The 55,898-nt window shown below is 66.3% G+C and carries 52 protein-coding genes, 1 tRNA gene and 1 pseudogene (2 of these 54 running past the window's edge); 30 read left to right on the top strand and 24 right to left on the bottom strand.

What is annotated here, in order from left to right; translation table 11 throughout:
• From ACAW63_RS21200 to ACAW63_RS21170, 7 genes are all read right to left on the bottom strand, one after another.
• Positions 1-310, bottom strand: the start of a protein-coding gene (locus ACAW63_RS21200; protein ID WP_371228459.1) for a glutathione S-transferase family protein. Its footprint begins 692 nt before the window's first position; the window shows 310 of its 1,002 coding nt (coding positions 1-310); it begins with the start codon at positions 308-310; its stop codon lies off the left edge, out of view.
• Between the two features lie 88 nt (positions 311-398).
• Complete coding sequence (locus ACAW63_RS21195; protein WP_371228457.1) at positions 399-1,397, bottom strand: glycosyl transferase family protein; 999 nt, start codon at positions 1,395-1,397, stop codon at positions 399-401.
• On the bottom strand, positions 1,394-1,729 hold the full coding sequence (locus tag ACAW63_RS21190) for a TusE/DsrC/DsvC family sulfur relay protein (RefSeq protein WP_371228454.1): 336 nt from the start codon (positions 1,727-1,729) through the stop codon (positions 1,394-1,396). The genes ACAW63_RS21195 and ACAW63_RS21190 overlap by 4 nt, the downstream gene beginning before the upstream one ends.
• Entirely contained in the window at positions 1,726-2,031 is a 306-nt protein-coding gene (tusB, locus tag ACAW63_RS21185; protein ID WP_371234741.1) for a sulfurtransferase complex subunit TusB, read from the bottom strand. Before tusB ends, ACAW63_RS21190 begins: the two co-directional genes overlap by 4 nt.
• On the bottom strand, positions 2,028-2,387 hold the full coding sequence (gene tusC, locus ACAW63_RS21180; protein ID WP_371228451.1) for a sulfurtransferase complex subunit TusC: 360 nt from the start codon (positions 2,385-2,387) through the stop codon (positions 2,028-2,030). Before tusC ends, tusB begins: the two co-directional genes overlap by 4 nt.
• A complete protein-coding gene (gene tusD / locus ACAW63_RS21175) occupies positions 2,387-2,779 on the bottom strand; it encodes a sulfurtransferase complex subunit TusD (protein WP_371228448.1) in 393 nt (130 codons plus the stop codon). The genes tusC and tusD overlap by 1 nt, the downstream gene beginning before the upstream one ends.
• Positions 2,780-3,483: 704 nt before the next feature.
• Complete coding sequence (locus ACAW63_RS21170) at positions 3,484-5,013, bottom strand: hypothetical protein (RefSeq protein ID WP_371228445.1); 1,530 nt, start codon at positions 5,011-5,013, stop codon at positions 3,484-3,486.
• Between the two features lie 150 nt (positions 5,014-5,163).
• Here ACAW63_RS21170 and ACAW63_RS21165 point away from each other — a divergent pair, with 150 nt between their 5' ends.
• From ACAW63_RS21165 to ACAW63_RS21155, 3 genes are all read left to right on the top strand, one after another.
• The gene (locus tag ACAW63_RS21165) at positions 5,164-5,640 is read left to right on the top strand and encodes a hypothetical protein (RefSeq protein WP_371228443.1); all 477 of its coding nucleotides are present in this window, start codon (positions 5,164-5,166) and stop codon (positions 5,638-5,640) included.
• Positions 5,641-5,787: 147 nt separating this feature from the next.
• Positions 5,788-6,237 carry a hypothetical protein gene (locus ACAW63_RS21160; RefSeq protein WP_371228440.1) on the top strand — a complete coding sequence of 150 codons (450 nt, stop codon included), beginning with the start codon at positions 5,788-5,790 and terminating at the stop codon, positions 6,235-6,237.
• 506 nt (positions 6,238-6,743) lie between these two features.
• Entirely contained in the window at positions 6,744-7,205 is a 462-nt protein-coding gene (locus tag ACAW63_RS21155; RefSeq protein WP_371234739.1) for a DUF2514 family protein, read from the top strand.
• Between the two features lie 222 nt (positions 7,206-7,427).
• Here the strand turns inward: ACAW63_RS21155 and ACAW63_RS21150 are convergent.
• Both ACAW63_RS21150 and ACAW63_RS21145 read right to left on the bottom strand, forming a co-directional pair.
• Positions 7,428-8,093 (bottom strand): annotated as a pseudogene (locus ACAW63_RS21150) (SOS response-associated peptidase).
• 246 nt (positions 8,094-8,339) lie between these two features.
• Positions 8,340-8,427, bottom strand: a tRNA-Ser gene (locus ACAW63_RS21145).
• A gap of 135 nt (positions 8,428-8,562) precedes the next feature.
• Between ACAW63_RS21145 and ACAW63_RS21140 the strand changes: the two genes are divergently transcribed.
• Positions 8,563-9,228: a Bax inhibitor-1/YccA family protein gene (locus ACAW63_RS21140; RefSeq protein WP_275611459.1), complete on the top strand. Its 666-nt coding sequence runs from the start codon at positions 8,563-8,565 to the stop codon at positions 9,226-9,228.
• A 187-nt stretch (positions 9,229-9,415) separates the two neighbouring features.
• On the opposite strand, the gene ACAW63_RS21135 is transcribed toward ACAW63_RS21140, so the two are convergent.
• Entirely contained in the window at positions 9,416-10,018 is a 603-nt protein-coding gene (locus ACAW63_RS21135; RefSeq protein ID WP_371228437.1) for a helix-turn-helix domain-containing protein, read from the bottom strand.
• A 52-nt stretch (positions 10,019-10,070) separates the two neighbouring features.
• Here ACAW63_RS21135 and rhtA point away from each other — a divergent pair, with 52 nt between their 5' ends.
• Complete coding sequence (rhtA, locus tag ACAW63_RS21130) at positions 10,071-10,955, top strand: threonine/homoserine exporter RhtA (RefSeq protein WP_371228435.1); 885 nt, start codon at positions 10,071-10,073, stop codon at positions 10,953-10,955.
• 3 nt (positions 10,956-10,958) lie between these two features.
• Here rhtA and ACAW63_RS21125 read toward each other — a convergent pair whose 3' ends face one another.
• Positions 10,959-12,374: an MATE family efflux transporter gene (locus ACAW63_RS21125; RefSeq protein WP_371228432.1), complete on the bottom strand. Its 1,416-nt coding sequence runs from the start codon at positions 12,372-12,374 to the stop codon at positions 10,959-10,961.
• A 146-nt stretch (positions 12,375-12,520) separates the two neighbouring features.
• On the opposite strand from ACAW63_RS21125, the gene pdxB reads away from it, so the two are divergent.
• Positions 12,521-13,669: a 4-phosphoerythronate dehydrogenase PdxB gene (pdxB, locus tag ACAW63_RS21120; protein ID WP_371228429.1), complete on the top strand. Its 1,149-nt coding sequence runs from the start codon at positions 12,521-12,523 to the stop codon at positions 13,667-13,669.
• Positions 13,670-13,688: 19 nt separating this feature from the next.
• Here pdxB and ACAW63_RS21115 read toward each other — a convergent pair whose 3' ends face one another.
• Positions 13,689-13,856, bottom strand: a complete 168-nt coding sequence (locus ACAW63_RS21115; protein ID WP_275611464.1) for a PA1571 family protein — start codon at positions 13,854-13,856, stop codon at positions 13,689-13,691.
• 226 nt (positions 13,857-14,082) lie between these two features.
• Here ACAW63_RS21115 and ACAW63_RS21110 point away from each other — a divergent pair, with 226 nt between their 5' ends.
• The 14 genes from ACAW63_RS21110 (at position 14,083) to ACAW63_RS21045 (ending at position 29,891) form a co-directional block, all read left to right on the top strand.
• Complete coding sequence (locus ACAW63_RS21110; protein WP_371228426.1) at positions 14,083-15,210, top strand: ATP-NAD kinase family protein; 1,128 nt, start codon at positions 14,083-14,085, stop codon at positions 15,208-15,210.
• Between the two features lie 121 nt (positions 15,211-15,331).
• Positions 15,332-16,459 carry a saccharopine dehydrogenase family protein gene (locus ACAW63_RS21105; protein WP_371228423.1) on the top strand — a complete coding sequence of 376 codons (1,128 nt, stop codon included), beginning with the start codon at positions 15,332-15,334 and terminating at the stop codon, positions 16,457-16,459.
• A 168-nt stretch (positions 16,460-16,627) separates the two neighbouring features.
• Complete coding sequence (gene msuE, locus ACAW63_RS21100) at positions 16,628-17,185, top strand: FMN reductase (RefSeq protein ID WP_371228420.1); 558 nt, start codon at positions 16,628-16,630, stop codon at positions 17,183-17,185.
• Positions 17,186-17,195: 10 nt separating this feature from the next.
• Positions 17,196-18,341, top strand: a complete 1,146-nt coding sequence (gene ssuD / locus ACAW63_RS21095) for an FMNH2-dependent alkanesulfonate monooxygenase (RefSeq protein WP_371228417.1) — start codon at positions 17,196-17,198, stop codon at positions 18,339-18,341.
• Between the two features lie 64 nt (positions 18,342-18,405).
• Positions 18,406-19,590, top strand: a complete 1,185-nt coding sequence (locus tag ACAW63_RS21090) for an acyl-CoA dehydrogenase family protein (protein ID WP_371228415.1) — start codon at positions 18,406-18,408, stop codon at positions 19,588-19,590.
• Positions 19,587-20,705, top strand: coding sequence for a sigma-54 interaction domain-containing protein (locus tag ACAW63_RS21085; RefSeq protein ID WP_371228412.1), 1,119 nt, complete (start codon positions 19,587-19,589; stop codon positions 20,703-20,705). Before ACAW63_RS21090 ends, ACAW63_RS21085 begins: the two co-directional genes overlap by 4 nt.
• Before the next feature lie 275 nt (positions 20,706-20,980).
• Positions 20,981-22,330 (top strand): MFS transporter, encoded by a 1,350-nt coding sequence (locus ACAW63_RS21080; RefSeq protein ID WP_371228410.1) that lies wholly within the window; start codon positions 20,981-20,983, stop codon positions 22,328-22,330.
• 125 nt (positions 22,331-22,455) lie between these two features.
• Complete coding sequence (locus ACAW63_RS21075; RefSeq protein WP_371228408.1) at positions 22,456-23,409, top strand: AraC family transcriptional regulator; 954 nt, start codon at positions 22,456-22,458, stop codon at positions 23,407-23,409.
• Positions 23,410-24,086: 677 nt separating this feature from the next.
• Positions 24,087-24,530, top strand: a complete 444-nt coding sequence (locus ACAW63_RS21070) for a cupin domain-containing protein (RefSeq protein ID WP_371228405.1) — start codon at positions 24,087-24,089, stop codon at positions 24,528-24,530.
• Positions 24,531-24,680: 150 nt separating this feature from the next.
• Positions 24,681-26,048, top strand: coding sequence for a benzoate 1,2-dioxygenase large subunit (gene benA, locus ACAW63_RS21065; protein ID WP_371228402.1), 1,368 nt, complete (start codon positions 24,681-24,683; stop codon positions 26,046-26,048).
• Positions 26,048-26,533 carry a benzoate 1,2-dioxygenase small subunit gene (benB, locus tag ACAW63_RS21060; RefSeq protein WP_371228399.1) on the top strand — a complete coding sequence of 162 codons (486 nt, stop codon included), beginning with the start codon at positions 26,048-26,050 and terminating at the stop codon, positions 26,531-26,533. The genes benA and benB overlap by 1 nt, the downstream gene beginning before the upstream one ends.
• Before the next feature lie 93 nt (positions 26,534-26,626).
• Positions 26,627-27,637 (top strand): benzoate 1,2-dioxygenase electron transfer component BenC, encoded by a 1,011-nt coding sequence (gene benC, locus ACAW63_RS21055; RefSeq protein WP_371228397.1) that lies wholly within the window; start codon positions 26,627-26,629, stop codon positions 27,635-27,637.
• A 151-nt stretch (positions 27,638-27,788) separates the two neighbouring features.
• Positions 27,789-29,117 (top strand): MFS transporter, encoded by a 1,329-nt coding sequence (locus ACAW63_RS21050; RefSeq protein ID WP_371228394.1) that lies wholly within the window; start codon positions 27,789-27,791, stop codon positions 29,115-29,117.
• A gap of 12 nt (positions 29,118-29,129) precedes the next feature.
• Positions 29,130-29,891 carry a 1,6-dihydroxycyclohexa-2,4-diene-1-carboxylate dehydrogenase gene (locus ACAW63_RS21045; protein WP_371228391.1) on the top strand — a complete coding sequence of 254 codons (762 nt, stop codon included), beginning with the start codon at positions 29,130-29,132 and terminating at the stop codon, positions 29,889-29,891.
• An 18-nt stretch (positions 29,892-29,909) separates the two neighbouring features.
• On the opposite strand, the gene ACAW63_RS21040 is transcribed toward ACAW63_RS21045, so the two are convergent.
• Positions 29,910-30,782, bottom strand: coding sequence for a LysR family transcriptional regulator (locus ACAW63_RS21040; protein WP_371228389.1), 873 nt, complete (start codon positions 30,780-30,782; stop codon positions 29,910-29,912).
• Positions 30,783-30,930: 148 nt separating this feature from the next.
• On the opposite strand from ACAW63_RS21040, the gene ACAW63_RS21035 reads away from it, so the two are divergent.
• The 9 genes from ACAW63_RS21035 to pcaC all read left to right on the top strand — a co-directional run bounded on the left by ACAW63_RS21035 (position 30,931) and on the right by pcaC (position 39,343).
• Complete coding sequence (locus ACAW63_RS21035; RefSeq protein WP_371228386.1) at positions 30,931-32,052, top strand: muconate cycloisomerase family protein; 1,122 nt, start codon at positions 30,931-30,933, stop codon at positions 32,050-32,052.
• A 15-nt stretch (positions 32,053-32,067) separates the two neighbouring features.
• Positions 32,068-32,358 carry a muconolactone Delta-isomerase gene (gene catC / locus ACAW63_RS21030; RefSeq protein ID WP_015477003.1) on the top strand — a complete coding sequence of 97 codons (291 nt, stop codon included), beginning with the start codon at positions 32,068-32,070 and terminating at the stop codon, positions 32,356-32,358.
• A gap of 47 nt (positions 32,359-32,405) precedes the next feature.
• A complete protein-coding gene (gene catA / locus ACAW63_RS21025; protein WP_371228382.1) occupies positions 32,406-33,338 on the top strand; it encodes a catechol 1,2-dioxygenase in 933 nt (310 codons plus the stop codon).
• Between the two features lie 359 nt (positions 33,339-33,697).
• Positions 33,698-34,549, top strand: coding sequence for a CoA transferase subunit A (locus ACAW63_RS21020; protein WP_371228379.1), 852 nt, complete (start codon positions 33,698-33,700; stop codon positions 34,547-34,549).
• Positions 34,546-35,328: a CoA-transferase subunit beta gene (locus ACAW63_RS21015; protein WP_371228377.1), complete on the top strand. Its 783-nt coding sequence runs from the start codon at positions 34,546-34,548 to the stop codon at positions 35,326-35,328. Before ACAW63_RS21020 ends, ACAW63_RS21015 begins: the two co-directional genes overlap by 4 nt.
• Complete coding sequence (pcaF, locus tag ACAW63_RS21010) at positions 35,325-36,530, top strand: 3-oxoadipyl-CoA thiolase (RefSeq protein WP_371228375.1); 1,206 nt, start codon at positions 35,325-35,327, stop codon at positions 36,528-36,530. The genes ACAW63_RS21015 and pcaF overlap by 4 nt, the downstream gene beginning before the upstream one ends.
• Before the next feature lie 199 nt (positions 36,531-36,729).
• Entirely contained in the window at positions 36,730-38,040 is a 1,311-nt protein-coding gene (locus tag ACAW63_RS21005) for a 3-carboxy-cis,cis-muconate cycloisomerase (RefSeq protein WP_371234737.1), read from the top strand.
• A 10-nt stretch (positions 38,041-38,050) separates the two neighbouring features.
• The gene (pcaD, locus tag ACAW63_RS21000) at positions 38,051-38,839 is read left to right on the top strand and encodes a 3-oxoadipate enol-lactonase (protein WP_371228373.1); all 789 of its coding nucleotides are present in this window, start codon (positions 38,051-38,053) and stop codon (positions 38,837-38,839) included.
• Positions 38,840-38,944: 105 nt separating this feature from the next.
• Complete coding sequence (gene pcaC / locus ACAW63_RS20995; RefSeq protein WP_371228371.1) at positions 38,945-39,343, top strand: 4-carboxymuconolactone decarboxylase; 399 nt, start codon at positions 38,945-38,947, stop codon at positions 39,341-39,343.
• A 221-nt stretch (positions 39,344-39,564) separates the two neighbouring features.
• Here the strand turns inward: pcaC and ACAW63_RS20990 are convergent, their stop codons facing one another.
• The 11 genes from ACAW63_RS20990 to ACAW63_RS20940 form a co-directional block, all read right to left on the bottom strand.
• Positions 39,565-41,520: an acetoacetate--CoA ligase gene (locus tag ACAW63_RS20990; protein ID WP_371228369.1), complete on the bottom strand. Its 1,956-nt coding sequence runs from the start codon at positions 41,518-41,520 to the stop codon at positions 39,565-39,567.
• Positions 41,521-41,614: 94 nt separating this feature from the next.
• Positions 41,615-42,385, bottom strand: a complete 771-nt coding sequence (locus ACAW63_RS20985; protein WP_371228367.1) for a 3-hydroxybutyrate dehydrogenase — start codon at positions 42,383-42,385, stop codon at positions 41,615-41,617.
• A 59-nt stretch (positions 42,386-42,444) separates the two neighbouring features.
• On the bottom strand, positions 42,445-43,836 hold the full coding sequence (locus ACAW63_RS20980) for a GntP family permease (protein ID WP_371228365.1): 1,392 nt from the start codon (positions 43,834-43,836) through the stop codon (positions 42,445-42,447).
• Positions 43,837-43,922: 86 nt separating this feature from the next.
• Entirely contained in the window at positions 43,923-45,188 is a 1,266-nt protein-coding gene (locus tag ACAW63_RS20975; protein ID WP_371228363.1) for an OprD family porin, read from the bottom strand.
• Positions 45,189-45,510: 322 nt separating this feature from the next.
• Positions 45,511-46,935 (bottom strand): sigma-54 interaction domain-containing protein, encoded by a 1,425-nt coding sequence (locus ACAW63_RS20970; protein ID WP_371228361.1) that lies wholly within the window; start codon positions 46,933-46,935, stop codon positions 45,511-45,513.
• Positions 46,936-47,068: 133 nt separating this feature from the next.
• The gene (locus ACAW63_RS20965) at positions 47,069-47,971 is read right to left on the bottom strand and encodes a hydroxymethylglutaryl-CoA lyase (RefSeq protein ID WP_371228359.1); all 903 of its coding nucleotides are present in this window, start codon (positions 47,969-47,971) and stop codon (positions 47,069-47,071) included.
• Positions 47,972-48,104: 133 nt separating this feature from the next.
• Complete coding sequence (locus tag ACAW63_RS20960) at positions 48,105-50,066, bottom strand: acetyl-CoA carboxylase biotin carboxylase subunit (RefSeq protein ID WP_371228357.1); 1,962 nt, start codon at positions 50,064-50,066, stop codon at positions 48,105-48,107.
• Positions 50,066-50,863 carry a gamma-carboxygeranoyl-CoA hydratase gene (locus ACAW63_RS20955; RefSeq protein WP_371228355.1) on the bottom strand — a complete coding sequence of 266 codons (798 nt, stop codon included), beginning with the start codon at positions 50,861-50,863 and terminating at the stop codon, positions 50,066-50,068. The genes ACAW63_RS20960 and ACAW63_RS20955 overlap by 1 nt, the downstream gene beginning before the upstream one ends.
• 10 nt (positions 50,864-50,873) lie before the next feature.
• On the bottom strand, positions 50,874-52,481 hold the full coding sequence (locus ACAW63_RS20950; protein ID WP_371228353.1) for a carboxyl transferase domain-containing protein: 1,608 nt from the start codon (positions 52,479-52,481) through the stop codon (positions 50,874-50,876).
• 125 nt (positions 52,482-52,606) lie between these two features.
• The gene (locus ACAW63_RS20945) at positions 52,607-53,770 is read right to left on the bottom strand and encodes an isovaleryl-CoA dehydrogenase (RefSeq protein ID WP_371228351.1); all 1,164 of its coding nucleotides are present in this window, start codon (positions 53,768-53,770) and stop codon (positions 52,607-52,609) included.
• A 41-nt stretch (positions 53,771-53,811) separates the two neighbouring features.
• A complete protein-coding gene (locus ACAW63_RS20940; protein ID WP_275611496.1) occupies positions 53,812-54,210 on the bottom strand; it encodes a MerR family DNA-binding transcriptional regulator in 399 nt (132 codons plus the stop codon).
• Between the two features lie 250 nt (positions 54,211-54,460).
• Between ACAW63_RS20940 and ACAW63_RS20935 the strand changes: the two genes are divergently transcribed.
• Positions 54,461-55,898, top strand: partial view of a sigma-54-dependent Fis family transcriptional regulator gene (locus ACAW63_RS20935; protein ID WP_371228348.1) — the 5' portion only. The gene runs 461 nt beyond the window's last position; 1,438 of the gene's 1,899 nt are visible here — the first part of the coding sequence; the start codon lies at positions 54,461-54,463; its stop codon lies beyond the right edge, outside the window.

The raw sequence follows: 55,898 nt of genomic DNA, 5'->3' as shown, positions 1-55,898 counted from the left end.
TCGAGCCCAGCGCCTTGTCGAAGGTCCAGCCGTTTTCCAGCATCAGCCAGCTGACCACCGAAACGTCGATCAGCGACTCCAGGCCCTTGAGCTGACGGAAGATCAGCGTGCGATGGGCCCAGGGGCAGGCCAGGGAAACGTAGAGGTGATAACGGCCGGGCTCGGCGCGGAAGCCACCTTCGCCGCTGGGGCCGGGGCGGCCATCGGCGGTGATCCAGTTGCGGCGCTGTGCGTTCTCGCGCTGGAAACGGCCGTCCTTGCTGGTGTCATACCACTGGTCATGCCAGCGGCCATCGATCAACTGTCCCATCTTGCGTGCTCCAGAAAGCGGGGAGATGGGATCAGTCTATCGATAAAGACTCGATTGATTGGCGCAAAAACAGGATTTCAAATATCGATCAGATCGATCTATTGCGCGCGGCCCAGCGTTTGTCGGCCTCCGCGAAGGCCTCGTCTCGCGTCAGTCCCATGGCACGCAAGGCCAGCGCCATGGTTGCGCGGACGGCCAGCTCGCCGTAGGCGTCCTCTTCGTCGCCACACCAGACGGCAGCCAGATGCTGTGGTTCGAGCGTTTCCGGCTTGACGTGACGCAGCGGCGACAGCGGCGGCCATTCCTCGTCCCAGTCTTCGCCAGCGCGGCAACCATAAAGGTGCGAGGTGGCGTCCGGGTTCACCTCGATCTCGCCGCCTTCTCCCTTGATGACGATGGCGTAGTCGCCGAGCAGGCGGCTGCCTTCGCGGTGCACCGCCTGGTAGCCGGGGTGGAAGATGCTCTGCAGCACGCAGGTCGCACCCAGCGGGTTGATCAGGCGTACGGCGGAATGAATCGGCGAGCGCAGGCCGAGGGTGTTGCGCAGGTCGATCATCCGCTGCAGGCGCGGCATCCAGTCCACCAGCGGTGCGAAGGCGATGCCTTTTTCGTCCAGTGCGCTGCCGACCGAATCCCAGTCGCGGCACAGCGGCAGGCCGAGCTGCTCCAGCAGCTGTTCGGTGTAGAGTCGGCCGGCGGTATGGGCGCCGCCGCCGTGCAGCAGGACGCGGGTGCCGCTGCCGGCCAGGCATTTGGCGGCCAGCAGGTACCAGGGCAGGTGCCGCTTCTTGCCGGCATAGCTGGGCCAGTCCAGGTCCACGGCGATCTTCGGCGCTTGCAGGCGTTCGCGCACCGCCTCGGTGAAGCCCGCCAGTTCCTCGGCGCTTTCCTCCTTGTGCCGCAGCAGCATCAGGAAGGCGCCCAGTTGGGCCTCCTCGACCTTGTCGTCGAGGATCATGCCCAGCGCTTCGCGCGCCTCCTCGCGGGTCAGGCCGCGCGCGCCGCGCTTGCCCTTGCCGAGGATGCGAACGAACTGGGCGAACGGATGTTCTTCAGGTGTCTGCAGGACGAGCGGGGCGGCGGTCATAGGCAGTTGGTCGGCTTCGGCAGGCCGGCAAGCTTGGCGGCAAGCTTGGCCGGGGTGCCCTTGAATAGGAGGTTGAGGTGCAGGCTGCTGCCCTTTTCCGCGCCCAGGCGCTGGGCGACGTACTTGATCAGCGGCCGGTTCGCCGGGGAGAGCTGGAATTCGCCGTAGAACTCGCGCAGCAGCAGGAGGATTTCCCAATGCTCGGGCGTCAGGTGGATGCCTTCGTTGTGCGCCAGGGCCTCGGCGGCGGCGTCGCTCCAGTCGTCCAGGTGCGCCAGGTAGCCGTCCTTGTCCAGCTGCAGGGCTTGTCCGTTGACCAGTAGGGTGCTCATAGCCAGGCATTCACCTTGTCGAAGCGGGTGCAGAGTTCGACGAAGCCGGGATAGTCGACCGCGATGACGCGGGCGGGAACATCGTCCATGCCGCGCGCCTGCAGGTCTTCCAGCAGGGCGAAGAGCCCGTTGGTAGCGGGCATCAGCTCCAGCGCCTGGCAAGGAGCGGTGCCGTCGCGCAAGGCATAGACGGCGTCGCCGGTCAGCAGCAGGCCGTCGTCCGGGCCGAGCAGGTGCAGGCAACTGGCGAGTCGGCCGTCGTCGAAGGGGGAGTGCGAGAGCAGGTGGAGAGTAGCCATCAGATCGTGATCACCTGGTCGTGGGTTTGCAGCAGGTCGCGCAGGGCGGTGGCGTCCAGCGCCTGTGCGGGCAGCGTCAGGCTGGCGGCGTCCAGGCCGCGCTCGCCGAGGCTGCGTTGGCTGACGTAGAGCGCTTCCACGCCGAACAGCGGCAGGGCTTGCAGGTTGGCCTGCAGGTCCTTTTGTTCGAGGTTGGCCGGGCGTTGGCCGGGCGCTAGCTGGAAGACGCCGTCGTCGAGGAACAGCATCGAGATCGGCAGGTCGAAGGCGCCGCCGGCCAGGGCGATGTCCAAGGCCTCGCGGGCGGCGGGGCCGGCCCAGGGCGCCTGACGGCTGATGATCAGCAGCGATTTGGCCATCAGTCGCCTCCGAAGCAGACCAGGCGGTCCGCCAGTTGCGCCGCTTCATGCAGCTGGCCGAGGCCGGAAAGGTCCCAGGGTGCCTGCAGGTTGGCGGCAGGGCGGGAATAGCGGTTGGCTTCTTCGCCGTTCAGCACGCCACGGCGCAGCGCGGCGGCGATGCAGACCACGCCGTCCAGCTGGTTGTCGGTGACGAAGCGGGTCCAGGCGGCGGCGACATCCAGTTCGTCCTGGCTGGCCACGGCATTGGCCGAGGCGCTGTGCACGCCGTCCTGATAGAAGAACAGCCGGGTGATTTCATGGCCGCCGGCCAGCGCAGCCTCGGCGAAGCGCAGGGCGCGCCGGGCCGCCGGCGAATGCGGCGGGGAGAAGAGGGCGATGACGAACTTCATGGAGCGGGCCTTCGCGACGAATTTTCGCAGGATGATACGGCACTCTGTCGTCTTTTGCCGTGCACCCGAAACGCAAAAGCCCCGCTGAGCGGGGCTTTTGACGTAGAGAATAATGGCGGAAGCGCAGAGATTCGAACTCTGGGGGCTGTTACACCCGGCGGTTCACGAATCCAGCACTTACGCAGCCTTGTGGCGAGTTTAAGTCCCAGAACGCAAACATAACAACACCCAGTCCAACCCGCATCCTTGACGGGTTCGGCGTTTGAGTTCTGGGACCGGTTTTTGACCCTTCGGAGCGCCTGTTTCGCAGGCTTGATAATGGCGCCTCGCCGAATGTAGACGGCCCTTGTGATCTCTTCTTCGGTGTGCCCAAGGAGCCGGCTCGCTTCCTTCAGGTCGTTGATCTCGGTGGCGGCCTTCGGGCGGATGTCCTTGAACTGGAACTCTCGGATCATTGCGCCGAGTTCGGGATCTCCCGCCTCGATCGCGGACTTCTGCGCAACCTCGCGAGCAGCCTCCCATCGGTCGCGCAGCATGTGCTGGGTTACCCGCCGGCCGCGCGCGCTGGGGATCAGGTAGGGGCTGACGAAGTGCTCGTTGCGCGCCGCAATCTGCCTCTGGTCTGTCCCGGAACTGGTGGGCGTTGAAAACAGGGCCACCCCGAACTTCGCGCCGATTCTGCGCCTGCTGAGTTGGGAGCAGACCTAATTCGAGGTCACTGTGTAGAGCACAAACTGGTCCCCTTGTTGCCGTTTGAAGCGTCCAACCTCCATCAGATGGAGTTTTGCGGATGAGGCGGTAGAGTGCTGTTGCAGTCCGATCATATTGACTTGCCAGCCTGCGATATAGCCTACCTTTCGGCCCACAATGTAATCGGCAATGGATCGTGACTTGATCGCATTGAAAGCGCCTCTGTCCACGACTCCGTCGAGATTCACAACGCTAATGCCACGGTCTGCGTAATAGCCAAGCGCGCCTGACTGTGCGGACCCGATTGTTGCCCCAGACGGGACTGCAGAAAGAATCTCTTGGGCGACCTCCCGGTAGCCTTTCGCACCGTCGACTCCTCCATACATGGTCCCCTCTGGCTTTGAGTAGAACGGAAGCACACCTTTGATGTTAAGCGCGATGATGAAAATCCCGAGTCCTAGGGCTACAGAGTTTCGCAGTGCCGGTACGTTCCGGAACATGAAAGCGGGAAGCACCACGGCGCAAGCGATGACCGCGAAGAAGACGAAATGCAAATATCGGTGGAAGAACCAGAAGGCGGGGAGGTAGGCCACGTAGAATGCAGTGAAGATAGCTCCGCACAGAATAAGCGTCACCACGCCAAGAGATTCTTTTGCTCTAGGCGCCATGATAAGGGTCGCCAATGCTCCCGCGATGAGGGTTGCCAGCCCAGTGGGCGTTGGGAGTGCATTGAGCTGTAGGCTTCCCAGCAGCGTCGTTACGGCAATGCGCAGGTCTTCCATGTGAGAAAGACGGCCGTCTCCGGCTGCCGTTATGAGCTGCCTGACCGCCGCTCCGCTTTCAGGTACAGGAGAGCCAAAGCGCAGGGTGCAATATGCCCACCAAGGAGAGACGACGATCAGCGCCGCGAGTGCCGTCTTCGCCGACGGTGCGATGCTGAACCTGGCAAGTATGGAAACTCCGATCAACAGAGCCATTACGGCTGTATCCACCCTTGCCAGGATCATCAAGCCGATAAATGCGCCAAGGATTGCTGTCGACGTGGTGCTGGGGCGTTCTGGCAGGCGAACGAACAGGAGAATGCTCGCAAGACTGAGCGCCATCGCAGCTGAGGTTTCCAGGCCGTTCAAGTCGTTGCGGAGGATCAATGGGGATGTTACAGCGAGCAGCCCGGCTACTGCGGCTACTGGAGTTGAACGGGTGCTGTGATGAATCAATAGAGCGAATAGAGCACACGCAACCGCGCCGAACAGCGCACTGATGAGAATGGAGATGTATACCGCTGCATCTAGGCCAGCGCCCAGCAGGTAGACCGGAACCATCACGAACGCTGTCAGTGGCTGGAAGCCCGAGGTTAGAACTTCGCCGCTGGCTGATGGACCGGCACCTGCGGCAAGACTTCTAGCGATTGAAAGCGTGTAGTACGTATCGTCTGGCAAGAACATGCGGTCGAGATACGTCAGGCCTTGGCTTGCTATGGAGAGGCGAAGGCAAAGCGCCGCAATCAGCACGGCGAAGAAAAGGATGAACTGCTTGGATCTCATCAGGGGCTCAGGAAGTTTCGATATTTTCCGAATGCTAGCAATTACAATCATTGGTTTCCCCCGCTGGGTTCCCAGATTTTTAACAGCTTGACGTCATTTTTCTGACAAACAACCCGCTACCTGGCGGGCTTTTTCATGCCCGGAGGAAACATGGACCTTTGTACTGTCCGCCGCTCGATCGTCGAGCCGGCGCTCTTGCTGCTGCCCGCGAAAATGGAAAGCCTGCAGGCCGTTGTCATGCTGTTGGCCATCGGGCTGCAGGAGTCGCGTTTCGAGTACCGCCGCCAGATGGGCAGTGGGCCGGCGAAGTCATTCTGGCGGGCAGAGCAGAGCGGCGGCATGGTCACCGGCTTACTGCGCTTCCGTGTCGAGAGCATCCGGGATCTGGCTACTGGCCGATGTGCCGTCCACGGCGTGGTGCCGGCAGCGCCGGAGGTTTGGAACGCCATTGAGCATGATGACATTCTCGCCGCCGGCTTGGCAGCGCCTGCTGCTGTACACCGATCCGTACCGCCTTCCCGAGCTGGGCAACGAGTCCGGCGCCTGGGAGCTGTATCTCCGGACCTGGATTCCGGGGCCTGTAGCCACGGCGAAGCTGCCCAGCGTACCGAGCTGCGGAAGATGTAGGTCTCGGATTACGCGGCGGTGCTGGAGGTATTGAGGTCACCTCGGCCAGTATCTAAGCCGTAGACTAGATTCAGCTTTGGTAATCACTGTCCACCGTGGTCTTAAAGCTGACTACTCTAAATACTCCTAATCTACGGAGGGTTGAGTATGTCGGACTGGGTGGTTTCATGTCATGCTGAATCAACAGGAACTACTTTTAAGTGCGCAGTTGATGTAATAGTTCATGGGTATCAATTTGACTCTTTGCACCATGGTCTAGCCTCTGATGTGTTTTTGAATATTCATCAGGCTGCCCAGGAAAGTAGGTCCGCACAGAAATATAAAAGCCCCGTTGATCTCGTCTTGAGTAGAGTCCCATGGAAGGCACAGTCGATACTGTATTCCAAGGGGTCTGATATCGAGGATTACAGTTTGTGGGGGCTTGGTGGTAAATGGGATCTCAAGCAAATGTCAGGAATTTTTTCTTATCCATCGTGGGTTTTGAATTTTCTGCCTGACACCCAAAATGAAGCAATAACGCTGTCTGAGTTTATAAGAGATACTATTAATCCGACTAGTGAGGATCTAACGTTTTACTGGTTAGCTTGTAATGCTTGAGTGCAAGGTGATTAATTTATAAGCCGCCTCCGGGCGGTTTTTTATTTTCGGGAGCAAGGACTGATGGGCGAATCGGTCATAGTTCGCAAGAGTGGTGCCAGAAATCCTCGTGCACTCGTTGGGGCTCCAGATGGACTCCAGTCGATCGCATGGGCAAAGGTTTTCCACGTCATAGACGCGCAGCCCAACCAGACAATCGACGTCCGGCTGCCCGTGACGCTGCTTGGCCGATCATCCGGCATGAGAACGGTGGCGTGCCTTACCAGGACCCGGTGATCGACCAGGGGGCGGAGGGCGCTTGCGTGAAATGGCTGATCAGCAACTGGAAGCCGCTGCTATGCGCCATGGTTCTGCTCCTGGCCGCGGCCGGCGGTTGGCACGAGGGAAGTGCGCGCACGGATGCGGTGTGGCAGGCCCGATGGGATCAGCACGAGCAGCAGAACCAGAAGGCCGCCGCTGCTTTCGAAGCCAGGGAGTGCGTCGAGGAGCTGCGCCGCCAGCAATAAATCAACAAGGTTATCGAGGATGGCCAGAGAAACATTGACCAGGTTCGCGCTGATGCTGCTGCCGCTGCTGATCAGCGCGTGCGGGACGCAGCCACCAAGTACGCCGGCCGAGCTGCAGCGGCTGAAGCCGGCCGCGATTCCTGCACTGCCGCCGCAAGCCAGGCAGCAGCCAACCACGCGAGAGTGCTCGCCGAGCTGCTTGGAGAGGCTGACCGCCTGGCGGGTGTCTACGCAGAAGCTGCTGACCAAGCCCGAGTGAGAGGGCTGGCCTGTGAAGCGGCATTTAGTGTTCTTGAGCGGGAGGGGGCGGTAGTAGGGTCCCGGAAATTTATCGCGAGGGATCGCCATGCCAACATTTTTCCGCCCCCCTTTCCCTTTCCGTTGTTCTCATTCTTCTGGGTGGTTGTACTAGCGCTTAAATGGTATCGCCACCTCGTAGCGGATCTGCATATGCACCGGTGAATGAGGGTGATCGAGTCGGGTCATCAAGTATCTGAATGGCGATGCAGACAGTGTTATCAATGCCCGCAGAGAAGACGCCTTCAAGCAGATGTTTGAGGCTTGCGGAGGAAAATATCAGATTGTCGGGGAGGGTGGAGCCAGCGAGGGAGGCACGGTGATTGCCTACGCCAACACCGCCTCGTACGTGACGAGTCAGTACCGGTACATCCAGTTTCGGTGCGTTCAGTAGGGAGGCCTGGCGGGCTCTATCAACTGCGCGCCCTGATTCCGCGTATTCCCCACGTCGGTGCTCACCCGGTAGGCCTCGAAGTCCTGACGCGCCAGGCCGATCGCGTTGTAAACCTGGTCCAGCGTGGTCTCCGGCGAAAGCCAGGTCGCCCACTGCTCTGGCGACAGGATGACCGGCATCCTGTGGTGGATAGTCGCCACTGGTCCAGCGGAATCATGGGTCAACAGCGCGCAGGACAGCACGTCCTGCCCAACCGGGCCATCCCAGGTTGACCAGAGCCCAGCTATGGCCAGCACTCCATCGTCAGCAGCATGGTGGTACTAGGGCTGGTGCACGGTGCGGCCGGCCTTGTTCTTCACCGGCTCCTTCTCGTTCCATTCATACCAGTCAGCCGCCGGAATCAGGCACCGCTGTGTCTTGATCGCCTGGCGCCACATCGGCCTGGTCGCCGCCTCTTCGCTGCGGGCGTTGAAGGAGAACGTCGGCGGCTTCGGCTTCCTCCGCCAGAACGGGGGCAGGCCCCAGCGCGCGGGCATGACCTCCTGTTCTCCAGCCTCGTTGAGGATCACCATCGGCACAATGTTGGTCGGCGCTACGTTGTAGATGCGCTTGATCCACTGGCCAGAGTTTCGCGCGCCAATGTGCCAGTACCGTTCCATTGCCGCTTCTTCGGGTGTCGCGTATCGACCGCACATAGGGATTCTCCCGCAGTGCGGAAAGGGTAGGTCATGGGGATTTTGGTTGCCCAGGTCGGGCGAGGAGGGGCGCAGCTAGGGCTGAGTTCTGGGACTCGTGCCGTTTTATTCTGGGACTCGACCAGAAATCAGCATGCCACCAAGGCCAAGCCATCGTTGCCGCAGAAACGCAAAAGCCCCGCTGGGCGGGGCTTTTGACGTAGAGAATAATGGCGGAAGCGCAGAGATTCGAACTCTGGGACAGTTTCCCGTCGACGGTTTTCAAGACCGTTGCCTTAAACCACTCGGCCACACTTCCGCATGAGCGGGGCGCCATAGTACCGGATCGCAACACACTGTCAAACTCTGGTGATTCGAGGCTCATTTGCCTCTGTTATGATGAATGGCACTACGGTCATGGACCCGTATCCCGCTTAAACAGGAGTGTCTCGACATGCAAGAACGGCAATATCTCGACTCCACGGCCGTGGAGCAGAAAGAGGTCAGCGGCGTCCTGCGCAACACCTATGGTCTGCTCGCGCTGACGCTGGCCTTCAGCGGCCTGGTGGCTTTCGCCTCGCAGCAGATGCGTCTGCCTTACCCGAGCATCTTCGTGGTGCTGCTGGGCTTCTACGGCCTGTTCTTCCTCACCGTGAAGCTGCGCAACAGCGCCTGGGGTCTGCTCAGCACCTTCGCCCTCACCGGCTTCATGGGCTACACCCTTGGCCCGATCCTCAACCTGTACCTGGGCATGGCCAATGGCGCGAGTGTGATCTCGTCGGCCTTCTTCATGACGGCCCTGGTGTTCTTCGGCCTGTCCGCCTACGTGCTGACTACCCGCAAGGACATGAGCTTCCTGTCCGGCTTCATCACCGCGGGCTTCTTCGTGCTGCTGGGCGCCGTACTGGTCTCGCTGTTCTTCCAGATCAGCGGCCTGCAACTGGCCATCAGCGCCGGCTTCGTGCTGTTCTCCTCGGCGATGATCCTGTTCCAGACCAGCGCGATCATCCACGGCGGCGAGCGCAACTACATCATGGCCACCATCAGCCTGTACGTCTCGATCTACAACCTGTTCATCAGCCTGCTGCAGATCTTCGGCATCATGGGCAGCGACGACTGATCGTTACGCAGCCATGAAAAAGCCCGCATCAATGCGGGCTTTTTCATGGGCGTTCGGAGTGTTCTCTCTGGAAGATTTCAAGAGCCAGGACCGGGCGTCCTTTCGTGGGAACGGCCCCTGTCCGTGAAATTCCCCGCGGCGTAATTCGTGTTCACCGGGGGAAGAGGCAGCGTCCTTCGCTGCAGAGTCAATTGACGACGTTGCGCACGAAGCGCGCCAGCACCTCTCCATGGTTCTGGTAGGAAAACGGTTGGCTGCTCTTGAACACATGGAACCCGCCGGCCTCGACGGTCACCGTCTCCTCGGCGAGCACGATGGTCAGTTGCCCCACGATCACATAGACCATGTCGTACCAGCCGTCAGCGTCCGGCTCGGCGTTGTAGCGATCGCCGGGTGCCAGGGACCAGTGCCAGAGCTCCGCCTGGCGCGTGGCCGGCGTGCTGGCGAGGAGGGTGCCGCGGCTGTCGGGTTGCGCGCCGGCCCAGGCCACCGCGTCGACGCGGGACAGGTTGCGGGTCGACGGCGGCCGAACCAGGTCGGCGAAGGTCACGTCGAGGGCGGCGGCGATACGGTCCAGGGTGGCGAGGCTGACGTTGGTGTCGCCGCTCTCGATGCCGACCAGCATCCGCCGGCTGACGCCAGAGGCCTTGGCCAACGCATCCTGGCTGAAGCCGCTATTGCGACGCAGGGTCTTCACGTTATCGGCGACGTGCACCAGCACGCTGGGCCGATCGGAAGGAGTGGGCAGTATATTGCTCATTCTGGCCTTTTTGCGCATTATGTTGCGCATAACAGTCAACCAAGATTTCCCTACCGTTGCAACGCCTGTTCAGGTCCGCATCATGCCTCGCTCTCGCTTCATCTCCACTGTCCTGCCGGTTCTCCTGCTGATCGTCTCCATGGCCTCGATCCAGTCGGGCGCCTCCCTGGCCAAGAGCCTGTTCCCGCTGGTGGGCGCCGAGGGCGTAACCGCCATGCGCCTGCTGTTCGCCGCGATCCTCCTGCTGGCGATCCTGCGGCCGTGGCGCACTTCGCTCAACGGCAAGTCGCTGGTGCCGCTGATCGCCTACGGCGTGACCCTCGGCGGCATGAACCTGATGTTCTACATGGCGCTGCAGACCGTGCCGCTGGGGATCGCAGTGGCGCTGGAATTCACCGGGCCGCTGGCGGTGGCGTTGTATTTCTCGCGCAAGCCGATCGACTTCCTGTGGATCGCCATGGCGGTATTCGGCCTCTGGGTACTGCTGCCGATTGGGGACCTGGGTCAGGGCGTGGACCCCAAGGGCGCCCTGCTGGCGCTGGCGGCGGGCGTCTGCTGGGGGCTCTACATCATCTTTGGCCAGCGTGCCGGCAATGATCTCGGTGCCCAGGGCGCGGCGCTTGGGGTGACCATAGCCGCAATCTGCGTGGCCCCCATCGGTTTCGCCCATGCCGGCAGTGCTCTGCTGGATGTAAGCCTCCTGCCGGCGCTGCTGGGCGTGGCCGTGCTCTCCAGCGCATTGCCCTACACCCTCGAGATGATCGCCCTGACACGCTTGCCGGCGCGCACCTTCGGCACCCTGATGAGCATCGAGCCGGCGTTCGGCGCAATCTCCGGGCTGGTGTTCCTGGGTGAACAGCTCACGTCGCACCAGTGGCTGGCCATCGGTGCGATCATCTTCGCCTCGGTGGGCACCACCCTCAGCAGCCGTCCCAAGGAGCCGCTGGCGCTGCCGGTCGCTGACTGAGGATCAGTTGGAGAGGCGTTCGCTAAGGCGCTTCTCGCCCAGGAGAATCTGCCGCTTGGCGCTGCGGGCCAGGCGGATGCACAGCATCACCGCCGCGCAGGTCAGGCCGACGATCAGGCCTTCCCACAGGCCGCGCGGCCCGGTGGGTTCCTGCAGCCAGTGGGCGAGGCCCAGGCTGTAGCCCACCGGCAGGCCGATGCCCCAGTAGGCGAACAGGGTCATGATCATGGTCGCGCGGGTGTCCTGGTAGCCGCGCAGGGCGCCGGCGGCGGTGACCTGCACGGCGTCGGAGAACTGGAACAGCGCGGAGAACACCAGCAGCGAGGCGGCCAGCGCCAGCACTTCAGGGTCCTGGGTGTAGAGCGCGGCGATGTGCTCGCGCATCAGCAGCATGCCGCTGGCGGAAATGCACGCATAGCCGAGCGCGGCGCCCATGCCGACGCCGGCGGCGAAACGCGCATCCCGTGGCGTGCCGGCACCCAGGGCCTGGCCGACGCGCACGGTCACGGCCATGGCCAGCGAGTAGGGGACCATGAACACCAGCGCGCTGAAGTTCAGCGCCACCTGGTGACCTGCCACGACCTTCTCGCCCAGCTCGCCGATCAGCAGGGCGATCACCGAGAAGATGCTCGATTCGGCGAAGATCGCGATGCCAATGGGCAGGCCGACCGCGACCAGGCTGCCGATCACCTTGAGGTCGGGCAACTCCCAGTGGGCGAACAACTGGCTCGGCTTGTAGACCTTTGCCCAGTTCACCCAGAACAGCATGCCCAGCAGCATGAACCACATTACCGATCCGGTGGCCCAGCCGCAGCCGGGGCCGCCCAGGGCCGGGAAGCCGAGGTGGCCGTAGATCAGCATCCAGTTGATCGGAATGTTCAGCATCAGCCCGCAGATGCCCAGCACCATGCTCGGCCGGGTGCGCCCCAGGCCATCGCTGTAGCAGCGCAGCACGTGGTACAGAGCCACCGCCGGCAGGCCGCAGGCGATGCCGCGCAGGTAGAAGCAGCTGGGCTCGATCAGTGCTTCCTCGACCTTCATCGCCCGCAGCACCGGCTCGGAGAGGAACCACAGGGTCGCCGCCGCCAGCGGGCCGACCAGCAGCGCCAGCCACAGCGCCTGGCGCACCAGCGGGCCGGTGCCCGGCTGGTCGCCGGCGCCGTAGCGCTGCGCGACCTTGGCGGTGGTGGCGAGCAGGGTGCCGGTCATCAGCAGGAACACCGGAATCCAGATCGAGTTGCCCAGCGCCACTGCCGCGAGGTCACGCGGACCGACGCTGCCGGCCATCACCGCATCGACGAAGCCCATGGCGGTGGTGGCCAACTGGGCGATCATGATCGGCGTGGCGAGGCTGAGCAGTTCCTTGAACTCGATGAGGGCGCGCCGTCCACGGGAGACGGGCTGGGCGATGCTGGTCACGGCGGTCCTTTTCTGGCGGAAGAAAGCGGAAGGAAGCCGGCCAGTTTACGACTTGTCAGTCTGGTCAGGAAAGCATCGTTGCAAGTTGCGGGACCGCACGCGGGCGCGCTGGTAAAGTAGCCGGTGCCGATTTCTGGAGTCAGTCCATGCGTATCCTTGCCGATGAAAACATTCCCCTGGTCGAAGCCTTCTTCGGCGGTCACGGTGAAATCCGTCGCCTGCCCGGACGCGGCATCGACCGCGCCGCCCTGGGCGATGCCGAGGTGCTGCTGGTGCGTTCGGTGACCGACGTCAGCCGCGCCTTGCTCGAAGGCAGCCAGGTCAAATTCGTCGGCACCTGCACCATCGGCACCGATCACCTCGACCTCGACTATTTCGCCGAGGCTGGCATCGCCTGGTCCAGCGCGCCGGGCTGCAATGCCCGTGGCGTGGTGGACTGGGTGCTGGGCAGCCTGCTGGCGCTGGCCGAGGGGCATGGGGCGAAGCTGGCCGAACGCCGTTATGGCGTGATTGGCGCCGGCCAGGTGGGCGGTCGTCTGGCCGATGTGCTGCGCGGGCTGGGATGGGATGTGCGCGTCTGCGATCCGCCGCGCGCCGCTGCCGAGGGCGGTGACTTCCGCAGCCTGGAAGAAGTGCTGCGTGAGTGCGACGTGATCAGCCTGCACACGCCGATGACCCGCGATGGCGAACACCCGACGCATCACCTGCTCGATGCCGAGCGCCTCAAGGCGCTGCGTCCCGGCACCTGGCTGCTCAACGCCAGCCGTGGCGGAGTGGTCGACAACGCCGCACTGCGCGCGCATCTGGAAGCGGGCGCTGACCTGGACGTGGCGCTGGACGTGTGGGAAGGCGAGCCGCAGGTGGACGTCGAACTGGCCGCGCGCTGCCGCATCGCCACGCCGCACATCGCCGGCTACAGCCTGGACGGCAAGCTGCGCGGCACGGCGCAGATCTACGAGGCCTTCTGCGCCTGGCTCGGGCGCGCGCCGGAAGTGAGCCTGGACGACCTGCTGCCGGCGCAATGGCTGGCCGAACTGAGCCTTACGGAAGAGTGCGACCCGGACTGGGCGCTGGCCATGCTGTGCCGTGCGGTGTACGACCCGCGCAGCGATGACGCGGCCTTCCGGCGCAGTCTGGTGGGGGATGCCGAGGCGCGGCGCAAGGCATTCGATGCCCTGCGCAAGCACTACCCGCCGCGGCGGGAAATCACCGGGCTGTGGGTGGACATCCAGGGCGATGCGCCGCGGCTGGAAAACCTGCTGACGGCGCTGGGCGCCAACCGGGTCGGGGAGTAGGGCGGGACTGCCCGCGCACTCATCGGCGAGGCGGCTCGGTGCCTTTTTCCAGTTCGCGGCAGGCGCGCTGGATCATGTCTTCGGTGATCGGGATCTCGCGGCCCTGGGCGTCGATGATCGAGCCGCCGACCGGCTGCTGTGGGTCCCGGGGCACCGGGCGGGGGGCGGGGGTGTGTTGCAAGCTCATGACCAGTCTCCTCTACAACGTTTGAATGCAGTCTAGGCAGATCACATGAAGCGTCGGTGACAAAGGCCGCACGGACGGCGGCGGAGAAGCGTCACCCACAGCGGCAGACGACCGTACGCTCGCACGTCACGCAGGTTGCGTGCCAGTTGCAAGACCCCGGTTCGCTGCTTGTCGTTATAGTGAAGGTCGGCCCGGCATTGCACCGGTGGTTTGACTCGAGGTGAGTATGGATGGCTTTCGCATAGGCCTGATCATCAATCCGCTGGCCGGTATCGGCGGACCGACCGCGCTCAAGGGCAGCGATGGCGTGGCCGAACTGGCCCTGGCGCGCGGCGCGCAGCCTAGGGCGGCGGAGCGCACGCAGGTGGCGCTGGAGCAGTTGCTGCCGGTGCGCGAGCGCCTGGAGTTCCTCACCTTTCCGGGGCCGATGGGTGCCGATCTGCTGGCGGACATGGGCTTTTCCCATCGGCTGGTCGGCGCGATCGAGGGCGAACGCAGCTCGGCGGCGGATACCCGTCATGCCGTGCAGGCGCTGCAGGACGCCGGCGTCGCGCTGATCCTCTTCGCCGGTGGCGACGGCACCGCGCGCGATGTCGCCGAGGTGGCACGCGAGGACCAGCCGGTGCTGGGGATTCCCGCCGGGGTGAAGATCCATTCCGGGGTTTATGCCATCAGCCCGCGTGCCGCCGGGGAGTTGGCGCGGCGGCTGGTGGAGGGTGGGCTGGTGCGCCTGACCCAGGGCGAGGTGCGCGACCTCGACGAGGCCGCCCTGCGCGATGGCCGAGTCGCCGCGCGCTGGTACGCCGAACTGACGGTGCCCGAGGAAGGGCACTTCATGCAGCATGTAAAGCAGGCCGGCATGGAGACCGAGGAACTGGTGCTGGCCGATCTCGCCGCCTGGCTGGAGGACAGTTGGGAGGAGGGCGTGCGCTACGTCTTCGGGCCGGGCTCGACCCTGCACGGGCTGGCCGCCGACCTGCGCCTGGAGACCACGCTGCTGGGCGTGGACGTGATCGAGAACGGCAAGGTGATCGCCCGTGACGTCACCGAATCGCAACTGTTCGAGCTGGTGGACGGTCATCCGGCCTTCCTGCTGGTCACCGCCATCGGCGGCCAGGGCCACATCCTCGGTCGCGGCAACCAGCAGATCAGCCCGCGCGTGCTGCGCGCCATCGGCATCGACCGCCTGCGGGTGATCGCCACCAAGCGCAAGCTCGGCACCCTGGAAGGCCGGCCGCTGCTGGTGGACAGCGGCGACGCGACGCTGGACGCGAGCTTCCCGGCGGCGGTGCGGGTGTGGGCCGGCTACAAGGAAGAGCTGCTCTATCCGCTGGGCTGGGGCCCCGTGGCCTGAGACCGGTTTCGCGCCCAGCGCCGACGAGAGGGTGAAGGTTCTCGCCGTTGTTCTAGACTTCAACGCTTTGCGGCTGCGGCCAGGGAGCTGGCGTGATGCCGGCGGATGCAAGGGAGTATCGATGTCTGTGTCAGTTGAATCGTCATTTCGCGTCCTGGTGCTGGGCGGCTATGGCAACTTTGGCAGCCTGATCGTTCGCCGCCTGAGCGGGATCGACGGGGTTCGCGTGCTGGTCGGCGGGCGCGACCAGAAGCGCGCCAGCGCGCTGGCGCACGAAGTGGGCGGGGAGGCGGTATGCCTGGACATGAACCAGCCGACGCTCGCAGGCCGTCTCCTCGAACTCAAGGTCAACCTGGTCATCTCGACGGCCGGCCCCTTCCAGGGCCAGGATTACCGCGTTGCCCGCGCCGCCATCGGGGCGCGGGCGCATTACATCGACCTGGCCGACGCGCGCCGCTTCGTCTGCGACATCCATCAGCTCGACCGTGCCGCCCGCAGCGCCGGCGTGCTGGTATGCAGCGGCGCCAGCTCGGTTCCCGGCCTGGCCGCGGCGGTGATCGACGAACTGCTGCCGCGCTTCCAGCGCCTGGACAGCATCCACCACGGCATCAGCTCTTCGGCAAAGATTCCCGGCCATGCCACGGTCGAGGCGGTGCTGGGCTATTGCGGCAAGCCGCTGCGCCAGTGGCGCCAGGGCCGCTGGCAGAACGTGCATGGCTGGCAGGGGCTGACTCGCCATCGCTTTCCCGCGCCCCTGGGGCGGCGTTGGCTGGCGCACTGCGACGTGCCGGATCTGGAGCTGTTCCCGCAGCGCTACCCCGGCGTGCGGGACGTGCGCTTTTCCGCCGGGCTGGGGCTTCGCCTCACCCAGTTCGGCACCTGGGGACTTTCCTGGCTGGTGCGCGCCGGCCTGGTGAAGAACCCCGCCGGCCTGGGCTCCAGCCTGCACCGCATGGCGGTGGCCATGGAGCCGCTGGGCGACGGGCGCAGCGGCATGTTCGTGCATCTGCTGGGCGTCGATGGCGAGGACCGTCCCCTGGCATTGTGCTGGGAAATACTCGCCCAGGACGACCATGGCCCGAACATCCCCTGCATGGCGGCAGTGGCGCTGGCGCGCAAGCTGGCCGCCGGACGCCTGCCGCAGCGCGGGGCGACCCCCTGTATCGGCCTGATCAGCACCGGGGAATACCTGGCTGAACTGGAAGACCTGAAGATTTCCCATGGCCTGCGCGAGCTCGCCGTTCACTGATGGGGCGAAGTGTTGCCCTGGCAGCAGCGGATCAGCAGTGTTGTTGCCAGGCTGACAGCAAGTACCGGCCAGACCCTGTCAAACTGCCCTGAAATCGCACATTTCCCTGTTGGTACGGCCCTTGCTCAAGGTCTCTGTACCTAGCGCAACAGTCAACAGGGAAAACCCATGACCAGCCCCATCAAAGTGGTCGCCGTTTCCGGCGGCACCTATCGCCCCTCGCGCACCCTGGTGCTCACCCAGGCCGTGCTGGACGCCCTCGGCGAACGCCTGCCGGTAGAGACCCGGCTCATCGAGCTGGCCGACATCGCCCGCCCGCTGGGTGCCGCGTTGTCCCGCCAGGAACTCTCTGCCGAGCTGGAAGCCACCCTGCGCGAGATCGAGACCGCCGACCTGCTGATCGTCGCCTCGCCGGTCTATCGCGGCTCCTATCCGGGCCTGCTCAAGCACCTGTTCGACCTGGTGGACATGAACGCCCTGGTCGACACCCCGGTGCTGCTCGCCGCCACCGGTGGCAGCGAGCGCCACGCCCTGGTCCTCGACCACCAGTTGCGCCCGCTGTTCAGCTTCTTCCAGTCGATCACGCTGCCCATCGGCGTGTATGCCAGCGAGGCGGACTTCGCCAACTACCAGATCGCCAGCGACACCCTGCGCGCCCGCATCCAACTGGCCGCCGAACGCGCCGCGCCGCTGTTCGCCCGCCCGCAACTGCGCAAATCCGCCTGAGGAGTCATCGATGAACGTTTTCTGGTTCCTGCCCACCCACGGTGACGGCCACTTCCTCGGCACCAGCGAGGGCGCGCGCCCGGTGTCGCTGCCTTATTTGAAGCAGATCGCCCAGGCCGCCGACGCCCTCGGCTACTACGGCGTGCTGATTCCCACTGGCCGCTCCTGCGAAGACTCCTGGGTCGTCGCCTCGGCCCTGGCGCCGCTCACCGAACGCCTGCGCTACCTGGTGGCGATCCGTCCGGGGATCATCTCGCCCACCGTGTCCGCGCGCATGGCCGCGACCCTGGATCGCCTGTCCGGCGGCCGTCTGCTGATCAACGTGGTCACCGGCGGCGACCCGGATGAAAACCGTGGCGACGGCATCCACCTCAGCCATACCGAACGCTACGAAGTCACCGACGAATTCCTGCGTATCTGGCGCCGCGTGCTGCAGGGCGAGTCGGTGGACTTCGCCGGCAAACACCTGCAGGTGGAGAACGCCAAGGCACTCTATCCGCCGATCCAGAAACCGTACCCGCCGCTGTACTTCGGCGGCTCTTCGGCCGAGGCCCATGACCTGGCCGCCGAGCAGGTGGATGTCTACCTGACCTGGGGCGAGCCGCCGCAAGCGGTCGCGCAGAAGATCGCCGACGTGCGCGAGAAGGCTGCCAAGCAGGGCCGCACGGTGAAGTTCGGCATCCGTCTGCACGTGATCGTCCGCGAGACCGCCGAGGAAGCCTGGAAGGCCGCCGACAAGCTGATCGCCAACATCTCCGACGAGACCATCGCCAACGCGCAGAAATCCTTCGCCCGCTTCGATTCCGAAGGCCAGCGACGCATGGCCGCGCTGCACGGCGGGCGCCGTGACCAGCTGGAGATCTACCCCAACCTCTGGGCCGGCGTCGGCCTGGTGCGCGGCGGCGCCGGCACCGCGCTGGTGGGCGACCCGCAGCAGGTCGCCGAGCGCATCAAGGAGTACGCGGACCTCGGCATCGACAGCTTCATCTTCTCCGGCTACCCGCACCTGGAAGAGGCATATCGCTTTGCCGAACTGGTCTTCCCGCTGCTACCCGAGCCCTACGCCAGCCTTGCCGGGCGCGGCGTGACCAACCTCACCGGGCCCTTCGGCGAAATGATCGCCAACGACGTGCTGCCCGAGCGCAAGGCTGGCTGAGCCGGCCAAACGACGCGCCGGCGGTGTCCGGCGCGCCACACAACGAAAGGAAGAGGAAGCGAGCGTGAACGCCAAGACGCGGCTCGACGCACAGACACCCGGGCAGATAGCCCAACGCCTGGCCGCCGGTTTCGCCGAAACCGCCGCCGAGCGCGACATTCGTGGCGGCACGCCGAAGGCGGAGCGCGACGCGCTGCGCCAGAGCGGCCTGCTGTCGCTGATCATTCCCGGCGAGTACGGCGGCCTGGGCGCCGACTGGAGCACCACGCTGGACATCGTCCGGCAGTTCGCCGTGGTCGACAGCTCCATTGCCCACGTGTTCGGCTTCCAGCACCTGATGCTGGCCACCGTGCGCCTGTTCTCCCGGCCGGAGCAGTGGCAGCCGTGGTTCGAGCTGACCGCACGCAACCAGTGGTTCTGGGGCAACGCGCTGAACCCGCTGGACACCCGCACCGTGTCGCGCACCTTCGCCGGCTGGCGCGAGTTCTCCGGGCGCAAGAGCTTCTGCTCCGGCGCGCTGGATTCGCAGATGCTCATCGCCTCGGCGCTGGACGGCGAGGGCGGTAAGTTGCTGATCGCCGCCATTCCCACCGCGCGCAGCGGCATCAGCCTCGCCCATGACTGGGACAACATGGGCCAGCGTCAGACCGACAGCGGCAGCGCCACCTTCGAGCGCGTGCGGGTGGAGGAGAGCGAGCTGCTGCTCGACCCGGGGCCGCTGAGCACGCCCTTCGCCTGCCTGCGTCCGCTGATCGCCCAGCTGATCTTCACCCACGTCTTCCTCGGCATCGCCGAAGGCGCGTTCGAGGAGGCGCGGCAGTACACGCTCAAGGAGGCGCGCCCGTGGTTCCGCGCAAGCGTTCCCACGGTCGGCGAGGACCCCTACGTACTCGCGCATTACGGCGAATTCTGGGTCGGCCTGGAAAGCACCCGCCTGTTGGTGCGCCGCGCCGCGCAGTTGCTCGACGAAGCCTGGAGCAAGGGCGCCGCGCTGGACGCCGAGGAACGCGGACGCCTGGCCGTGGCCATCGCCACCGCCAAGGTCGCGGCTACGCGTAACGGCCTGGAAATCTGCAACCGCCTGTTCGAAGTCACCGGCGCGCGCTCCACCCACGCCGCGCTGCGCATCGACCGCTACTGGCGCAACCTGCGCACCCAGACCCTGCACGACCCGGTGGACTACAAGGTCCGCGAGTTGGGCGACTGGGCGCTGAACCAGCAACTGCCGCAACCGACCTTCTACTCATGAACGCGACCACACCCGAAGGGCTGCTGACCCTGCCCAAATCGCCCGCGCTGGCCACCTCCATCCGCGCCACGGCGCAGGTCTTCGAAGACCCGAAATCCCAGGCGCTGCTGGATCACCTGCAGCAGGTCGCGCCCAGCGAGGCCAGCGTGCTGATCATCGGCGAGACTGGTACCGGCAAGGAACTGGTGGCGCGGCACATCCACAACCTCAGCGCGCGGCGCGGTGGGCCGTTCTTGGCGGTGAACTGCGGGGCCTTCTCCGAATCCCTGGTGGAGGCCGAGCTGTTCGGCCACGAGAAGGGCGCCTTCACCGGCGCGCTGGCGGCCAAGGCCGGCTGGTTCGAGGAAGCCGACGGCGGCACCCTGTTCCTCGACGAGATCGGCGACCTGCCGATGCCGATCCAGGTCAAGCTGCTGCGCGTATTGCAGGAGCGCGAAGTGGTGCGCCTGGGCTCGCGCAAGAGCATCCCGATCAACGTGCGGGTGCTGGCGGCGACCAACGTGCAGCTGGAAAAGGCGATCAACGCCGGGCACTTCCGCGAGGACCTGTACTACCGGCTCAACGTGGTCAGCCTGGAGCTGTCGCCGCTGCGCGAGCGGCCCGGCGACATCCTGCCGCTGACCCGCCACTTCATCGCCGAATACAGCCGGCGCCTGGGCTACGGGCCGAGCCAGCTCAGCGCCGAGGCCGCGCAGAAGCTGCGCAGCTACTCCTGGCCGGGGAACATCCGCGAGCTGGAGAACGTCATCCACCACACGTTGCTGATCTGCCGCGACGGCGTGGTGCGCGCCGAAGACCTGCACCTGTCCAACCTGCGCATCGAGCGTGGCGACGAACCGCGCCTGGAGTCGCTCGGCGCCGAGCAGATGCTTCAGCAGGCCTTCCAGCGGCTGTTCGAGGAGCAGGGCGGCAACCTGCACGCGCGGGTGGAGGATGCGCTGCTGCGTGCGGCCTATCGCTTCTGCCACTGCAACCAGGTGCATACCGCCAGCCTGCTGGGGCTCAGCCGCAACGTCACGCGCACGCGGCTGATCGATATCGGCGAGCTGGTGGTGAACAAGCGGCGCGGCACGGGCGCAGTCGATCCGGAGCGGGTCGTGCGCCTGTCGATCTGATGTGCCGGCTGCCGGAACCGGTACTGACTGAAGTTGTTCGATAAGCGAACGCATAGGCGGTAATCGAATTGAACCGCCCGGCGACTCTCCGTACTGTTGGCTCCACCCCGCCCAGCCGGGTGGGGCAATAACAACAATGAGCGTCAGCCCGGGCCTTCAGCGCCTGCCTTGTTGCCGGTCCGTGCGTCCTCCGGCGGCGCCTCATTCCTGTCCGTCCAAGGCAGTCTCGACGACATCGGCACTGCTGCGACGAACCCTTCGCAGGAAGACTTCGCATGACCAGCTCCGCTCACGTGCCTGCTGCCGGCACCCTCGACGTCCAGTCCTTCATCAATGCCCAGCCGCTGTCCCTGTACCAGTGCCGCATCGTGCTGCTGTGCTTCCTCATCGTCTTCCTCGACGGCCTCGACACCGCCGCCATGGGCTTCATCGCCCCCGCGCTGACCCAGGACTGGGGCATCGACCGCGCCAGCCTCGGCCCGGTGATGAGCGCCGCGCTGATCGGCATGGTGTTCGGCGCCCTGGGCTCCGGCCCGCTGGCCGACCGCTTCGGACGCAAGGGCGTACTGGTGGTGGCGGTGTTCCTCTTCGGCCTGTTCAGCCTGATCTCGGCCTACAGCACCAACCTCGAACAGTTGATGGCGCTGCGTCTGCTGACCGGCATCGGCCTGGGCGCGGCGATGCCCAACGCGACCACGCTGCTTTCCGAATACACCCCCGAACGCCTCAAGTCGCTGCTGGTGACCAGCATGTTCTGCGGTTTCAACCTGGGGATGGCCTCGGGCGGTTTCGTCTCCGCCAAGCTGATCCCGGCCTACGGCTGGCACAGCCTGCTGCTGCTCGGCGGCGTGCTGCCGCTGGTTCTGGCGCTGGTGCTGCTGGTGTGGCTGCCGGAGTCGGCGCGTTTCCTGGTGGTGCGCAGCCGCGGGGCGGACAGGGTCAAGCGCGTGCTGGCGCCGATCGCGCCGGCCGAGGTGGTCGCCGCGCGTGATTTCAGCGTGCCCGAACAGAAGACGGTGCAGAGCCGCAACGTGTTCAAGGTGATCTTCTCCGGCACCTACAGCGCGGGAACTCTGCTGCTGTGGCTGACGTACTTCATGGGCCTGGTGATCGTCTACCTGCTCACCAGCTGGCTGCCGACCCTGATGCGTGATGCGGGGGCGAGCATGGAGCAGGCGGCCTTCATCGGCGCGCTGTTCCAGCTCGGCGGGGTGCTCAGTTCGGTGGCGGTGGGCTGGGCCATGGACCGCTTCAATCCGCACAAGGTCATCGGCATCTTCTACTGCCTGGCCGGTGTGTTCGCCTATTGCGTGGGGCAGAGCCTGGGCACCGTCACGCTGCTGGCGACCCTGGTACTGGCCGCCGGCATGTGCGTGAACGGCGCGCAGTCGGCCATGCCGTCGCTGGCGGCACGTTTCTACCCGACCCAGGGGCGCGCCACCGGGGTGTCCTGGATGCTGGGTATCGGCCGCTTCGGTGCCATCCTTGGCGCCTGGATCGGTGCGACCCTGCTGGGCCTGGGCTGGAACTTCGAACAGGTGCTGACCGCGCTGATCGTCCCGGCCGCCATCGCCACCGCCGCGGTGGTGATCAAGGGCCTGGTCAGCCACGCCGACGCCACTTGATGGGGTGGGGCGGCATGAGTGTGTTGCCATTCATCTCCGCCCCGTCCCAACGCCGCGCCGCTCGCATAGACTGGAGCGACCGCGGCGCAGACCGTGGCCACTGACAACAACCCTGGTGCCCTTGCATGCAAAGCCTGCTGAGCGAACGTAGCCGAGTGTTCGAACGCGCCGACCCCTACGCGGTGTCCGGCTACGTCAACCAGCATGTGGGCACCCACGACCTGCGCCTGCCGGCCCACGGGCATCCGCAGGCCAGCCTCAACCACCGGCGCTTCGCCAACCTCGACCTGTGCCGCATCAGTTACGGCGGCGCGGTGCGCGTCACTTCACCCGCGCTGGAAAGCATCTTCCACCTGCAGATCCTGCTCCGCGGTCACTGCCTGTGGCGCGGCCAGCGCCAGGAGCACTACCTGGCCCCGGGCGAGCTGCTGCTGATCAACCCGGACGATCCGGTCGACCTGACCTACTCGGACGACTGCGAGAAATTCATCCTGAAGATTCCGGTGACGCTGCTCGAAGCCATCTGCGCCGAGCAGCGCTGGAGCCATCCGCGCGCCGGCGTGCGCTTCACCGAGAACCGCTACCAGCTGGGCGAGCTGGAAGGCTTCGTCAACCTGCTGTCGATGGTCTGCCAGGAGTCCGAGGCCAGCGAGCGCCTGGCTCGGGTCGACGAGCACTACCAGCAGATCGTCGCCAGCAAGCTGCTGACGCTGCTCAAGACCAACGTCAGCCGCGAACCCATCGCCGGCGCCAGCGCCTCCTTCGAACGCATCGAGGCCTACATCGAGGGGCACCTGCGCGAGGACATCGACATCGAGGCCCTGGCCCACCAGGCGTCCATGAGCCTGCGATCGCTCTATGCGCTGTTCGAGCGCCAGGCCGGCAGCACGCCGCGCCAGTACATCCGCCGCCTGAAGCTGGAGCGCATCCGCGCCTGCCTGGGCGACCCGGCGTGCCCGGTGCGCAGCGTCACCGAGCTGGCGCTGGACTATGGCTTCCTGCACCTGGGGCGCTTCTCCGAGAGCTATCGCCAGCAGTTCGGCGAGCTGCCGTCGGAGACGCTCAGGCGTCGCGTCTGACTCGGAGCCGTAGGTGCGGACTCGTCCGCGATGCTCTTGCTTCGGGTTGGTTGTTTCAGCGCCGCTTCGGCGTGCGCGTGGACTTCTTGTTTCGCCCCCTCGGGCGACCTTCTTTGGCAAACGCCCCAAAGAAGGCAAAGGTCTTGCCCCTGTCATCCGGTTTTTCGCTTAGGCGAAAAATGCCCTCGCTCCATCGAAGTTTCAGGGCACGCGTCGACGGGCCATCCCTGGCCCAACGACGCTCTCGCGGCATCCATGCCGCTCAACCCCTGAAACTCCGATTCCACTCGGCCTCCTGAACGGGGCCGTTCGGAGTGCGCGGATGTTTCACTGGAAGTCTTCAGAGCAAAAGCCGGAGATATGGACTCTTCGTAGGAGCGAGCTTGCTCGCGAACCGCACGGCACGGTATTCCCCGTAGGAGAGACGGGGGCGCCTAGCCCTTGTCCGCGAAATCCATCGCGACGGAATAGGGCGCCCAAGGTGACTTCCTTGGTTTGCGCGGCGACGTCCCTGGCGCCGGCCTTGCCGGCGCATCGCGGATAAGATCCACTCCTACGAAAGCCCCAAGCTCCGGACGGCCCCTGCCGCTCTTCCGATTCCCCGCCTGGCCTTCGCCGATGAACTCTACTGAAAAGAGGCGTGTGCATTTTGCGCCGCCCCAGGGGAGGCCATGTCCATGAGTTCCAACCCGTTCATTCTCGACCCGGGCGAACGCAGCCCGGCCCTCAACGTCGTCGGTATCCGCATCAACGTCCTGGTGTCCGATACCGATTCGGCGGCGCAACGGATCACCTATCAGGCGGGCGGCGAAGGAGCCGGTCCGCCGCTGCATACCCACGATTGGGACGAGTCCTTCTACGTGCTGCAGGGCGAGGTGCTCTTCACCGTTGCCGGGCGCACTGCCGCCTGCCACGCCGGCACCCTGATCCATATCCCCGCCGGCACCCTCCACGGCTTCAACTTCGGCTCCGGCGGTGGCGAGATGCTCGAAGTCACCGGCGCCGGCAGCCAGGCCATCGAGATGTTCCGCGCACTGGATCGCGAGGTGCCGCCCGGCCCGGTGGATGTTCCGAAGACCGTGCAGGTCGCCGGCGAATACGGCGTCGTCTTCCACCTCTGAGCTCCCGCCTGGCGGCTCCTCGGGGTCGCCAGCTCTCCTGCCTCTCCTGCCTGCAGAAACTGGATAGCACTCTGCACAAAGCGGATATTGCCCCCGCCAACCCAGCCATAACCTGAGCCTGCCTGAACAATAACAACGGAGGCCCCGGCCATGTCCCTGGGTATCGACTACTTGCGTTCACTGCTCGAAGAAGACCCCGAGAAGGGCGTCTACCGCTGCCGGCGGGAGATGTTCACCGACCCGCGCCTGTTCGACCTGGAAATGAAGCACATCTTCGAAGGCAACTGGGTCTACCTCGCCCATGAAAGCCAGATCCCCGAGAAGAACGACTTCCTGACGACCATGATCGGCCGCCAGTCGATCTTCATCGCGCGCAACAAGGACGGCGTGCTCAACGCCTTCCTCAATGCCTGCAGCCACAAGGGCGCCATGCTCTGCCGGCACAAGTCCGGCAACCGCGCAAGCTACACCTGCCCGTTCCATGGCTGGACCTTCAACAACTCCGGCAAGCTGCTCAAGGTCAAGGACCCGGCCGAGGCCGGCTACCCGGAAGGCTTCAACTGCGAAGGCTCCCACGACCTGACCAGGGTGGCGCGCTTCGAGTCCTACCGCGGCTTCCTCTTCGGCAGCCTGAAGGCCGACGTCAAGCCGCTGGTGGAGCACCTGGGCGAGTCGGCGAAGATCATCGACATGATCGTCGACCAGTCCCCCGAAGGCCTGGAAGTGCTGCGCGGCTCCTCCAGCTACATCTACGAAGGCAACTGGAAGCTCACCGCCGAGAACGGCGCCGACGGCTACCACGTCAGCTCCGTGCACTGGAACTACGCCGCCACCCAGAACCAGCGCCAGCAGCGCGAGGCGGGCGCCGAGGTGAAGACCATGAGCGCCGGCGGCTGGGCCAAGCAGGGTGGCGGTTTCTACTCCTTCGACCACGGCCACCTGCTGCTCTGGACCCGCTGGGCCAACCCCGAGGCGCGCCCGGCCTTCGAGCGCCGCGACGAACTGGTCCGCGACCATGGCCAGGCTCGCGCCGACTGGATGATCGAGAACTCGCGCAACCTCTGCCTGTACCCCAACGTCTACCTGATGGACCAGTTCAGCTCGCAGATCCGCATCGCGCGGCCCATCGACGTCAACCGCACCGAGATCACCATCTACTGCATCGCGCCCAGGGGCGAGAGTGCCGAGGCGCGCGCCCAGCGCATCCGCCAGTACGAGGATTTCTTCAACGTCAGCGGCATGGCCACGCCGGACGACCTGGAGGAATTCCGCTCCTGCCAGCAGGCCTACCAGGGCAGCGCCAGCGGCTGGAACGACATGTCGCGCGGGGCGAAGCACTGGGTGCAGGGTGCCGACGATGCGGCACGGGAAATCGACCTGGCGCCGGCGCTCTCCGGCGTGCGCACCGAGGACGAAGGCCTGTTCGTGCTGCAGCACCAGTACTGGCAGCAGATCATGATCGACGCGCTGGCCGCCGAGCAGGCCAATCGCATCGCGCTGAAAGAGGAGGGCGTGTGATGAGCCGATACGAGACCGTGCGCGACTTTCTCTATCGCGAAGCCCGTTACCTGGACGACAAGGACTGGGACGCCTGGCTGGAACTGTACGCCGCCGACGCCACTTTCTGGATGCCGGCCTGGGACGACCGCGACCAGCTCACCGAAGACCCGCAGCGGGAGATCTCGCTGATCTGGTACGGCAGCCGGGGCGGTCTGGAAGACCGCGTGTTCCGCATCAAGACCGAGCGCTCCAGCGCGACCCTGCCGGACACCCGCACCTCACACAACCTGAGCAACATCGAGGTGCTCGGCGAGGACGACGGCCTGTGCCAGGTGCGCTTCAACTGGCACACCCTGAGCTTCCGCTACAAGACGGTCGACAGCTACTTCGGCACCAGCTTCTACACCCTCGACGTGCGCGGCGAGCAGCCGCTGGTGAAGGCGAAGAAGGTGGTCCTGAAGAACGACTACGTCAGGCAGGTCATCGATATCTACCACATCTGAAAAACGCGGCGTGAAGCTGCTGCGCTTGCCCGTGCTCCGTCTTGCCCGGCCGGCGCTCGCGACGCTTCAAGCCGCGTTTTTGAGGCGAATGAAATGAACAAGATCGCACTCAATTTCGAAGACGGCGTCACCCGCTTCATCGACGCCAGCCCCAGCGAAACCGTGGCCGACGCGGCCTACCGCCAGGGCATCAATATCCCGCTGGATTGCCGCGATGGCGCCTGCGGCACCTGCAAGTGCTTCGCCGAAGCCGGCCGCTACGACCTGGGCCAGGACTACATCGAGGACGCGCTGACCGAGGACGAAGCCGCCCAGGGCTACGTGCTCACCTGCCAGATGCGCGCGCAGAGCGACTGCGTGGTGCGCGTGCCGGCTTCCTCGCAGGTCTGCAAGACCGCCCAGGCCAGTTTCGAGGCGAGCATCAGCGCGGTGCGCCAGCTCTCCGAGAGCACCATTTCGCTGTCGATCAAGGGCGAAGCCCTGGGCAAGCTGGCCTTCCTGCCCGGGCAGTACGTCAACCTGCAGGTGCCGGGCAGCGAACAGACCCGCGCCTATTCCTTCAGCTCGCTGCAGAAGGACGGCGAAGTCAGCTTCCTGATCCGCAACGTGCCGGGCGGGCTGATGAGCAGCTTCCTCACCGGCCTGGCCAAGGCCGGCGACGCCATGACCCTGGCCGGCCCGCTGGGCAGCTTCTACCTGCGCGAGATCAGGCGCCCGCTGTTGCTGCTGGCCGGCGGTACGGGCCTGGCGCCCTTCACCGCGATGCTCGAACAGATCGCCGAACGCGGCAGCGAGCATCCGCTGCATCTGATCTACGGCGTCACCCACGACTTCGACCTGGTGGAACTGGATCGCCTGGAAGCCTTCGCCGCGCGCATCCCCAACTTCACCTGGAGCGCCTGCGTGGCCAGCGCGGAAAGCAGCTACCCGCGCAAGGGCTACGTCACCCAGCACATCACGCCGGCGCACCTGAACGATGGCGAGGTGGACATCTACCTCTGCGGCCCGCCGCCGATGGTCGAGGCGGTGAGTCAGTACATCCGCGAGCAGGGCGTCACACCGGCGAATTTCTATTACGAGAAGTTTGCGGCCAGCGCCGCCTGAGCCCGGAACACGCCTGCATACCCGCTGGGTATGCAGGCATGCCGACAAAGTATTTTTCCTCAATGCCACCGCGCCCTAGCCTCCGGGTTGGGCCCTTGCCGGGCCTGAATAACAACAATCAGCGAGGCATCGCCCTCGCAGCGGAGACCCCATGAGCCAGACGTGCAACATACCCGACGTGATAGATCACGCCGCCTTGAGTTCCTTCCAGTGGCGGGTGTTCGTCCTGTGTTTCCTGGTCGCCATCTTCGATGGCTTCGATACCCAGGCCATTGCCTATACCGGCCCGGCGATCATCGAGAGCCTGAAGCTGTCCACCGGCGGCCTGGCGCCGATCCTCAGCGCCGGCATCGTCGGCATGGCCCTCGGCGCCATGGCGCTGGGTCTGTTCGGCGACCGCTTCGGCCGTCGTCCCACCGTCATGGGCGCGGTGGCGCTGTTCGCCCTCGCCACGCTGGCCACGGCCTTCGCCACCAGTGCCGAGCAGATCCTCGTGCTGCGTTTCCTGGCCGGCCTCGGCATGGGCGGCGCCACGCCCGTGCTGCTGGCGCTGGCCTCCGAGTACGGCCCGGCGCGTCTGCGCGGCGCCATCGTCACCGGCATCCTGCTGGGCCTGCCGGCGGGCGCCATGCTTGGCGGGCTGCTTGCCGCCCAGGTCATGCCGCTGATCGGCTGGCAGGGCATCTTCCTCGCCGGCGGGCTGCTGCCGCTGGTGCTGCTGGCAGGGCTGTACTTCGCGCTGCCGGAATCGCTGCAGTTCCTCGCCAGCCGCTCGGGCGAGACGGCGCAGGTACGCCGCATTCTCGCGCGCATCAGTTCGCGGCCGCTCGCCGATGACGTGCGCTTCAGCGTACCGGAAGCCGCCACCCGCACCAGCGTACGTGCCCTGTTCGGGCCGGGGCTGGCACGCAACACCCTCGCCGTGTGGCTGACTTACCTGTTCAACTGGGTGGCCTGGTTCATGTTCCTCTCCTGGCTGCCCACCGTGCTGAAGACCGCCGGCCTGCCGGTGCAACAGGCGCCGCTGGGCACCGTCACGGTCAACGCGGTGTTCATTCTCTGCGCCATCCCGCTGTCGATCCTGCTGCCGCGCCTGAATACCCGCAACGTGCTGCTCGGCCTGTTCGCCCTCGGCGTGCTGGTCAGCCTCGGCCTGTCCCTGAGCGGTGACAACTGGACGCTGGTGTTCCTGCTGGTGGGCGCCGCGGGCCTGGGCATCGGCGGGCAGCAGATCGCCCTCAACTACCTGGTGGTTTCCGCCTACCCGACCAGCCTGCGCGCCACCGCCACCGGCTGGGCCATCGGCCTGGGCCGCGTGGGCGCCATCATCGGCTCGGCCCTGGGCGGAACCTTCCTCGAATGGGGCGGCGTCGCCGGCTTCTATCTGGCATTGGCCGTCCCCCTGCTGCTGGCGCTGGTCGCCGTGGCCCTCATACGCGGCAGCGAGAAGCCTTCGGGCGGCCTCGTGGCCGCGCATTGACAGGAGAACATCATGTCCCGTTTCAACAACAAGACCGCCCTCGTCACCGGCGCCGCCCAGGGTATCGGCCGGCGCGTTGCCGAGCGGCTGGTGGAAGAGGGGGCCAAGGTCATCGCCGTGGACCGCTCCGAGATTGTCCATGAACTGCAGGACGCCGGCGAAGTGCTCACCCTGACCGCCGACCTGGAACGCTTCGCCGATTGCCAGGGGGTGGTCGACCAGGCGCTCGCGCGTTTCAGTCGCCTCGACATCCTCATCAATAACGTCGGCGGCACCATCTGGGCCAAACCCTTCGAACACTATGCCGAAGAGGAAATCGAAGCCGAGGTGCGCCGCTCGCTGTTCCCCACGCTCTGGTGCTGCCGCGCGGCGCTGGTGCCGATGCTGGAGCAGGGTGCGGGCGCCATCGTCAACGTCTCCTCCATCGCCACCCGCGGGGTGAACCGCGTGCCCTACGGCGCGGCGAAGGGCGGAGTGAACGCGCTGACCGCCTGCCTGGCCTTCGAGACCGCCGAGCGCGGCGTACGGGTGAACGCCACCGCACCCGGCGGCACCGAAGCGCCGCCCCGGCGCATTCCACGCAATACCGCGCAGCAGAGTGAGCAGGAGAAGGGCTGGTACCAGCAGATCGTCGACCAGACCGTCAGCAGCAGCCTGATGAAGCGCTACGGGAGCATCGACGAACAGGTCGGTGCGATCCTCTTCCTCGCCTCCGATGAAGCCAGCTACATCACCGGCGTGACCCTGCCGGTGGGTGGCGGCGACCTGGGCTGAGGCGCCGCCATGAACCGCTCAGGGCAGGCTCGCGCCGATCAGCTGCAGGCAGCGTTGCAGCGGCGCGCTGACGTCGCCGCGGCGCTGGCTGAGGATGATCGGCGAGACCGCCTCGGCGTCGGTCAGCGTGGCGTAGCCGATATCGGCGCGGTGCTGTTGCTGCACCGACGCCGGCACCAGCGCCACGCCCAGGCCGGCGGCGACCAGGCCGATGGCGGTCTGCAATTCGTTGGTCCACTGCGCCACGCGCACGCTCAGGCCGTGGTTGGCGAACAGCGCCAGAACGTGGTCGGCGTAGCTGGGGCGCGGGTTGGCGGGGTAGAGCACGAAGTCCTCGCCGGCCAATTGCTCCAGGCTCAGTGGCGCACCGAGCAAACGGTGTCCGGCGGGCAGCACCGCGACCATCGGCTCCTCGCGCAGGACCTGCTGGGTGATGGCCGCATCGTCGATGCGGATGCGCCCGAAGCCGATGTCGATACGCCCGCTTTTCAGCGCCTCGACCTGTTGCACCGTGGTCATTTCCTGCAGGCCCAGCTCCAGCCCGGCGTCGCCGCGCAGCTCGCGGATCAGCTCAGGCAGGCCGTCGTACAGCGTCGAGGGCGCGAAGCCGATGCCGAACCACTGGCGCTCGCCGCGGCCGATGCGCCGGGTGCTCTCGCAGATGCTCTCCAGCTGCGCCAGCAGGGTGCCGGTCTGCTCGTGGAAGTAGCGCCCGGCGTCGGTCAGACGCAGCGGGCGGCCGCGTTCCAGCAACGGCACGCCGAGCAGTTCTTCCAACTGCTGGATCTGTCGGCTCAGCGGCGGCTGGGCGATGTGCAGGCGCTCGGCGGCGCGGGTGAAGTTGAGGGTGCCGGCCACTTCGCGGAAGTAGCGCAGGTGTCTCAGCTCCATGATACCTCCAGGGTATGCAACAAGATGGCAACGATATTGGACTGGCCGCAGGGCCCAGCGCAATCCTTCCTCAACCGTGAAAAGACCTTTCGGGTATCGCCACTGCGCAGCCCGATTCATCCAGCAATCCCAGAATGGAACGCCGTCCATGAGTAGCCCCGTCATCGAACGCATCGAGTCGATCATCGTCGACCTGCCGACCATCCGCCCGCACAAGCTGGCCATGCACACCATGCAACAGCAGACGCTGGTGATCCTCCGCCTGCGCTGCTCCGACGGCGTCGAAGGCATCGGCGAAGCCACCACCATCGGTGGCCTGGCCTACGGCAACGAGAGCCCGGAAAGCATCAAGGCCAACCTCGACGCGCACTTCGCGCCGCTGCTCAAGGGCCAGGACGCCAGCAACATCAACGCCTGCATGCAGCGCCTGGACAAGGCGATCAAGGGCAACACCTTCGCCCGCTCGGCGGTGGAGACCGCGCTGCTCGACGCCCAGGGCAAGCGCCTCGGCCTGCCGGTCAGCGAGCTGCTTGGCGGCCGCGTACGCGACAGCCTGGAAGTGGCCTGGACCCTGGCCTCCGGCGACACCGCCCGCGACATCGCTGAAGCCGAGCAGATGCTGGACATTCGCCGTCACCGCATCTTCAAGCTGAAGATCGGCGCCAACCCGCTGGAGCAGGACCTCCGGCACGTGGTGGCGATCAAGCAGGCCCTGGGCGAGCGCGCCAGCGTGCGCGTGGACGTCAACCAGGGCTGGGACGAGTCCCAGGCCATCCGTGGCTGCCAGGTACTCGGCGAGAGCGGCATCGACCTGATCGAGCAGCCCATCTCGCGCATCAACCGCAGCGGCCAGGTGCGCCTGAACCAGCGCAGCCCGGCGCCGGTCATGGCCGACGAATCCATCGAAAGCGTGGCCGATGCCTTCAGCCTCGCCGCCGACGGCGCCGCCAGCATCTTCGCCCTGAAGATCGCCAAGAACGGCGGCCCGCGCGCCGTGCTGCGCACCGCGCAGATTGCCGAAGCCGCCGGCATCGCGCTCTACGGCGGGACCATGCTCGAAGGTGCGGTCGGCACCCTGGCCTCGGCCCACGCCTTCCTCACCCTGGAAAAACTCACCTGGGCCACGGAGCTGTTCGGCCCGCTGCTGCTCACCGAAGAAATCGTCACCGAGCCGCCGGTCTACCGCGACTTCCAGCTGCACGTGCCGCGCACGCCCGGCCTGGGGCTGACGCTCGACGAAGAGCGCCTGAAGCATTTCGCCCGCCACTAACGGAGGAAAATCCCAATGCTGTTCCACGTGAAGATGACCGTGAAATTGCCCGTCGACATGGACCCGGCCAAGGCCGCCCAGCTCAAGGCCGACGAGAAGGAACTGGCCCAGCGCCTGCAGCGCGAGGGCAAGTGGCGCCACCTGTGGCGCATCGCCGGGCACTACGCCAACTACAGCGTGTTCGACCTCGCCAGCGTCGAGGAGCTGCACGACACCCTGATGCAGCTGCCGCTGTTCCCCTACATGGACATCGAGGTCGACGGGCTCTGCCGCCATCCGTCCTCGATCCACGCTGACGACCGCTGATTTTCGTTCCGTACGACTCGACAAGAACAAGACTTGAGGACCGCATCATGACCGTGAAGATTTCCCAGACTGCCGACATCCAGAAGTTCTTCGAAGAGGCCAGCGGCGCCCTGAACGATCAGGGTAACCCGCGCGTGAAGAACCTCGTCCTGCGCATCCTGCAGGACACCGCCAGGCTCATCGAAGACATGAACGTCACCCCCGACGAGTTCTGGAAGGCGGTGGATTACCTCAATCGCCTCGGCGCCCGCCAGGAAGCCGGCCTGGTCGTTGCTGGCCTGGGTATCGAGCACTACCTCGACCTGCTGCTGGATGCCCAGGACGCGGCGGCCGGTATCGGCGGCGGCACCCCGCGCACCATCGAAGGCCCGCTGTACGTGGCCGGCGCACCGCTGTCCGAGGGCGAAGCGCGCATGGACGACGGCAAGGACGCGGGCACCGTGATGTTCCTTTCCGGGCGCGTGTTCGATCCGCAGGGCAAGCCGCTGGCGGGTGCGGTGGTCGACCTCTGGCACGCCAACACCCAGGGTACCTACTCGTACTTCGACAGCACCCAATCCGAGTACAACCTGCGCCGGCGCATCGTCACCGACGCCGAAGGCCGCTACAAGGCGCGCAGCATCGTACCCAGCGGCTACGGCTGCCCGCCGGATGGCCCGACCCAGGAACTGCTCAATCAGCTCGGCCGTCACGGCCAGCGCCCGGCGCACATCCACTTCTTCATCTCCGCGCCGGGGCATCGCCACCTGACTACGCAGATCAACCTGGCCGGCGACCAGTACCTGTGGGACGACTTCGCCTACGCGACGCGCGACGGGCTGGTCGGCGAGGTGCGTTTCGTCGAGGACGCGGAAGCGGCCAAGGCGCGCGGCGTGGAAGGGCGCTTCGCCGAGATCGAGTTCGATTTCCAGCTACAGCAGGCGGTCAGCGCCGACGCCGAAGACCGCAGCAACCGTCCCCGCGCGCTGCAGGAAGCGTGAGTCCCGCGCGGTGCTGACCCTGTAACGAGCTTGCTCGCGAACCAAGCTATACGGCCGCTCCGGTGCTGGGCGGGTTCGCGAGCAAGCTCGCTCCTACAACAGATCCGCCCGCCGATAGCGCCACGCCCACCCGGAACACCCGTAGGAGCGGACTCCGTCCGCGATGCTCTTGTGCTCGGGGCTATCGCGGACGGAGTCCGCTCCTGCGTTTTGGGGCTGCCACCGAGCGCCTCGATGTCCGTTAGCCCCCTAAGAGAAGTGTTCGATATTCGCACCAATAGTCGATTATCGCATTGTTCGTCCATCCCCCCGACGGTAGTGTTTTCCCATCGGCACAGACCACCAGAACGAGACCGAAAATGGCTGAACTCCTGACTCTCCGCGAAGCGGTCGAGCGCTTCGTCCACGACGGCGACACCGTTGCCCTCGAAGGCTTCACCCACCTGATCCCGACCGCTGCCTCCCACGAGCTGATCCGCCAGGGCAAGAAAGACCTGCACCTGGTGCGCATGACGCCCGACCTGGTCTACGACCTGCTGATCGGCGCCGGCTGCGTGCGCAAGCTGACCTTCTCCTGGGGCGGCAACCCCGGCGTCGGTTCGCTGCATCGCCTGCGTGACGCGGTGGAGAAGGGCTGGCCGCGTGAGCTTGAGATCGACGAGCACAGCCACGCCGACCTCGCCAACTCCTACGTCGCCGGCGCCTCGGGCCTGCCGTTCGCCGTGCTGCGCGCCTACGCCGGTTCCGACCTGCCGAAGGTCAACCCGAACATCAAGTTCATCGAGTGCCCGTTCACCGGCGAGCAACTGGCCGCCGTGCCTTCGGTGCGCCCGGACGTCACCGTGATCCACGCGCAGAAGGCCGACCGCAAGGGCAACGTGCTGCTGTGGGGCATCCTCGGCGTACAGAAGGAAGCCGCCCTGGCTGCCAAGCGCTGCATCGTCACGGTCGAGGAAATCGTCGACGACCTGAACGCGCCGATGAACGCCTGCGTGCTGCCGACCTGGGCGCTGTCCGCCGTCTGCCTGGTGCCCGGCGGTTCGCATCCGTCCTACGCCCACGGCTACTCCGAGCGCGACAACCGCTTCTACCAGGCCTGGGACCCGATCGCCCGCGACCGCAACACCTTCAACGCCTGGATCGACACCTATATCCGCGGCACGAAAGACTTCTCTGAGTTCAAAGCCAAGCTCGCGGAGGCCAAGCAATGAGCGCCTACAGCACCAATGAAATGATGACCGTGGCCGCCGCCCGCCGCCTGAAGAACGGCGCGGTCTGCTTCGTCGGCATCGGCCTGCCGTCCAAGGCCGCCAACCTCGCGCGCCTGACCGCATCGCCTGACGTGGTCCTGATCTACGAATCCGGCCCCATCGGCGCCAAGCCCAGCGTGCTACCGCTGTCCATCGGCGACGGCGAGCTGGCGGAAACCGCCGACACCGTGGTGCCCACCGGCGAGATCTTCCGCTACTGGCTGCAGGGCGGGCGCATCGACGTCGGCTTCCTCGGCGCCGCCCAGGTCGACCGCTTCGGCAACATCAACACCACCGTCATCGGCGACTACCACAAGCCGAAAGTGCGCCTCCCCGGCGCCGGCGGCGCGCCGGAGATCGCCGGTTCCGCCAAGGAAGTGCTGATCATCCTCAAGCAGTCCCACCGCACCTTCGTCGACAAGCTGGCCTTCATCACCTCGGTCGGTTTCGGCGAGGGCGGCGATCACCGCCAGCAATTGGGCCTTCCCGGAAAAGGCCCGGTGGCGATCATCACCGATCTCTGCATCATGGAGCCGGAAGCGGGCAGCAACGAATTCATCGTCACCTCGCTGCATCCGGGCGTGACCCGCGAGCAGGTGATCGAGAACACCGGCTGGGCGATTCGCTTCGCCGAGCAGGTGGCCGAGACCGTCGCGCCGACCGAAGTCGAGCTGGAAGCCCTGCGCGCCCTGGAAGCCCGCACCGCCGCCGCCCATGGTCAACTGGGAGGTGAGGAATGAGCCGCGAAGTCTTCATCTGCGATGCCGTGCGCACGCCCATCGGCCGCTTCGGCGGCTCGCTCTCCGGCGTGCGCGCCGACGACCTCGCCGCCGTGCCGGTGAAGGCACTGGTGGAGCGCAACCCGCAGGTCGGCTGGGCCGCGCTGGACGAGGTGTACCTCGGCTGTGCCAACCAGGCCGGCGAGGACAACCGCAACGTGGCGCGCATGGCGCTGCTGCTGGCGGGCCTGCCGGAAAGCGTGCCGGGTGTGACCCTCAACCGTCTGTGCGCCTCGGGCCTGGACGCGGTGGGCACCGCCTTCCGCGCCATCGCCAGTGGCGAGGCCGAGCTGGTCATCGCCGGCGGCGTGGAATCCATGTCCCGCGCGCCCTACGTGATGGGCAAGGCCGACAGCGCCTTTGGCCGCGGCCAGAAGATCGAGGACACCACCATCGGCTGGCGCTTCATCAACCCGCTGATGAAGGCGCAGTACGGCGTGGATGCCATGCCGCAGACCGCCGACAACGTGGCCGACGAGTACCACGTCAATCGCGCCGACCAGGATGCGTTCTCCCTGCGCAGCCAGCAGCGCGCCGGCGTCGCCCAGGCCAACGGCTACTTCGCCGAGGAAATCGTCCCGGTGGTGATCAAGGGCCGCAAGGGCGAGACAGTCGTGGACACCGACGAACACCCGCGCCCGGACACCACCCTGGAAGCGCTGGCCAAGCTGAAGCCGGTCAACGGTGAAGGCAAGACTGTCACCGCCGGCAACGCCTCGGGCGTCAACGACGGCGCCGTGGCGCTGATCCTCGCCAGCGCCGACGCCGTGAAGAAACACGGCCTGACGCCGCGCGCGAAAGTGCTCGGCATGGCCAGCGCCGGCGTCGCTCCGCGGGTGATGGGCATCGGCCCGGTCCCGGCGGTGCGCAAGTTGCTGGAGCGGCTGAACCTGTCGGTGGACCAGTTCGACGTCATCGAGCTGAACGAAGCCTTCGCCGCGCAGGGCCTGGCGGTGACCCGCGAACTCGGCATCGCCGATGACGACGCACGGGTGAACCCCAACGGAGGCGCCATCGCCCTCGGTCACCCGCTGGGTGCCAGCGGTGCGCGCCTGGTGCTGACCGCTGTGCACCAGCTGCAGAAGACCGGCGGCAAGCTCGGCCTGTGCACCATGTGCGTGGGCGTAGGGCAGGGCGTGGCGCTGGTCGTCGAGCGCGTATAGCTCTTCGTTCTTCGTAGGATCGAGGGGGACGCCTAGCCCTTGCTCGCGAACCCGCCTCTGCAGCGGGGGGTGTTCGCGAGCAAGCTCGCTCCTACAGAGTCCTCCTCTCCGGTCATACTGTCCGACTACGCCTGCCGATCTCCGGAGCCGCCCAGTGAGCACCAACCACCTGTTCGACGCCTACTTCACCCAGCCCGCCATGCGCGCGATCTTCAGCGACCACGGCCGGGTGCAGGGCATGCTCGATTTCGAGGCTGCGCTGGCCCGTGCGCAGGCCCGCGTCGGTGTGATACCGGCCTGCGCCGTGGCGCCCATCGCCGCCGCCTGCCAAGCCGAACTCTACGATTTTGACGCCCTGGCCCAGGCCATCTGCAGCGCCGGCAATTCCGCGATTCCGCTGGTGAAGGCGCTGGGTAGACGTATTGCCAGCGAAGATGCAGAAGCCGAGCGCTATGTGCACCTGGGCGCCACCAGCCAGGACGCCATGGACTCCGGGCTGGTCCTGCAACTGCGCGCCGCCATCGAGCTGCTGGAAAACGATCTCACCCAGTTGGCAGACGCACTTGCCATCCAGGCACAGGCCCACGCCGGCACGCCCATGGTCGGTCGCACCTGGCTGCAGCACGCCACGCCTGTCACCCTCGGCATGAAGATCGCCGGCTGGCTGGGTGCGATTACCCGTCATCGCCAGCGCCTGAACGAACTCAAGCCACGCCTGCTGTGCCTGCAATTCGGCGGCGCCTCCGGCAGCCTCGCCGCGCTCGGCGACCAGGGCTTCGCCGTGGCCGAAGCGCTGGCGCAGGAACTCCATCTGCAACTGCCCGAGCAACCCTGGCACACCCAGCGCGACCGCCTGGTGGAATTCGCCAGCCTGCTCGGCCTGATCGCCGGCAGCCTCGGCAAGTTGGGCCGTGATCTCAGCCTGCTGATGCAGACCGAGGCCGGTGAAGTCTTCGAGCCTTCCGCGCCGGGCAAGGGTGGTTCTTCCACCATGCCGCACAAGCGCAATCCGGTGAGCGCCGCCGTGCTGATCGGCGCGGCCACCCGCGCACCGGGATTGGTCGCGACCCTGTTCTCCGCGATGCCCCAGGAGCATGAGCGCAGCCTCGGCCTGTGGCACGCCGAATGGGAAAGCCTGCCGGAGCTGTGCTGCCTGGTATCCGGCGCGCTGCAACAGGCCCTGGTGCTGGTGCCGGAGTTGGAAGTGGATACCGAGCGCATGCTGGCGAACCTCGACCTCACTCGCGGGCTGGTGCTCGCCGAAGCCGTGAGCATCGCCCTGGCCCAGCGCATCGGCCGCGATGCCGCGCACCATCTGGTGGAGCAATGCTGCAAGCAGGCGGTGAAGGAGGGCGCGCACCTGCGCGAGGTGCTCGGCGCCAATGCCGAGGTTGCCGCACAGCTGAATGTCGAGGAACTGGATCGCCTGCTCGATCCCGCCCATTACCTGGGCCAGGCGCGCCGCTGGGTCGAGCGCGCGCTGGCCGAACATAACCAAGTTTTGCGATAGGAGCCTTTGCATGCCTGCCGTACGTCTCGCCGATGGCGACCTGAATTACCTGCTTGAAGGGCCCGCTGGCGCTCCGGTGCTGGTGCTGTCCAACTCCCTGGGCACCGACCTGCACATGTGGGACGCGCAGATTCCGGCTTTCACCGAACACTTCCTCGTGCTGCGCTATGACACCCGCGGCCATGGCGCCTCGCTGGTCACCCCCGGTCCCTACAGCATCGAGCAGAACGGCCGCGACGTGCTGGCCCTGCTGGATGCGCTGGATATCCCGCGCGTGCATTTCTGCGGCCTGTCCATGGGCGGCCTGATCGGCCAGTGGCTGGGCATCCATGCGTCGGAGCGCCTCTCGCGTCTGGTGCTGTGCAATACCGCCGCCAAGATCGGCACCCCGGAAGTCTGGAATCCGCGCATCGAAACCGTGCTCAGTGGCGGCGCCGAGGCCATGCGCAACCTGCGTGATGCGTCGATCTCGCGCTGGTTCACCGCCGACTTCGCGGAAGGCTATCCGGGCAAGGTAGAGCCCATCGTCGGCATGCTGGCGCAGACCTCGCCGGAAGGTTATGCGGCCAACTGCGCGGCTGTACGCGATGCCGATTTCCGCGGCGAGATCGGCGCGATCTCGGCGCCGACCCTGGTGGTCTGCGGCGCCGCCGATCCGGTGACGACCACCGAAGACGGCCGCTTCCTGCAGGCACGCATTCCCGGGGCGGAGCTGGTGGAGCTGCGCGCCGCGCACCTGTCCAACGTGCAGGCCGGCGACGCCTTCAGCCAGCGCGTGCTGGCCTTCCTGCGCGCATAACGGCTTTTGCTTTTCGTAGGAGCGAGCTTGCTCGCGAACCTAGTCCCGCAACGGTGATTGTTCGCGAGCAAGCTCGCTCCTACAGACCCTGATCCGGAGTTTGAGATGGACGAAAAAGAACGCTACGAAGCCGGCATGCAGGTCCGCCGCGCGGTGCTGGGCGATGCTCACGTCGACCGCAGCCTGCAGAACCGCACTGCCTTCAACGAGGAATTCCAGGAAATGATCACCCGCCACGCCTGGGGTGACATCTGGACCCGTCCCGGCCTGCCGCGCCACACCCGCAGCCTGATCACCATCGCCATGCTGATCGGCATGAACCGCGAGGGCGAACTCAAGCTGCACCTGCGCGCCGCGCGCAACAACGGAGTGACCCGCGAGGAGATCAAGGAAGTGTTGCTGCAGAGCGCGATCTACTGCGGCATCCCCGCTGCCAATGCCACTTTCCACCTCGCCGAGGCGGTGTGGGACGAGCTGGGCACCGAGTCGCTGGACGACGCCTGACGTCCGCGAAGGCGCCGCCCGGACCACGCATCCGGGCGGCGCTGTTCCCGTAGGGCGTATAACGCTCCGCGTTATACGCCGATTGGCCTTGATCCTGTCTCGCTCAAGGTTGAGCTGGGGGCCATTGGCCAAGCTCGACCATGAAGTGAGCGATGAGACAGGTGTATCGGCGTACAACCGCGAACGGTTGTACGCCCTACGATGGGTCTGGATGAAGCCCTCTAGCTGTCCAGCTCCTTCCGATCCCTGAACAACTCCAGCGCCTGCGGATTGGCCAGCGCATCGGTGTTCTTCACTGGTCGGCCGTGCACCACGTTGCGCACCGCCAGCTCGACGATCTTGCCGCTCAACGTGCGCGGAATGTCCGCCACTTCCAGAATCTTTGCCGGCACATGGCGCGGGGTGGTGTTGGCGCGGATGGTCTGGCGGATGCGTTCCTGCAAGGCAGCGTCCAGCACGACGCCTTCGCGCAGGCGCACGAACAGCACCACGCGCACGTCGCCCTGCCAGTCCTGGCCGATGGCGATGGACTCCAGCACCTGCTCGATCTTCTCCACCTGGCGGTAGATTTCCGCGGTGCCGATGCGCACGCCGCCGGGGTTGAGCACGGCATCCGAGCGGCCGTGGATCACCAGGCCGCCGTGCTCGGTTTCCTCGGCATAGTCGCCGTGGGCCCAGACGCCGGGGAAAGTGGCGAAGTAGGCATCGAGGAATTTCTCGTTGTTCTCGTCGTTCCAGAAGCCCACCGGGATCGACGGGAAGTGCCGCACGCAGACCAGCTCGCCTTTCTCGCCCCGCACCGGCTTGCCCGCGTCGTCCCAGACCTCGACCGCCATCCCCAGCCCCTTGCACTGCAGTTCGCCACGCCACACCGGCGCGGCGGGGTTGCCCAGGGCGAAGCAGGAGACGATGTCGGTGCCACCGGAAATCGACGACAGGCAGAGGTCGGGTTTGATGTCGCGATAGACGTAGTCGAAGCTCTCGTGGGCCAGCGGCGAGCCGGTGGAGAGAATGGCCTTCAGGCGCTCCAGCGAGTGGGTCTGGCGCGGCCGCACGTTGGCCTTCTCCAGCGCGGCGATGTACTTGGCGCTGGTACCGAAGACGCTGATGCCCTCGGCATCGATCAGGTCGATCAGCCGCTCCGGGCCGGGGTGGAAGGGCGAGCCGTCGTAGAGCACCAGGCTCGCGCCCTGGGCCAGGCCCGAGACCAGCCAGTTCCACATCATCCAGCCGCAGGTGGTGTAGTAGAACAGCGTGTCCGCGCTGCTCAGGTCGGCGTGCAGGCCGTGTTCCTTCAAGTGCTGCAGCAGCACGCCGCCGGTACCATGGACGATGCACTTGGGCACGCCGGTGGTGCCGGATGAATACAGGATGTACAGCGGGTGGTCGAAGGGCACCGGGGTGAACACCGGTTCCCCGCCGGGTTGGTAGAAGTCCTGCCAGAGGTCGACCCGGGCCAGGGTCAGATAGTCGCCCGGCCGCGCGTCGGGGCGTGCGTAGGGGACTATCACCAACTGCTCCAGGCTGTGCAGCTGGGCGAGGATTTCGTTGAGCTTGGCGGTCAGGTCCAGGGTCTTGCCGGCGTAGCGGTAGCCGGCGCAGGCGATCAGCACCTTGGGTTCGATCTGGCCGAAGCGGTCGATCACCCCCTGGGTGCCGAAGTCCGGCGAGCAGCTCGACCAGGTGGCGCCCAGGCTGGTGGTGGCGAGCATGCCGACCACCGTCTGCCAGGTGTTGGGCATGAACGCCGCCACGCGGTCACCGACGCCCACGCCGGCCTCGCGCAGGGCCAGCTGCAGGCCGGCGACCTGGGCGGCCAGGTCGGCATGGCTGAGCACCTCGCGCTGTTCGTCCTCGCTGATGGCGATCAGCGCGGGGTGATGATCGCGGCGGCGCAGCAGGTGTTCGGCGAAGTTCAGCGTGGCGCCGGGGAACCAGTGCGCATCGGGCATCTCCGGACCTTCTTCGAGCACTGCGCTGGGCGCTTCGTGGAACTGCACGCCGAAAGTATCGACGATGGCCAGCCAGAACGCCTCGCGCTCGGCGATGCTCCAGGCATGCAGGGCGCCGTAGTCGGGAAGGTCCAGCCCGTGCTCCTGCGCCACCTTGCGTCGGAAGGCGTCCATGCGGGTGGCGGCGATGCGTTCGGGGGAGGGGCTCCAGAGCGCCTGGTTCATCGACTACGACTCCAGCTGGTTCTTGTGGGCGAAGGACACCGCCGACGGACGGTGCCTACGCATCATGTCACGAAGCGCCGTAGGAACCCTCAGGTCATTGCGCGACCCAGCCACCATCCATGTTCCAGGCTGCGCCCCGGACTTGCGCGGCGGCCTCACTACACAAGAATAGTGCCAGTTCGCCGAGCTGGTCGGCAGTGACGAACTCCAGCGACGGCTGCTTCTCGGCCAGCAGCTCGTGGCGCGCCTGCTCCGGGCTGGCGCCGGCGGCGATGCGCGCATCGATCTGCTGTTGGACGAGAGGTGTCAGCACCCAGCCGGGGCAGATGGCGTTGCAGGTGATGGCCGTGGTGGCGGTTTCCAGGGCGGTGGTCTTGGTCAGCCCGATCACCCCGTGTTTGGCTGCCACGTAGGCGCTCTTGCCGGAGGAGGCGACCAGACCGTGGGTCGAGGCGATGTTGAGGATGCGTCCCCAGCCGCGCTGGCGCATGCCCGGCAGCGCCAGGCGCGTGGTGTGGAACACCGAGGAGAGGTTGATGGCGATGATCGCGTTCCAGCGCTCCACGGGGAAGTTCTCCAGCGCCGCGACGTGCTGGATGCCGGCGTTGTTGACCAGGATGTCGAGGGCGCCGAAGTCGCGCTCGACATAGGCGATCATCTCGGCGATCTGTTCCGGCAGCGCCATGTCCGCGCCGTGGTGGCCGATGCGCGTGCCGTGTACCGACAGTTCGCGCACGGCCGCGTCGATGTCGCCGAAGCCGTTGACCACCACGTTGGCGCCCGCCTGTGCGAGCCGGGCGGCGATGCCCAGGCCGATGCCGCTGGTGGAGCCGGTGACCAGTGCGGTCTTGCCCTTGAGTGTCATGCAAATTTCCTCTGGAACGGGGGCGGCCGCCGCGCGGCGCCCGCTTGAAAACAACCGGCTTATACAATCCCGGTGGCGTAGAAGGTCCCGATCACCACGAACACCGCGAGGGTCTTGATCAGGGTGATGGCGAAGATGTCCTTGTAGGCTTCGCGGTGAGTCAGGCCGGTGACCGCGAGCAGGGTGATCACCGCGCCGTTGTGCGGCAGGGTGTCCATGCCGCCGGAGGCCATGGCGGCGACCCGGTGCAGCACTTCCAGCGGAATGTTGGCGGCGTGGGCGGCGGCGATGAACTGCTCGGACATGGCCGCCAGGGCGATGCTCATGCCGCCCGACGCCGAGCCGGTGATGCCGGCCAGGCTGGTGACGGTGATGGCCTCGTTGACCAGCGGGTCGGGAATCTTCTTCAACGCGTCGGCCAGCACCAGGAAGCCCGGCAGCGAGGCGATCACCGCGCCGAAGCCGTATTCCGACGCCGTGTTCATGGCCGCCAGCAGCGCGCCGGACACGGCGGTCTTGCTGCCCTCGGCGATCCTGCTGCGGATCACCGCGAAGCTGGTCACCAGCACCAGCAGGATGCCCAGCAGCAGCGCCGCCTGCACCGCCCAGATGCCGGTCAGCTTGGCCACGTCGCTGGCCACTGGCGCGGCCATGCCGGCCAGCTGCAGGCTGTGGGTCGTGCCGTAGACCTGGGGAATCCAGTGGGTGAACAGCAGGTTGGCGACGCCCACCAGCACCAGCGGCGAGAGCGCCAGCAGCGGGTTGGGCAGCTTGATGTCGTCGGCGGTCTCCGGCTCGTTGCGCAGCTCAGTGCCGTAGCCTTCACCGGCGGCGCGTGCCTTGCCGGCCTGGCGGCGGAGGAACAGCATGCCCACGGTGAATACGAACAGGCTACCGATCAGCCCCAGCCAGGGCGCGGCCCAGCCGGTGGTGTTGAAGAAGGCGGTGGGGATGATGTTCTGGATCTGCGGGGTGCCGGGCAGGGCGTCCATGGTGAAACTGAACGCGCCCAGGGCGATGGTCGCCGGGATCAGTCGCTTGGGAATGTCGCTCTGGCGGAACATCTCGGCGGCGAAGGGGTAGACCGCGAACACCACCACGAACAGCGACACGCCGCCGTAGGTGAGCAGGGCGCAGACCAGCACGATCACCAGCATCGCCTGGCGGGTGCCCAGCAGGCGGATGGCGGCGGCGACGATGGAGCGCGAGAAGCCGGACAGCTCGATGAGCTTGCCGAACACTGCGCCGAGCAGGAACACCGGGAAGTAGAGTTTGACGAAGCCGACCATCTTCTCCATGAACACGCCAGTGAAGGCCGGCGCCACGGCGGACGGGTCGGTCAGCAGCACCGCCAGCAGCGCGGCGATGGGGGCGAAGAGGATCACGCTGTAGCCGCGGTAGGCGGCGAGCATCAGCAGGGCAAGGGCCGCAAGGGCGATGACCACGCTCATCGAAGTATCTCCAGTTGTCGCGCGGCCCCGGGCCGCGCGTCATTCTTGTTGTAGTGGGCTTGCTTGACGATCAGGCGCTCAGGCGATTACCAGAGCGGCAGCACGTAGCTGAGGATCAGGCGATTCTCGTCCAGATCGTTGCCGAAATGGCTGGAACGCACCGCCGCATTGCGCCACTTCACGCCGACGTTCTTCAGCGGGCCGCTCTGCACCACGTAACCGATGTCGGTATCGCGCTCCCATTCCTCGCCTTCGGGCCTGTTCGCGCCCAGGTCGATGTTGTCGCCGGACAGGTAGCGCGTCATGAAGGTCAGACCGGGAATGCCGAGGGCGGCGAAGTCGTAGTCGTAGCGGGCCTGCCAGGACTTCTCGTCGCGGTTGGCGAAGTCGCCGATCTGCACGAAGTTGACCAGGAAGGCATCGGTGCCGCCGATGTAGGCGAAGCCGGTGTCGCCGCTCATCGATTGGTAGCCGGCGCCGAAGCCGTGGCCGCCCAGGGTGTAGGTGAGCATGGCGCCGAAGGCGCGGTTGTCGACGTTGCTGTGACCGTCGTCGTCGGAGCGGGCATAGCGCAGATCGGTCTTCAGCGCCTGGCCGGCGGCGATGGGCAGGACGTGCACCAGGTTGACGATGTGCTGGTCGTAGAGCCCGTCGAGCTTGGCGTAGCTGTAGCTGGTGGTCAGCTGCGGCGTCCACTTGTAGCTCAGGCCGGCGAAGTCGAACTGGTCGCTGCTGTCGGTGGCGACGATGCCGCGTGCGCTGCCGCTGGTGACGGTCATGTCCTCGCGGTTGGACGAGTCGCGCTGGCTCACCTGGCGCAGGCGGCCGCCGTCGAAGGTCAGGCCGGCGAACTCGGTGGAGTTCAGGTGGGCGCCTTCGAAGGTCTGCGGCAGCAGGCGCGAATCGTTGGCCAGCACGGTGGGCAGCTTGGGCAGCAGGGTGCCGATCTTCAGCACGCTTTTCGAGGCGCGCAGCTTGGCGGTCAGGCCGAGTTCGCTGTAGTCGTCCGCTGCGCCGTTGACCTTCTCCTTGTCCCGAGGCAGCAGGCCGGAGCCGGCACGGTCGGGGCTGGAATCCAGCTTTACGCCGAGCAGGCCGAGGGCGTCCACGCCCACGCCGATGGTGCCTTCGGTGTAGCCGGATTCGTAGCGCAGCAGGAAGCCCTGGGCCCACTCTTCCTGCTTGGACTGCGCGGCGTTGTCCTGGCGGAAGTCGCGGTTGAAGTAGAAGTTGCGCAGCTCGACGCTGGCCTTGCTGTCAGCGATGAATTCGGCGAAGGCCTGGGGCGAGAGGGCGAGGGTGGAGCCGAGGGCGGTGATAACGGCGGCATGATTGAGCGTGGAGCGGCTCATCGGGTGATCTCCTGGCGCGGCGCCGTGTGCGAAGCGGGACTGGCCGTGGTGTCCGCTGGGTCTGTTCGCGTTCGGGCAGCGTTGATTGTTGTTATGTCGGCTGTGCGGCTCGAAGGCCGCGAGAAGCGACATAGCCAGGACCGTGCCAGGATTGTAACTATTTGATTTTAAAGCCTTATTTTGAGAGCGCGGAGTGTCGGGAGGCAGCGCTTGTCTCCGAATAGAGACGGAATTACGGCGGGATTGACCAGGGATTCGGTGAAATTGAGGGTAATCGGTTTGTCTCTTTTTTGAGACTTGTCTCTGTTTTGGGATTGGCAGGTCAGGCTTGCAGGCCCAGCGCCGCCATCTTCTTGTACAGCGTCGAGCGCCCCAGGCCCAGACGCTGTGCGGTCGCGTCGACGTTGCCGCCATGCTCGGTCAGGGTATTGGCGATCAGCTCGCGTTCGAAGGCGTCCCGCGCGGCGTAGAAGTCCTGTCCTTCGGCCAGCTTGGCGGCTGGCGCTGCCGAGGTAGCCGGCAGCGGTTGCAGCTCACCCAGCGCCGAGCGCAGGGCGGCGGCGTCGATCTGCGGACGGTCGCCCAGCAGCACGGTGCGTTCCAGCAGGTTGCGCAGCTCGCGCACGTTGCCCGGCCAGGCGTGCCGGGCGAGCAGCGCAAGGCCGCCGGCGTCCAGCTCGTAGAGCGTCTGGCGGTCGTCACGCAGGCCGTCGAGGATGGCTTCGCACAGTGCCGGCAGATCCTCCAGGCGTTCGCGCAGCGGCGGAATCTCGATGGGCAGGACGTTGATCCGGTAGAACAGGTCGGCGCGGAAACGCCCCTCGCGCACGGCGGCGTCGAGGTCGATGGAGGTGGCGGCGATCAGGCGGATGTCGCTGCGCAGCACCTCGTTGGAGCCCACCGGCTCGAATTCCTTTTCCTGCAGCACGCGCAGCAGCTTGCTCTGTAGCGTCAGCGGCATGTCGCCGATCTCGTCGAGGAACAGCGTACCGCCCTGGGCGATCTGCAGCTTGCCGGCGCGGCCCTTGCGGTCGGCGCCGGTGAAGGCGCCCGGCGCGGTGCCGAAGAATTCGGCTTCCAGCAGGGTCTCGGGAATGGCGGCGGCGTTGATGCTGACGAAGGGCTTGTCCGCACGGGGGGATGACGCGTGGATGGCGTGGGCCAGCAGCTCCTTGCCGGTGCCGGTCTCACCCAGCAGCAGGATCGGTGCCTCGCTGGCGGCGCCACGGCGGGCGCGGCGCTTCACTTCCAGGCTGGCCGGGCTGGTGCCGATGAAGTGGCCGAAGCTGTACTTGGCCTGACGCGCCTGCAGCAGCGAACGGGTGGAGGCCAGCTCGGCTTGCATGCGCTGGTAGCGGGTGAGCAGCGGCGAGAGCGCCCGCAGCTCATCGAACAGGGCGAAGCCGATGCCGCCGATGACAACGCCTGAGTCATCGCGGATCGGCACGCGCATGACCACCAGCGGGTCCTTGGCCATGTCGAGGATGTCCAGCAGCATCGGCCGGCCGCTATTGACCACTTCGCGCATCAGGCTGCCGGGGATCACCTGTTCCACCGGCCGGCCGATGGCCTGCTCGGCGTTGTCCAGGCCGAAGCGCTGGGCGTAGCGCTGGTTGATCCAGACGATGCGCGCCTCGCGGTCGACGATCAGCGTGCCTTCGCTGAACTGCTCGAAGATCTCGAACAGCGAACGGATCGCCAGTTGGCGGACGCTGGGGTAGTCCTTGAGGCTGTCGGTAGCGGTCATGGGCGGGCCGTGCGCGGGGAGGGCAGAGGGCGCACTGTACCGGGATGTGGGTGCTCTTTGTAGGAGCGAGCTTGCTCGCGAACATTCTCCGCAGCGGGGACGGTTCGCGAGCAAGCTCGCTCCTACAGGGGCTTCAGCGCTTGGACAGTTGTGCTTTCGCCACCCGCGAGCCGTTGGGCTTGTCGAGTACGGCACAGATGCGCTGGCCGGCGTCGATCAATTTGTCCAGGTCGATGCCGGTATGGATGCCCAAGCCGTTGAGCAGGTAGAGCACGTCCTCGGTTGCGACGTTGCCGGTAGCGCCCTTGGCGTAGGGGCAGCCGCCCAGGCCGGCGACCGAGCTGTCGAACACGGCGATGCCTTCGAGCAGGCTGGCGTAGATGTTCGTGGTGGCCTGGCCATAGGTGTCATGGAAATGCCCGGCCAGTTGCGCGCGCGGCACGCGCTGGCCGACGACTTCGAACATGCGGCGGGTGGCCCCGGCGGTGCCGACGCCGATGGTGTCGCCCAGGGAGACTTCATAGCAGCCCATGGCATGCAGCTCTTCGGCGACGGCGGCGACCTGCGCCACGTCCACCTCGCCCTGGTAGGGACAGCCGAGCACGCAGGAGACGTAGCCGCGCACGCGCACGCCGTGTTGGCGCGCCGCTTCCATCACCGGGACGAAGCGCTCCAGGCTCTCCTTGATCGAGCAGTTGATGTTCTTCTGCGAGAAGGCCTCGGAGGCGGCGGCGAACACCGCGACTTCCTTGACCTGGGATTCCAGCGCGGCCTCGAAGCCCTTCAGGTTCGGCGCCAGGGCGGCGTAGGTGACGCCAGCTTTCTGCTGGATGCCGGCGAAGACTTCGGCCGAGCCGGCCATCTGCGGCACCCACTTGGGCGAGACGAAGCTGCCGACTTCGATGTAGCTCAGGCCGGCGGCGGTGAGGTCGTCCACCAGGCGCACCTTGTCGGCGACGGCGATGGGTTGCTTCTCGTTCTGCAGGCCGTCGCGTGGGCCGACTTCGACCAGGCGGACGGATTGGGGCAGGGTCATGGATTGTCCTCGTTGGGTTCGGGCGAAGGCTTTTGTAGGAGCGAGCTTGCTCGCGAACCCGCTTCACACCGGACGCTCAGGGTGCAATGCGTTCGCGAGCAAGCTCGCTCCTACGAAGAGCAGGGCATCGGCGTCAGGCCGGCGTTTCTTCCAGCTCCACCAGCGCCGTACCTTCCGACACCAGTTCGCCTTCGCTGCAATACAGCGATTTCACCACGCCGGCGTGCGGCGCGCGAATGCTGTGTTCCATCTTCATGGCTTCGAGCACCACCAGCGCGGCGCCGGCTTCGACGCTCTGGCCCGGTTCGACCAGGATGCGCACGATGCTGCCGTTCATCGGCGCGCCCAGGCCGCCGTGGTGGGCGTGGGCCGCTTCGGCCTCGGCGATGGGGTCGAAACGCTGCACGGCCACCAGCTCGCCGTTCCATTCCAGATAGAGGCTGTCACCCCGACGGATCACCTGATGGCGGCGGCGAATCTCGCCATCCTTCACGTCCAGCCACTGACCGTCGAGCTGGGCAATGCGCTGGCTGTCGGCATGGCGCAGGCGCACCACCTGGGATTCGCCCTTGGCCAGCAGGTGCAGGTCGGTTTCCCCCGGCAGGCCGCTGCGCCAGCCGCTCCGGGCGGACCAGGGCGAATGGGCATCGTCACCGCGCACGCGGGCGGCTTCGCTCTGTACCCAGGCTTCCGCCGCGAGCTGCCAGAAGCGTTCGGGCAGGGCGTTGGGGGCGGGCAGCATGGTGTCCTGGTAGCGGGCGATGAAGCCGGTATCCAGTTCGCCCTCGGCGAACGCCGGGTGGGCCAGCACGCGGCGCAGGAAGGCCAGGTTGGTCTTGAAGCCGCCAACGGCGGTTTCGCCGAGCATCGACAGCAGGCGCTGGCGCGCCTCCTCGCGGTTCTCGCCCCAGGCGATCAGCTTGGCCAGCATCGGGTCGTAGAACGGCGAGATGTCGTCGCCTTCGCGGATGCCGCTGTCCACCCGGCGGCCGGGGCCGGCGGCGGGTTCGCGGTACAGCGCGAGGTGGCCGCTGGCGGGCAGGAAGCCGCCTTCGGGGTCTTCGGCGTAGAGGCGCACTTCGATGGCGTGGCCCATCAGCGGCACCTGCTGCTGAGTCAGCGGCAGCGGCTCGCCACGGGCTACGCGAATCTGCCAGGCCACCAGGTCGAGGCCGGTGATGGCTTCGGTGACCGGGTGCTCCACCTGCAGGCGGGTGTTCATCTCCATGAAGAAGAACTGGCCGCTGCCTTCGTCGTAGAGGAATTCCACGGTGCCTGCGCCGACGTAGCCGATGGCCTGGGCGGCGCGCACGGCGGCCTCGCCCATGCCCTGGCGCAGTTCGACGGAGAGGCCCGGCGCCGGCGCTTCTTCCACCACCTTCTGGTGGCGGCGCTGGATCGAGCAGTCGCGTTCGTTGAGGTACAGGCAGTTGCCGTGCTGGTCGGCGAACACCTGGATTTCCACGTGGCGCGGCTTGGTCAGGTACTTCTCCACCAGCATGCGCGAGTCGCCGAAACCGGACTGCGCTTCACGCTGGGCGGACTCCAGCGCCTCGGCCAGTTCGGCCTCGCGCTCGACCACCTTCATGCCCTTGCCGCCGCCGCCGGCGGCGGCCTTGAGCAGCACCGGGTAGCCGATGCGCTGCGCCTCGCGCTGGAAGGTGGCGTAGTCCTGCGCTTCGCCGTGGTAGCCGGGCACCAGCGGCACGCCGGCGGTTTCCATCAGCGCCTTGGCCGCGGACTTGCTGCCCATGGCGTCGATGGCGCTGGCCGGCGGGCCGAGGAAGACCAGCCCAGCCTCTTCGCAGGCGCGGGCGAAGCCGGCGTTTTCCGAGAGGAAGCCATAGCCGGGGTGGATGGCCTGGGCGCCAGCGGCCTTGGCGGCGGCCAGCACGGCGTCGGCGCGCAGGTAGCTTTCAGCGGGCTTGGCGCCGCCCAGGTCGATGGCGATGTCGGCCTCTTCGACGTGGCGGGCGTTGCGGTCGGTGGCGCTGTGCACGGCCACGGTGGTCAGGCCCAGGGCCTTGGCGGTGCGCATCACGCGGCAGGCGATTTCGCCGCGGTTGGCCACCAGCAGGGTATCGATCTTGCTCATCAGACTTGCTCCTGCCAGGCCGGTTTGCGTTTTTCCAGGAAGGCGCGCAGGCCTTCCTGCCCCTCGGGGCTGATGCGGATGCGGGCGATGGCCGCTTCGGTGTAGCGGCGCAGTTCGGGCTTGAGCTCGCCGGCGCCGATTTCGTGGAACAGCGCCTTGCAGGCCACCAGCGCCGCCGGACTGTTGTTCAGCAGGTTGGCGATCCAGGCGTCGGCTTTCTCGTCCAGCTCGGCGGCCGGGTAGTGCTCGTCCACCAGGCCCAGCTCGCGGGCGCGAATGCCGCTGAAGCGCTCGGCGGTCATGGCGTAGCGGGTGGCGGCGCGCTGGCCGATGGCCTTGGTGACAAACGGGCCGATGGTGGCCGGGATCAGACCGATGCGCACTTCGGACAGGCAGAACTGCGCATCCTCGGCCGCCAGCGCCATGTCGCAGCAGGACACCAGTCCGACGCCGCCGCCGAAGGCCGCGCCCTGGACGATGGCGAGGGTGGGCTTCTTCAGTTGGTGCAGCTTGTAGAGCAGTTCGGCCAGTTGCTGGGCGTCGTTCAGGTTGCCCTGGTAGTCCAGCTGCACGGATTCCTGCATCCAGGAAAGGTCCGCGCCGCCGCAGAAGTGCTTGCCGCGTCCGCGCAGCACCAGCAGGCGCACGCGATCGTCGTTGGCCACGGCGTCCAGCGCCAGGATCAGCTCGGCAATGGTCTGGGCGTTGAAGGCGTTGTTCTTGTCCGGGCGGTTCAGCCAGAGGTTGGCGACGCCGCGCGGGTCGATGTCGAGTTGTATGTTCTGGAAGTCGGTCATGGCGGCGGCCTTACATGCGGAAGACGCCGAAGCGGGTCGCTTCGATGGGCGCGTTGAGCGAGGCGGAGAGGGCGAGACCGAGCACGTCGCGGGTCTGCGCCGGGTCGATGACGCCGTCGTCCCACAGGCGGGCGCTGGAGTAGTAGGGGTGACCCTGGCGCTCGTACTGTTCGAGGATCGGCGCCTTGATCTTCGCCTCGTCCTCGGCGGACAGTGCGTTGCCTGCGCGTTCGGCCTGCTCGCGCTTGACCTGGGCCAGCACGCCGGCGGCCTGTTCGCCGCCCATCACGCCGATCCGAGCGTTGGGCCACATCCACAGGAAACGCGGGTCGTAGGCGCGGCCGCACATGCCATAGTTGCCGGCGCCGAAGCTGCCGCCGATGATCACGGTGAACTTCGGCACCTGGGCGCAGGCCACGGCGGTGACCAGCTTGGCGCCGTGCTTGGCGATGCCGCCAGCTTCGTACTTCTGGCCGACCATGAAGCCGGTGATGTTCTGCAGGAACACCAGCGGGATGCCGCGCTGGCAGGCCAGTTCGATGAAGTGCGCGCCTTTCTGCGCGGCCTCGGCGAAGAGGATGCCGTTGTTGGCGAGGATCGCCACCGGGTAGCCGTGCAGGTGGGCGAAGCCGCACACCAGGGTGGTGCCGAACAGCGCCTTGAACTCATCGAACTCGCTGCCGTCGACCAGGCGCGCGATGATCTCGCGCACGTCGAAGGGCTGCTTGCTGTCCACCGGGATCACGCCGTACAGCTCGTCGGCGGCGTACAGCGGCGCGCGTGGGGCGCGGGTGTTGAGCTTGCCCTGTTTGGTCCAGTTGAGGTTGGCGATGCAGCGGCGCGCAATGGCCAGCGCATGCTCGTCGTCCTCGGCGTAATGGTCGGCCACGCCCGAGGTCTTGCAGTGCACGTCGGCGCCGCCCAGGTCCTCGGCGCTCACCACCTCACCGGTGGCTGCCTTCACCAGCGGCGGGCCGGCGAGGAAGATGGTGGCCTGGTTGCGCACCATGATGGTCTCGTCGCTCATCGCCGGCACGTAGGCGCCGCCGGCGGTGCAGGAGCCCATCACCACGGCGATCTGCGGGATGCCCTGGGCGCTCATGTTGGCCTGGTTGAAGAAGATCCGGCCGAAGTGCTCGCGGTCGGGGAAGACCTCGTCCTGGCGCGGCAGGTTGGCGCCGCCCGAGTCCACCAGGTAGATGCAGGGCAGGCGGTTCTGCTGGGCGATGGTCTGGGCGCGCAGGTGCTTCTTCACGGTCAGCGGGTAGTAGCTGCCGCCTTTCACCGTGGCGTCGTTGCCGACGATCATGCATTCCACGCCTTCCACGCGACCGATGCCGGCGACCACGCCGGCGGCGGCGACGTCTTCGCCATACACGCCGTGGGCGGCCAGGGCGGAGACTTCGAGGAAGGGGGAACCTGCGTCGAGCAGGCGGTTGATGCGCTCGCGCACCAGCAGCTTGCCGCGCGCGGTGTGCTTGGCCTGGGCGGCGGCGCCGCCGCCTTCGTGGACGCGGCCGAGCAGGGCGCGCAGGTCCTGGACGTTCTCCAGCATGGTCGCGGCGTTGGCGGCGTATTCCGGGGAACGGGTGTTGAGTTGGGTGCCGAGGATGGTCATAGGGTCTCCACGAGCGGGAAAGCTGCTTTTGTAGGAGCGGAGCTTCTCCGCGATGCTCTTGTCCCTGCATTGCCGGGATTTCGCGGACAAGGTCCGCTCCTACGGAAGGGCAGGAGCGGTTGCGTTCAGCGGGTCTCGTTGAACAGCTCGCGGCCGATCAGCATGCGGCGGATTTCGCTGGTGCCGGCGCCGATCTCGTAGAGCTTGGCGTCGCGCAGCAGGCGGCCGGCCGGGTACTCGTTGGTGTAGCCGTTGCCGCCGAGCAGTTGGATGGTGTCCAGGGCCATCTTGGTGGCCATTTCGGCGGTGTAGAGGATCACCGCGGCGGCGTCCTTGCGCGATTCCTCGCCGCGGTCGCAGGCCTTGGCCACGTTGTACAGGTAGGACTTGGAGGCGTTCATGCCGGCGTACATGTCGGCCAGCTTGCCCTGCACCAGCTGGAATTCGCCGATCGACTGCTTGAACTGCTGGCGTTCGTGCACGTAGGGCAGCACCACGTCCATGCAGGCGGTCATGATCCCGGTCGGGCCGCCGGAGAGCACGGTGCGTTCATAGTCCAGGCCGCTCATCAGCACCGCCACGCCACGGCCTTCGGCGCCAAGGATGTTCTCCTCCGGCACTTCGACGTCTTCGAACACCAGTTCGCAGGTGTTGGAGCCTCGCATGCCGAGTTTGTCCAGCTTCTGGTGGCGGGAGAAGCCCTTGAAGTCGCGCTCGACGATGAACGCGGTCATGCCGCGCGAGCCGGCGTTGACGTCAGTCTTGGCGTAGATCACGTAAGTATTGGCATCCGGGCCGTTGGTGATCCACATCTTGTTGCCGTTGAGCACGTAGCGGTCGCCCTTCTTATCGGCTCGCAGCTTCATCGACACCACGTCGGAGCCGGCGTTGGGCTCACTCATGGCCAGGGCGCCGATGTGCTCGCCAGAGCACAGCTTGGGCAGGTACTTCTGCTTCTGCTCGTGGGTGCCGTTCTTGCGGATCTGATTGAGGCACAAGTTGGAATGGGCGCCGTAGGACAGGCCGACCGAGGCGGAAGCGCGGCTGATCTCCTCCATCGCCACCACGTGGGCCAGGTAGCCCATGTTGGTGCCGCCGTACTCCTCTTCCACGGTCATGCCCAGCAGACCCATGTCGCCGAACTTGCGCCACATGTCCATGGGGAACTCGTTGTCGCGGTCGATCTGCGCTGCGCGCGGGGCCAGTTCGGCCTGGGCGAACTGATGAACGGAATCACGCAGCATGTCGATGGTCTCGCCGAGACCGAAGTTGAGGGACGGATAGCTCATGGTCTGCACCTTTTTTGTACTTGGAATCAGGGGGAGGGCGCTCACACGGAGGCGCGTTGCTTCTTCTCGGTCTCGTCGAGGGCAGCCAGGCAGCGTTCCTCGGCGGTGTCCAGTTCCAGTTTCATCTGCTCGATGTCGAGCATCTGCTGCTCCAGTTGGGCGCGCCGGGCGGCGATCTTGCCCATGAAGGTTTCCAGCTGCTTGCGGTTACCGCTGCTGGGGTCGTAGAGGTCGATCAGCTCCTTGCACTCGGCCAGCGAGAAGCCGATGCGCTTGCCGCGCAGGATCAGCTTCAGGGCCACCAGGTCCTTCGGGCTGTAGATGCGCTCCTGGCCACGGCGCTCGGGGCTGAGCATGCCCTGTTCCTCGTAGAAGCGGATGGCGCGGGTGGTGACGTCCAGTTCGCGGGCCAGCTCGGAGATGGTGTAGGTCGTGGGCATGGGAATGCTCTTGCTCGGATGTTTACCTTTACGTTAACGTAAACCTGCCTCGAGTCACTGTCAACACACCTCGAAGGCGGCGTAGGACGGGTAGATGGCGCAGGAATTGCCTCGCGCTCGTATCTGACCTTTCCGACCAGGGGCTTCCCCTTTACGGACGCCGTCTGGGGGTGTACACAGCCCTGACCAGCTTGCGAGTTCCGCGTCCAGACATCCCTGAAACGGGGCACGGAACCTACCGGAGCGATGCATGACCACAAGAACAATAAGCAGCGACCTGCTGCGCGAAGCCCACCTGGCCCGCGAGCACCTGCAACAGGAGGGCGAAGTGCCCAGCGGCGTGCTGCGCGAGGAGATCGACGCTTCCTGGCGACGCAGCCTCGGCCACGGCCTGGACTGCGCCAGCGGCACCGAGCATGGCCTCGATACGCGGATCAAACCCGACGTGCTGCTGGCTGGTAATCGCCTGCTGCTCGACGCGGCGACTCCCGAACTCGACTACCTGCAGCAGCGCCAGGGCCACGACGGCGTGATCATCCTGGCCAACGCCGACGCCACCATCCTGTCCGTCGAAGGCGCTCGCGACCACATGCAGAGCAGGGGCCTGGCCGATATCGTCCAGGGCGCCTGTTGGAGCGAAGCCGCCCGTGGCACCAACGCCCTGGGCACCGCGCTGGTGGAAAAGCGCGCCACGCAGATCGACTGCGGCGAACACTTCCTTGACCGCCTGAGCCGTTTCTCCTGCACCTCGGTGCCCATCGAGGGGCCGCAGGGCAACTTCCTCGGCGTGCTCGACATGACCCGCGAAGGCCCGCTCTCCGGTCCGCGGGAAAGTCTCTCTTTGCTCAGCCTCGCGGTGTTCCAGATCGAGGCGCGGCTGTTCGCCGTCAGCCATCCGGGGCAGGTGGTGATCGCCTTCCATTACCGCCGCCAGTACCTGGACTCCGCCTGGCAGGGCCTGCTGGCGCTGGGGCTGGACGGCAAGGTGCTGGCCGTCAGCGGCCAGGCCTGTCAGTTGCTCGGCGCCACCCGCGAAAGCCTGGTCGGCCGGCGCAGCGAAGACCTCCTCGGTCTGCGCGGCGACCAACTGCTGGGCCGGCTCTACCAGGGCGGCGTCGGCAGCCTGCAGACGCCCAAGGGCGAGCTGTTCTACAAGACCCTCCAGGCGCCGCTGCGCAGCCATGGTGTACCCGTCAGCAACCGCGCGCCGCGCCCGGCTGCGGGCCCGGAACTCGAAGCGCTCGCCGGTAACCACCCGCGCTACGCCCGCGCCCTGCGCATGGCGCGCCAGGGACTGGTCAACGAACTGCCCGTGCTGCTGCTGGGCGAAACCGGCAGCGGCAAGGAAGTGGTGGCCCGCGCCCTGCACCAGGCCAGCGAGCGCAGCGACAAGCCCTTCGTCGCGGTGAACTGCGCGGCGATTCCCGAAGGTCTGATCGAGTCCGAACTGTTCGGCTACCGCGACGGCGCCTTCACCGGCTCGCGGCGTGGCGGCATGGTCGGCCGGCTACAGCAGGCCCATGGCGGCACGCTGTTCCTCGACGAGATCGGCGACATGCCGCTGGCTCTGCAAGCGCGCCTGTTGCGCGTGCTGCAGGAGCGCAAGGTGGCGCCGCTGGGCGCCGGCGAGGAACAGGACATCGACGTTGCGCTGATCTGCGCCACCCACCGCGACCTCAAGCGCCTGG

The sequence above is a fragment of the Pseudomonas sp. QE6 genome (genome assembly GCF_041379005.1).
In the GTDB taxonomy this organism is placed as follows: Bacteria; Pseudomonadota; Gammaproteobacteria; order Pseudomonadales; family Pseudomonadaceae; genus Pseudomonas.
The sequence above is the reverse complement of the archived record's forward strand: the minus strand, read 5'-3'. Positions and strand labels throughout refer to the sequence as shown.

Bases quoted from the DNA above. Each gene is read 5' to 3' on its own strand.
- ACAW63_RS20965 (WP_371228359.1), bottom strand. From the start codon at position 47,971: ATGACCCTGCCCCAATCCGTCCGCCTGGTCGAAGTCGGCCCACGCGAC.
- msuE (WP_371228420.1), top strand. From the start codon at position 16,628: ATGACCAGCCCCATCAAAGTGGTCGCCGTTTCCGGCGGCACCTATCGC.
- ACAW63_RS21195 (WP_371228457.1), bottom strand. From the start codon at position 1,397: ATGACCGCCGCCCCGCTCGTCCTGCAGACACCTGAAGAACATCCGTTC.
- pdxB (WP_371228429.1), top strand. From the start codon at position 12,521: ATGCGTATCCTTGCCGATGAAAACATTCCCCTGGTCGAAGCCTTCTTC.
- ACAW63_RS20960 (WP_371228357.1), bottom strand. From the start codon at position 50,066: ATGAGCAAGATCGATACCCTGCTGGTGGCCAACCGCGGCGAAATCGCC.
- rhtA (WP_371228435.1), top strand. From the start codon at position 10,071: ATGCCTCGCTCTCGCTTCATCTCCACTGTCCTGCCGGTTCTCCTGCTG.
- catC (WP_015477003.1), top strand. From the start codon at position 32,068: ATGCTGTTCCACGTGAAGATGACCGTGAAATTGCCCGTCGACATGGAC.
- ACAW63_RS20985 (WP_371228367.1), bottom strand. From the start codon at position 42,385: ATGACACTCAAGGGCAAGACCGCACTGGTCACCGGCTCCACCAGCGGC.
- ACAW63_RS20940 (WP_275611496.1), bottom strand. From the start codon at position 54,210: ATGCCCACGACCTACACCATCTCCGAGCTGGCCCGCGAACTGGACGTC.
- ACAW63_RS21115 (WP_275611464.1), bottom strand. From the start codon at position 13,856: ATGAGCTTGCAACACACCCCCGCCCCCCGCCCGGTGCCCCGGGACCCA.
- ACAW63_RS21160 (WP_371228440.1), top strand. From the start codon at position 5,788: ATGTCGGACTGGGTGGTTTCATGTCATGCTGAATCAACAGGAACTACT.
- ACAW63_RS21105 (WP_371228423.1), top strand. From the start codon at position 15,332: ATGTCTGTGTCAGTTGAATCGTCATTTCGCGTCCTGGTGCTGGGCGGC.
- pcaF (WP_371228375.1), top strand. From the start codon at position 35,325: ATGAGCCGCGAAGTCTTCATCTGCGATGCCGTGCGCACGCCCATCGGC.
- ACAW63_RS21020 (WP_371228379.1), top strand. From the start codon at position 33,698: ATGGCTGAACTCCTGACTCTCCGCGAAGCGGTCGAGCGCTTCGTCCAC.
- ACAW63_RS21045 (WP_371228391.1), top strand. From the start codon at position 29,130: ATGTCCCGTTTCAACAACAAGACCGCCCTCGTCACCGGCGCCGCCCAG.
- ACAW63_RS20975 (WP_371228363.1), bottom strand. From the start codon at position 45,188: ATGAGCCGCTCCACGCTCAATCATGCCGCCGTTATCACCGCCCTCGGC.
- catA (WP_371228382.1), top strand. From the start codon at position 32,406: ATGACCGTGAAGATTTCCCAGACTGCCGACATCCAGAAGTTCTTCGAA.
- benC (WP_371228397.1), top strand. From the start codon at position 26,627: ATGAACAAGATCGCACTCAATTTCGAAGACGGCGTCACCCGCTTCATC.
- ACAW63_RS21165 (WP_371228443.1), top strand. From the start codon at position 5,164: ATGGACCTTTGTACTGTCCGCCGCTCGATCGTCGAGCCGGCGCTCTTG.
- ACAW63_RS21110 (WP_371228426.1), top strand. From the start codon at position 14,083: ATGGATGGCTTTCGCATAGGCCTGATCATCAATCCGCTGGCCGGTATC.
- tusD (WP_371228448.1), bottom strand. From the start codon at position 2,779: ATGAAGTTCGTCATCGCCCTCTTCTCCCCGCCGCATTCGCCGGCGGCC.
- ACAW63_RS21080 (WP_371228410.1), top strand. From the start codon at position 20,981: ATGACCAGCTCCGCTCACGTGCCTGCTGCCGGCACCCTCGACGTCCAG.
- ACAW63_RS20980 (WP_371228365.1), bottom strand. From the start codon at position 43,836: ATGAGCGTGGTCATCGCCCTTGCGGCCCTTGCCCTGCTGATGCTCGCC.
- ACAW63_RS20990 (WP_371228369.1), bottom strand. From the start codon at position 41,520: ATGAACCAGGCGCTCTGGAGCCCCTCCCCCGAACGCATCGCCGCCACC.
- ACAW63_RS20950 (WP_371228353.1), bottom strand. From the start codon at position 52,481: ATGACCATCCTCGGCACCCAACTCAACACCCGTTCCCCGGAATACGCC.
- ACAW63_RS20955 (WP_371228355.1), bottom strand. From the start codon at position 50,863: ATGACCGACTTCCAGAACATACAACTCGACATCGACCCGCGCGGCGTC.
- ACAW63_RS20945 (WP_371228351.1), bottom strand. From the start codon at position 53,770: ATGAGCTATCCGTCCCTCAACTTCGGTCTCGGCGAGACCATCGACATG.
- ACAW63_RS21070 (WP_371228405.1), top strand. From the start codon at position 24,087: ATGAGTTCCAACCCGTTCATTCTCGACCCGGGCGAACGCAGCCCGGCC.
- benB (WP_371228399.1), top strand. From the start codon at position 26,048: ATGAGCCGATACGAGACCGTGCGCGACTTTCTCTATCGCGAAGCCCGT.
- ACAW63_RS21170 (WP_371228445.1), bottom strand. From the start codon at position 5,013: ATGAGATCCAAGCAGTTCATCCTTTTCTTCGCCGTGCTGATTGCGGCG.
- benA (WP_371228402.1), top strand. From the start codon at position 24,681: ATGTCCCTGGGTATCGACTACTTGCGTTCACTGCTCGAAGAAGACCCC.
- pcaC (WP_371228371.1), top strand. From the start codon at position 38,945: ATGGACGAAAAAGAACGCTACGAAGCCGGCATGCAGGTCCGCCGCGCG.
- ACAW63_RS21035 (WP_371228386.1), top strand. From the start codon at position 30,931: ATGAGTAGCCCCGTCATCGAACGCATCGAGTCGATCATCGTCGACCTG.
- pcaD (WP_371228373.1), top strand. From the start codon at position 38,051: ATGCCTGCCGTACGTCTCGCCGATGGCGACCTGAATTACCTGCTTGAA.
- ssuD (WP_371228417.1), top strand. From the start codon at position 17,196: ATGAACGTTTTCTGGTTCCTGCCCACCCACGGTGACGGCCACTTCCTC.
- ACAW63_RS21015 (WP_371228377.1), top strand. From the start codon at position 34,546: ATGAGCGCCTACAGCACCAATGAAATGATGACCGTGGCCGCCGCCCGC.
- ACAW63_RS20970 (WP_371228361.1), bottom strand. From the start codon at position 46,935: ATGACCGCTACCGACAGCCTCAAGGACTACCCCAGCGTCCGCCAACTG.
- ACAW63_RS21005 (WP_371234737.1), top strand. From the start codon at position 36,730: ATGCGCGCGATCTTCAGCGACCACGGCCGGGTGCAGGGCATGCTCGAT.
- ACAW63_RS21140 (WP_275611459.1), top strand. From the start codon at position 8,563: ATGCAAGAACGGCAATATCTCGACTCCACGGCCGTGGAGCAGAAAGAG.
- tusC (WP_371228451.1), bottom strand. From the start codon at position 2,387: ATGGCCAAATCGCTGCTGATCATCAGCCGTCAGGCGCCCTGGGCCGGC.
- ACAW63_RS21075 (WP_371228408.1), top strand. From the start codon at position 22,456: ATGCAAAGCCTGCTGAGCGAACGTAGCCGAGTGTTCGAACGCGCCGAC.
- ACAW63_RS21190 (WP_371228454.1), bottom strand. From the start codon at position 1,729: ATGAGCACCCTACTGGTCAACGGACAAGCCCTGCAGCTGGACAAGGAC.
- ACAW63_RS21040 (WP_371228389.1), bottom strand. From the start codon at position 30,782: ATGGAGCTGAGACACCTGCGCTACTTCCGCGAAGTGGCCGGCACCCTC.
- ACAW63_RS21050 (WP_371228394.1), top strand. From the start codon at position 27,789: ATGAGCCAGACGTGCAACATACCCGACGTGATAGATCACGCCGCCTTG.
- ACAW63_RS21085 (WP_371228412.1), top strand. From the start codon at position 19,587: ATGAACGCGACCACACCCGAAGGGCTGCTGACCCTGCCCAAATCGCCC.
- ACAW63_RS21135 (WP_371228437.1), bottom strand. From the start codon at position 10,018: ATGCGCAACATAATGCGCAAAAAGGCCAGAATGAGCAATATACTGCCC.